Here is a 54,516-nt window from a genome sequence, read left to right on the forward strand (position 1 = left end):
TGCCGTCCTCGGCGAGGAACAGCATGAAGACCCACGATCCGTCGGCAGTCGTGATCTGGCTCAGTCGCACCGGTCGGCCGTATAGGTCGAGGCGTTGCACGGCCCGCGCCAAGCCGGAAGTCTCGATGCCTTTCCGAATGGTGTGACGGAGCCGACGCCCGTAGATCATCGCGAGTGACTTGGCTGACGTCGTGCCGTCCCAGACAACGTGAGAAGCGCCGGCGCGGAGGGCAGACAGGGCGGCCGAGGACGTCTCGTCGCCACCGCCCAGCAGCCGTTCGAGCTGTTCCCGCTCCATGACCTCACCCCCCGGGTCGGGATCCTGCTGTACAGCAACGAAGTACAGCAACCCCAGCAACCGCCAGCAACCGCCAGCAACCGCCAGCGACCGACACCGGCCCGCACGACCCTCCCCGCAGCCTGTATGACTGCCAATGACCGATCTCTGTAGAGCTACGGATCAGAAGGTTGCAGGTTCGAATCCTGCCGAGTGCACACAGGTCAAAGGCCCCGGAGAGATCCGGGGCCTTTGGCGTTTTGGCGTGGTGCAGAGGAGAAGCGCGGCGGCCGCGATCTGGGGGTGCCGGAGGGTGCGCTGTGCTGCCTTCGGGTGGGCCTTGAGGGCCATGGGCAGCGAGTTGCACGTGTGCCGGTGTTTCCGAGGCGGGATCGTGCGGAGGCCGGCTCGGTGAGGATCAGCGGGTCACTGTTGTGCTGCTGTGGGGCGGCAGTCGTTCCACAGGGCGGCGAGGCGGGACGGGATCCGGGGGATGGCGGCGCATCCCTGAGGGTCGGCGGGGAAACCGTCGCTGGCGAGGTAGGTCCAATCGGCGCCGGGGCGGTCGACGAAGTACTTCATCGCGGCTCCGTCGTCCTGCAGGGCTACCTGCTCCGCCTGCGTGCTGCCGGGAGTGAGCTGGAAGCGGGTTCCGGCGTAGAGGATCCCGTCGCAACTGCCGTAGTAGAAGGTGCCCTTGACCGGGGCGATGTGGGTGAGGGGCGGTTGGGCCTGGGCGCGGTAGGCCGCCGTGACGCTCGCCTTGATGGTGGGTGATGCCGGCAGCGACCTGCAGCCGTCGGCCTTGGCCGGGGAGCCGGCGGTTGTCCGCCCGGCCGAGCCGCCCGCCGAGCCGCCCGCTGATCCGGACGTCGACGCGGACGCCGGGGCCGATACAGAGGGCGGTTGCGCTGTGGTCGGAGGGCTGCTGTGGGCAGTGGTGCTGTTCGGTGTGCAGCTCGTCAGCAGGGTCGCTGCCGCAGCGGCCGTGATCAGAGCGGCACCGCGGGACAGGAATCGGTTTCCGCGTACCATTTCGAACCATCCTCTCTGGTACGTCCAGACAGGCCCGAGATGGCGTACTTCGGATACGTTCTCCCGGTCTTGTACGTCAAGACGCTGGGCCATGCGCCGCGGTTTCACTGCCTCCGCTTCGGCTCGGGCCACTCGACGGAGGCGCCACGATTCCGACTGAGCCCTGTGCACACAGGTCAAGGGCCCCGGAGAGATCCGGGGCCCTTGGTGTTCACGAAGGGCACACCGTCGCCGGCTGGACGGGCGTCGGGATCGCGACCGTCGGGACCGCCGTGGCGGGGGTGGGGGTGTGTGCCGTGTTCGCCGTGCTGATCGTCGGTGGGCTCGCTGTCGTGGGCGTGAGCGCTCTGGTCACCTGGGGGCTGCATCTCACCGGGTGGGGCAAGCCGCCGGGGGTGCGGCCCCGGGCGGAGTGGGGGATGCGGGTGCGGGACCCGGGCGCTCGGGGCGGTCATCCGGGGTGTGTCGGGTGCCGGCTCGCCGGGCGCGTGCCCATGGGCGAGGGGGCGTTGTCAGTGCCTGGGCCTACCGTTGCGGGTGATGGGACAGGCATGGAAGTGCGCGGGGCTGAGGTGGTCGACGGAGGGGCCCGTGCTGATGTGGGACGGGGGGCGTCGTAGCCCGCTGTCCTGGGGGAAACGGGTGGCCTTCGGGGTCGCGGAGGGGGGTGTACGGCGGTGTGTCGGGGCCCGTGGGCATGCGTGTCCCAGGGGAGTGGTCGTGTCGGGGCGGAGCACGGGCGGCCGGTGCGAGGAGTGCGGGCGGCTGGACCGGGCGCACTCCGTCGCGGCGGACCGGGTCGCCGACGATCCGCGGCCGTACCGGGTGTACCTGGCCTGGTTCGGTCCGGGGCTCGTCAAGGTCGGGATCACGGGCGTGGAGCGGGGGTCGGTGCGGCTGCTGGAGCAGGGGGCGGTCTGCTTCACATGGCTCGGCGTCGGACCGTTGATGGCCGCCCGGCGCACCGAGGAGCTGCTGCGGGCGGCGCTGCGGGTGCCCGACCGGATTCCGTACGCGCAGAAGCGGGCGGTGCGTGCCGCGCTGCCCGACACGGAGGAGGAACGGGCGCGTGAGATAAGGGAGGTGTACGAGCAGGCAGTGGAACTGGGTGGCTGGCCCGAGTCGTTGGAACGTGCGCTGTGCCAACCCGTGGATCATGTGCGGGCGTTCGGGCTTGTCGAGGCACCGGCCGCTCTCGGCGAGGTGAGCGAGCTCGTCGCCGGGGGCTCGGTGAGCGGGGAGCTGGTGGCGGCCGCCGGGCCCGATCTGCACCTGGCCGCCCCGGGCGGGGTGGTCGTCCTCGACACGCGGTTGCTGCGGGGGTGGGAGCTGGTTCCGGTGGGGAGCGGTGAAGTCGCCTTTCCCGTACGTCACTTCGACGTCGGCATGGGGCACCTTCAGGACGGACTGTTCTGAGGGCGCGCGGGGGTGCCGGCCCGCGGGGTGCGGAAGACCGTGGGGCCGGAGGGCGTGCCGTCCCTTCGGTGTGAGGGCCGGGTCGGGGTGGGGCGTGCGGCTCCCAGGTGTTGCCTGAGAGGTCCCTGTGCGTTTCTCAGTGAAATCACAGACAAGTGAAAGAGTGCTCTCAGGGGGCCCCGACAAGGTGTCCACCATGACCACGACCTCGCCCCAGGGGCGCACCGAACTGCTGAGGCCGGACGGGAGCCCCGTCCGAGTGCTTGTGGTGGACGACGAGATGTCGATCACCGAGCTGCTGTCCATGGCCCTGCGCTATGAGGGATGGCAGATCCGGAGCGCCGGTGACGGCACGGGCGCGATCCAGACCGCCCGTGAGTTCCGGCCCGACGCCGTCGTCCTGGACATGATGCTGCCGGACATGGACGGGCTGACGGTCCTGGGGCGACTGCGGCGTGACCTGCCGGACGTTCCGGTGCTGTTCCTCACGGCCAAGGACGCCGTCGAGGACCGTATCGCCGGGCTCACCGCCGGCGGTGACGACTACGTCACCAAGCCGTTCAGCCTGGAAGAGGTCGTGGCCCGGCTGCGGGGGCTGATCCGCCGTTCCGGCGCCGCCGACCGGCGCTCCGAGGCCGTGCTCGTCGTCGGGGACCTCACCCTCGACGAGGACAGCCACGAGGTCTCGCGGGCCGGGGACAACATCCATCTGACCGCCACCGAGTTCGAGCTGCTGCGCTACCTGATGCGCAACCCGCGGCGCGTGCTCAGCAAGGCGCAGATACTCGACCGCGTGTGGTCGTACGACTTCGGCGGCCAGGCCAACGTCGTCGAGCTGTACATCTCCTATCTGCGGCGCAAGATAGACGCGGGGCGGGAGCCGATGATCCACACCCGGCGTGGCGCCGGGTACCTGATCAAGCCCGCTGTGTCATGAGCGGGCGACGACGGCCGCGTGCGCAGAAGAGACGAGCGGGAAAACCGCGCACCCTGCGGACGCGGCTCGTCGTCGTGTCCGTGACCCTGATCGCCGTGATCTGCGCGCTGATCGGAACCGTCACCACCCTGGTGCTGCGGGATCACCTGTACGGCCAGCTCGACGGGCGACTGGGTGAGGTCGCGGCGCGTGCGGCGCCCCGCGGCGGGTTCGGAGGGCCGCCGGACCAGGCGAAGTACGGCGCCGTCACGCCCGGCCGGCAACAGGGCAAGGCGATGGTGACCGACCTCGCGCAGCTGGTCAAAGGCCCCCAGTCGGACAGCACCGTCGCGGCGAAGGTCGTCAACGGCACCATCACCGAGGCCGAGCGGGGTGTGAAGTCCACGGACTTCTCCATGGGCAGCAAGCCGCTCACCGAGGCCCAGAAGAAGGTGCTCAACTCCGTCTCCCAGGACGAGAAGACGCACACCGTGGAGCTCCCCGGGCTGGGCGACTACCGCGTCACGTACGCCAGCAACGACACCTCCAGCTACTACGTGGCCATCCCCACGGCGGAGGTCGACAACACCATCAACACCCTGATCCTCGTCGAGGTCAGCCTCACCGTCGCCGGTCTCATCGCGGCCGGTCTCGCGGGCACCGTGATGGTCGGTGTCGCCACCCGCCCCCTCCGCAAGGTCGCCGCCACCGCCACCCGGGTCTCCGAACTGCCCCTGCACACCGGCGAGGTCAACCTCAGCGAGCGGGTGCCCGAGACCGAGACCGACCCGCACACCGAGGTCGGGCAGGTCGGCGCCGCGCTCAACCGGATGCTGAACCACGTCCACGGCGCGCTGCACGCCCGCCAGGAGAGCGAGATGCGGGTCCGGCAGTTCGTCGCGGACGCCAGTCATGAACTCCGTACGCCGCTGGCGTCCATCCGCGGATACGCCGAGCTGACCCGGCGCGGACGGGAGGAGGTCGGGCCCGACACCCGGCACGCCCTCGGGCGGATCGAGTCCGAGGCCGGCCGGATGACCTTCCTCGTCGAGGACCTCCTCCTGCTCGCCCGTCTCGACGCCGGACGGCCGCTGCAGTTCGAGCAGACCGACCTCGTCCCCCTCGTCATCGACACCGTCAGCGACGCCCGTGCCGCCGGACGCGACCACGTCTGGCGGCTCGAACTGCCCGACGAGCCCGCCCTGGTGTCCGCGGACGCGGCCCGGCTGCAGCAGGTCCTCGTCAACCTGCTCGCCAACGCCCGTACGCACACCCCGCCCGGGACGACGGTCACCGCGCGTGTGCAACGGCGCGGGCCGTGGCTGTGCGTGGACGTCCAGGACAACGGCCAGGGCATTCCCGCCGACCTGCTTCCGCATGTCTTCGAACGGTTCGCGCGCGGCGACTCCTCGCGCTCCCGGGCCTCCGGCTCCACCGGCCTGGGGCTCGCCATCGTGCAGGCCGTCGCGACCGCGCACAGCGGCGCCGTCACCGTCGACAGCGGGCCCGGACGGACCGTGTTCACCGTGCACCTGCCGGCGCTCGGTCCCGCCGTGCCCCGGCCCGCCCCCGAAACGAACTGGCAACTCGACTCACAGGTCGAGCACAGTGCCACCACATGGGTGCGACAGGACGCCTGACGAGAGTCGATGACATGCGAACCGACTCTTCTCCCGGCACCCTGCCGGCGCGGGAGCACCTCCCGGCCGCCACAGCCGGTACGCCTGTCCTGGACGTAGTGATCCCCGTCTACAACGAGGAGACGGACCTCCAGCCGTGCGTCCGGAGACTGCACGACCACCTGACGCGTACGTTCCCCTACTCCTTCCGCATCACGATCGCGGACAACGCGTCGACCGACACCACTGCCCTGGTGGCGCGGCGGCTGGCGGAACGGATCCCGGAGGTGAGGAACTTCAGGCTCGATCAGAAGGGCCGCGGCCGAGCGCTGCGGACCGTCTGGTCGGCGTCGGAGGCCCCGATCCTCGCGTACATGGACGTGGACCTGTCCACCGACCTCAACGCGCTGCTGCCGCTGGTGGCGCCGCTGATCTCCGGCCACTCCGACCTGGCGATCGGCTCCCGGCTCGCCCATAGCTCCCGGGTGGTGCGCGGGCCGAAGCGGGAGTTCATCAGCCGCGCCTACAACCTGATCCTGCGCGGCTCGCTCCAGGCCCGCTTCTCGGACGCGCAGTGCGGGTTCAAGGCGATCCGGCGTGACGTCGCACAAGTTCTCCTTCCCTTGGTGGAAGACACCGGCTGGTTCTTCGACACTGAGATGCTGGTGCTCGCCGAGCGTGCCGGCCTCCGTATCCACGAGGTGCCGGTCGACTGGGTCGACGACCCGAACTCCACGGTGCACATCGTGAAGACGGCGACCGACGACCTGAAAGGGGTGTGGCGCGTGGGCAAGGCCCTGGCCACCGGTTCGCTGTCCCTCGACCGGCTCACCCGCCCGTTCGGCGACGATCCGCGCGACCGCGACATCCAGGACGTCCCCAAGGGCCTGGCCCGCCAGCTCGTCGGCTTCTGTGTCGTCGGCGGCCTGTCCACCCTCTTCTACCTGCTTCTCTACAGCGGCTTCCGCCAGTTCAGCGGCTCGCAGGTCGCCAACGCGCTGGCCCTGCTGGTGTCCGCGGTCGCCAACACCGCCGCCAACCGGCGTCTGACCTTCGGGGTGCGGGGCAGCGGCGGGGCCGTCAAGCACCAGGCGCAGGGCCTGGTCGTCTTCGGTATCGGACTCGCGCTGACCAGCGGCTCGCTCGCCGCACTGAACGCGGCGACGTCCCACCCCGCGCACTCCACCGAACTGGCGGTCCTCATCGCCGCCAACCTGGCGGCGACGGTGCTGCGCTTCCTGCTCTTCCGCGTCTGGGTCTTCTCCGACCGAGGGGACGGCGACGACCCGGCGGTCCAGGTGAGCCCCGCGGACCCGGCGAGCACCCCGACGACTCCGACGACCTCGACCACCCCGGTCGTCCCGCACGCCCCCTCGCACGGGCCCTCGTCTCCGACGTACCCGACTTCCTCGTCGTACCCGACCGCGTCCGCGTCCGCCATGCGGCTGAAACCGGTGCGCCCCCACGACACCGACCCGGGGGACGCCCGATGACCACCCACCTCGAACAGACGACCGCCTGGGATACGCCGCCGGCCACCGTGCCGGTCACCCCGCAGCACCCGGCCGTCCCGGCCCCCGAGTCGGGTGAGCCGAAGCAGCCCCTGCACCGCAGACTGTGGCGCGGCCGCCCCGAGGACCCCCGCTGGGCCCGGCCGGCCTTCCTCGGCCTGCTGGCCGCCACCCTCCTCCTCTACCTCTACAACCTGAGCGCCTCCGGCTACGCCAACTCGTTCTACTCGGCGGCCGTCCAGGCCGGCAGCCAGAGCTGGAAGGCCTTCTTCTTCGGCTCGCTGGACGCGGGCAACGCCATCACCGTCGACAAGCCCCCGGCCTCGCTGTGGCCGATGGCCCTGTCGGTCCGGATCTTCGGCCTGAACTCGTGGGCGATCCTCGCTCCCGAGGTGCTGATGGGCGTCGGCACGGTCGCCGTCGTCTACGCCTCCGTGCGCCGCCGGTTCAGCCCCGCGGCCGGTCTGATCGCCGGCACGGTCCTCGCGCTGACCCCGGTCGCCGCGCTGATGTTCCGGTTCAACAACCCGGACGCGATGCTGGCCCTGCTGATGGCCGTGGCCTGCTACTTCGTGGCCCGGGCGCTGGAGGACGGCCGGACGAAGTGGCTGGTGTGGACCGGTGCCGCGATCGGTTTCGCCTTCCTCGCCAAGACGCTCCAGGCCTTCCTCGTCCTCCCGCCGCTCGCGATCGTCTACGCGGTCTGCGCGCCGGTGTCGGTGAAGAAGCGGTTCGGACAGCTGGCCGCGGCCACCGCCGCGCTGGTCGTCTCCGGCGGCTGGTGGGTCGCGATCGTCGAGCTGTGGCCCGCCTCCTCCCGCCCGTACATCGGCGGCTCGCAGAACAACTCCTTCCTGGAGCTGACGTTCGGCTACAACGGCCTCGGCCGCCTCAACGGCGAGGAGACCGGCAGCGTCGGTGGCGGCGGTGGCGGCGGCAACACCGGCCAGTGGGGCGAGACCGGCTGGGACCGGATGTTCAACTCCGAGATCGGCGGCCAGATCTCCTGGCTGCTGCCGGCCGCGCTGGTCCTCCTGGTCGGCGGTCTGGTGGCCACCCGGACGTTCCGACGCACCTCGGTCACCCGCGGTCTGTTCCTCGTCTGGGGCGGCTCGCTGCTGATCACCATGGTCGTCTTCAGCTATATGGCGGGCATCTTCCACCAGTACTACACGGTGGCGCTCGCCCCCTACCTGGCGGCCGTGATCGGCATGGGCGCGGGTCTGCTCTGGGAGAAGCGGTCCGAGATCTGTGCCTCGATCACCCTCGCGGCCTCGGTCGTCGCGGCGGCTTCCTGGTCGTACGTCCTGCTCAACCGCGCCCCCGACTACCTGCCCTGGCTGAAGTGGCTGGTCCTGGTCGGCGGCCTGGTCGCCGCGCTCGGCCTGACCTTCGCGAGCCGGATCAACCGTCAGCTCGCCCTCGCGGCGGCCTCCGCGGGCCTGGTGGCCGCGCTGGCCGGACCGACGGCGTACACCCTCAGCACGCTGCAGGAGGGCCACACGGGCTCCATCGTGACGGCGGGTCCGGCCGGCGCGAGCATGATGGGCGGCGGCGGTCCGGGTGGCGGCGGCCGGGGCGGCTTCGGCGGCGGCATGGGTAGCGGCCAGAACCAGCAGGGCCAGCAGCGCCAGCAGGGCCAGCAGGGCCAGCAGAACGGCAACGGCAACACCCGGAACGGCAACGGCTTCCCCAGCGGCGGTCAGCTGGGCGGCGGTCGGACGGGTGGCGGCACGCCCGGCCAGAGCCAGCAGAACGGCAACGGCAGCACCCAGGGCCAGGGCCGGCAGGGCGGTATGCCCGGCGGCCAGACCGGTGACGGCGGCGGAGGCATGGGCGGCGGTGGCGGTGTCGGCGGTCTGCTCAACGGCGCGTCGGTCACCGACGAGGCCAAGAAGCTGCTGGAGACCGACTCCGGCGACTACACCTGGGCTGCGGCCGCGATCGGCGCCCAGAACGCCGCGAGCTACCAGCTCGCCACAAGCGACGCGGTGATGGCGATCGGCGGCTTCAACGGCACCGACCCGTCCCCGACGCTGGCGCAGTTCAAGCAGTACGTGGCCGACGGCAAGATCCACTACTTCATCGGCAGTGGCTCGGGCGGCGGCGGCATGGGCGGCAGCAGCAGCGGCACGTCCTCGCAGATCAGCGCCTGGGTCGAGGCCAACTTCAAGAAGGTGACGGTCGGTTCGGCCACCTTCTACGACCTGACGCAGAAGGCGAGCGGCTGACCCGCTCCGAGATCGGTTGAGGAAGGGCGGTGGCTCGATGCCACCGCCCTTCCTCAATGCCCCGGGACGCTCACGAACCGGTGAGAACGACAAGCCGCTGGGTCGCCCGGGTCATCGCGACATAGCGGTCCACCGCCCCTTCGATGCCCTCGCCGAACTCCTCCGGGTCGACGAGGACGACCAGGTCGAACTCGAGCCCCTTCGACAGTTCCGGGGTCAGCGACCGGACCCGGGACGACGTCGGCCGGAAGGACGGATCGCCGATGACGCAGGCGATCCCGTCGTCGTGCGCGGCGAGCCACGCGTCGAGGACCGAACCGAGCTCCGCGACGGATCCGTGGACGACGGGGACGCCACTGCTGCGCACGGACGTCGGCACGTTGGCGTCCGGGAGCGCGGCCCGGATGACCGGCTCGGCCTCCGCCATGATCTCCTCCGGCGTCCGGTAGTTGATGCTCAGGGAGGCCAGCTCGATCCGGTCGAAGCCGAGCCGCTCCAGCCGCTCCCGCCACGATTCCGTGAACCCGTGCCGGGCCTGCGCGCGGTCCCCGACGATGGTGAAGCTCCGCGACGGGCACCGCAGCAGCAGCATCTGCCACTCCGCGTCGGTGAGTTCCTGGGCCTCGTCGACGACGACGTGCGCGAACGGCCCGACGAGCAGATCCGGTTCGAGCGTGGGCAGTTCGGTCTCGTCGACCAGGCTGACCTGGGCGTCCTCGCCGCGCAACATCGACACCAGGCCTTCGCCGTCGTCACCGTCGGCGCCGGAGTTGGCGGTGGCCTCGATCAGGTTGTCGACGACCTGTGTCATGCGCTCGCGCTGGGCGGCGAGGATCGCCGCGTGCCGGCGTTTCTGCCGCGCCGTCTCCGGGTCGCCGAGCCGCTGCCGTGCCGCGTCCAGCAGCGGCAGGTCGGACACCGTCCAGGCCTGGGCGTCCGCGCGCTGGAGCCGCTGGACGTCGTCCCGGTCGAGCCAGGGCGCGCACATCCGCAGGTAGGCGGGCACGGTCCACAGGTCGGACACGAGGTCGGCCGCTTCGAGCAGCGGCCACGCCCGGTTGAAGGCGGTGAGCAGCTCCCGGTTCTGCAGCAGCGACTTGCGCAGCAGAGCGGGCGGGACGTCCTCGCCGTCGTGCCCCGTTTCGTGCTTGTCCATCAGGATCGTGAGCAGCTCCTCCCGGACCTGCTCACGTGCTTCGTTGTGCGGAGTGCCCGGTTCCGCCGCCTCGAATGCCACGGCCCAGTCGCCGGCGGTCAGCTGGACGTCGGACCAGTGGGTCGTGACCGTCATCCCCTCGGCGGGCGGCTCCTCGTAGAACCTGACGGCCTTCTCGATCGCCTTCACCAGCTGCGCGGACGACTTCAGGCGGGCCACCTCCGGGTCGGCCTCGACCGCGGCCGTGGCTCCCTCGGCGACGAGATCCCGCAGGGTGCAGGTCTGTACGCCCTCCTCGCCGAGGCTGGGCAGGACGTCGGCGACGTATCCCAGGTAGGGCCGGCTCGGGCCGACGAACAGCACGCCGCCCCGGCGGTGTCCGAGGCGCGGGTCGGAGTACAGGAGGTAGGCGGAGCGGTGCAGGGCGACGACGGTCTTGCCGGTGCCCGGACCGCCGTCCACGACGAGCGCGCCGCGGGATCCCGCGCGGATGACGGCGTCCTGGTCGGCCTGGATGGTGCCGAGCACGTCGCGCATCCGCGCCGACCGGTTGGTGCCCAGGCTGGCGATGAAGGCGGACTGGTCGTCGAGCGCGGCGTGCCCGGCGAACCCGTCCGAGGTGAAGACCTCGTCCCAGTAGTCGCTGATCCGGCCGCGGGCCCAGCGGTACCGGCGGCGGCTCGCCAGCCCCATGGGGTTGGCGTGGGTGGCCCCGAAGAACGGCTCGGCCGCCGGGGAACGCCAGTCGACCAGCAGCCGGCGGCCCTCGCTGTCGGTGAGGCCGAGCCGTCCGACGTACAGGGGCTCGCCGCTGTCGGCGTCGACCATGTGTCCGAGGCACAGGTCCAGGCCGAAGCGGCGCAGGGCGCGCAGTCGGCTGGTCAGCCGGTGGATCTCCGTGTCCCGGTCCATCGCGTGCCGGCCCATGCCGCCGGGCGCCCGGCGCTCGGCGTCGAGGCGGTCGGACAGCTCGGCGATCGCCTCGTCGAGGCACTGCGCGATGGCCGCGAAGTGCCGCTCGTCGTCGGAGACCAGCGCCGGGTCGGCCTTGGCGGAAAGACGGTCGGGAAGGTCGAACGCGCTGGTGGTCAGGGGGTTCACTTGATCAGCTCCGATAAGAGGTCGCATACGACCATGGCACGCGGGAAGAGGGCGTCCGGACGGGCGTGACCGACGTCACGCGGTCGCGGGCGGCCGGTCCCGGCCGTCCCGCCCGTCCCCGTCGCCCTGGCCGGCCGCGTCGAGCAGCAGCTTCGCGGCCACCGTCGCCCCGTCGGTGCGGATCGTGGCGGCCAGGGCGCTCGCGCGCACGCGGGTCTCGGGGTCCAGGGCCGTCTCGAGCGCGGCCGACAGGGACTCGACGGTCGGTGTCGGGTCGAGGTGTGCCGCGCCGATGCCCAGCTCGGCCACCCGCCTCGCCCAGTACGGCTGGTCGGCGATCCGGGGGACCACCAGCTGGGGTGCGCCGGCCCGGGCAGCCGTCGTCGTGGTGCCCGCGCCGCCGTGGTGCACGACGGCGGCCACCCGCGGGAACAGCGCCTGCTGGTTGACCTCGCCGACGACGAAGCAGTCGTCGCCGTCGTCGATCGGGGCCAGGCCCGCCCAGCCGCGGGCGAGGAGTACGCGCCGGCCGCGCGCCCGGGTCGCTTCGATGGCCACCCGGGCGATGTCCGTCGGGGCGTACGCGGCCATGCTGCCGAAGCCCACGTACACCGGTGGTTCGCCGGCCTCCAGGAACGCCTCCAGCTCCGCCGGGAGCGGACGGTCGTCGGGCAGGATCCACGCCCCGGTCTGCACCACGTCGAGGTCCGTCCTGCCCTGCGACGGCCACAGCGTCGCGTCCGCCGCCAGCCACGGCCGGCCGGTCAGGACATGGTCGCGGACGTTGTCCACCGGCGGCAGGCCGATCGCCGCCCGATGACTGTTGAGCGCCTCGCCGTACAACGCGTTCACCCGCTGGGCGTCCTGCTCCCACAGCACCCGGTTGTCGGTCTCGTCCTGCGGGGACGGCGTGCCCGGCCGCCGCCCCGGCGGGAAGTGCCGCGACGGCAGGCCCAAGGTGTGAAAGCACGCGAGGACGTAGGGGATGCCCAGCTTCTCGGCCACGTCCCGTGCGCCGGCCGGCATCAGGCCGGTCGCCAGCAGCGCGTCGCATCCCTCGGCCGCCGCGGTGAGCGTGGCGAACCGAGCGGCGACCAGCGCGGGAGCGAGCCGGAACGCGGCCTCCGCCGTCGGCGGCTTCGGTCCGGCAACCACCGACTTCACCGTCGGGCCGAGCGGCACCAGCGGCACGCCGACCCGCCCCAGCAGCGCGGCGAACTCCTCGTCCGGCGGCGCGCACACCCGCACCTCCGCGCCGAGCTCCCGCAACGCCACCGCCAGTCCCGCCAGCGGTTCGACATCCCCGCGCGATCCCCAAGTAGTCAACAGCACGCGCATTTCGCGACCCCCGTATTCCGCGGATTCCGGTCCAGGCCGGAGATTCTGCGGCACGACGGGGGCCTTGCCGCAAGCCCCCCGGTGCGCTATAAGTTGAGAGTGGCAAGGAGTGGGCAACCTCCTTGCCTCTGCTTTTTCCCGGAAGGGCCCTGCCATGGCCGAGACCGCCAAGGATGCCGCCCGGCACAGCGTGTGGCTGGAAGGCAAGGCGCGTCGGCATGGGCGGGGCGGGGGGCAGCCGTCCGGGCTCGACCTGGACCGGATCATCCAGACCACCGTGCGACTGCTGGACGCCGAGGGGCTGACCGGGTTCTCCATGCGGCGGCTGGCGGCCGACCTCAACGTGACCGCGATGTCCGTGTACTGGTACGTCGACACCAAGGACGACCTCCTCGAACTCGCCCTGGACAGCGTCTACGGCGAGCTGGAGGAACTGCCCGACCCACAGGACGAGAACGCGGACTGGCGCGAGCAACTGCGCACGCTGGCCACGGTGTACCGCGGGCTGCTGGTCCGCCACTCCTGGCTGTCCCCGCTCGCCGGCCGCTACCTCAACCTCGGCCCGAACTCCCTGCGCTTCTCCCGCACGGTCCAGCAGGTCGTGCTGCGCACCGGCCTGCCCGCGCACGGCATCACCGGCGCGATCTCGGCCGTCTTCCAGTTCGTGTACGGCTACGGCACGATCGAGGGCCACTTCATCGCGCGCGCCGCGGACACCGGTCTGAGCCCGGACGAGTACTTCCGGCACGCCCTGAGCGCGAGCGCCGAGGCTCCGCAGACCGCGGAGATCGTCGAGCAGTCCAGGGGGTTCATGGCGGCCCGCGGCGGCGACACGGTCGAGGAGATGATGGACCGCGACTTCACCTTCGCCCTGGACCTGCTGGTCGCGGGCATCGAGGCGATGGTGAAAAGGGGCTGACCAGGGCCTGAGGGACACGGCTGATCAGGCCCTATGACCAGTCCAGTTCCGGACTCGCCCGTACTCGCCTGTACTGGTGCTTACCGGTCCGTACCGGTCGGCCTAGTCCTCCTGGACCAGTCGCGCCGGGAAGCCGCCCGTCGCCACCGGTCCCCATCGCTCGGGCGTGACCCGGATGATCGACTTGCCCTGCTTCCGCATGGCCTCGCGGTACTCGTCCCAGTCGGGGTGCTCGCCGGCGATGTTGCGGTAGTACTCCACGAGCGGCTCCACGGAGTCCGGCGCGTCGACGACCTCGGCGGTGCCGTCGATCTGGACCCAGGGCCCGTTCCAGTCGTCGCTCAGCACGAGGACGCTGACCCGCTCGTCCCGCTTGGCGTTGCGGGTCTTGGCCCGCTCGGGGTAGGTGGAGACGACGATCCGCCCCGAGTCGTCGACCCCGCAGGTCAGCGGCGACGCCTGGGCGCTGCCGTCGGCGCGCCGGGTGAGCAGGATCGCGCGGTGCCGGGGGCGGACGAAGTCCAGCAGCTCGTCCAGGGAGACCTTGGTGTTCGTCGCGATGTTCGGTGCCATGGGCCCACCCTAGGCCGCGGGGCCCTTTTTTCGGCTGACCCTGCTGTGCCTACGTCTGGGCCGGGGTCCACTGGTCCCGTGGTCCCGCTACTGCTGCGGCAGGGCGTCTCCCTGCACCGCCTGGACGTCGAGTTCGACCTTCAGGGTGGTGCCGATGGCCGCGATGCCCGCCTGGACGACCTGGTTGTAGTCCATGGCGAAGTCCTCGCGCCGCAGTTCCGTGGTCGCCCGGAAGGCCGCCCGGGTACCGCCCCACGGGTCCGAGCCCGTGCCGAGGTAGGCCAGGTCCAGGTCCACCGGACGGGACACCCCGCGCATGGTCAGCTCGCCGTGGACGGTCCAGCGGTCCGGGCCGGCCGGGGTCAGACCGGTCGAGCGGTAGGTGAGCTGCGGGTACGTCTCGACGTCCAGGAAGTCCGCCGAGCGCAGGTGGGTGTCGCGCATGGCGTTGCCGGTGTCGATGGACGCCGCCCGGATCACCGTCTCCACCCGGGACTTGGCGACGTCGTCCGGGGCGATCTCGACGGACGCCGTGAAGTCCGTGAACCGGCCGCGCACGCTGGAGATGCCCAGGTGCTGGGCGACCGCGGCGACGGTCGAGTGCGCCGGGTCGACGGTCCAGGGGCCGGGCGGGGGCAGTTCCGTGCCGCCCTGCCGGGCCAGGGTCACGGTGCCGACCTCTGCCCGCCGGCTCGCCGTCACGATCGCGCTGGACGCCGTGGGCGCGTACCCGACGGCCGTGACGATCACCGTGTACGCCCCCGGGGCGAGCTCGGTCGTGTCCCGTACGGCTCCTTCCGCGTCGGCCTCGGCGCGGAGCACCTGGCCGCCCGCCATGTCGGTCACCGTGACGACCGCGTGCGACACGGCCCACCCGTCCCGCGTGCGGATCTTCGCGGTCAGTCCCATCTCACTTGCTCCTCAACTGCGACCGGCCCGGTGCGCGGGGTGAACCCCCGCACCGGGCCGGAGCCTATAGCGAACCGAACTACTCGCCGGGGTGGGCGAGTTCGATGTCGTGGCCGTCGACGCCGGCGCCCGCGACGGTCAGCGCGGTGGCCACCGGCGGGTAGCCGGTCGCGATGACCGTGTAGTCGCCGCCGTCGAGGTCGGCGAAGGCGTACGCGCCGTCCGCGCCGGTGGTGGCGGTGCCGACCACGTTGCCCGCCGCGTCCACGAGCGTCACCCGCGCGTCGGCCAGCGGACCGTGCGGCGCCCGGACGACACCCTGGAGCTGGGCGCCCGCGTCGAGGACGACCTCCGCGCGGGTCACGCCCGTCGCGCCGATCTCGACGGGCAGGGCGCGCGGCCGGAACCCGACGGCGTTCACCGCGACGGTCACGGCGCCCGGAACCAGCTCCGCGAAGGAGAACTCGCCCTGCTCGCCGGTGGCCGCGGTGGCCAGCAGATCGCCCCGCACATCGGTGACGATCACCATCGCGTCCTTGACGCCGTCGCCCGACTCGGCGGCGCGCACGACACCGCTGAGCCCGCTGGTCCCGCTGAGCAGGATGTCGTACGCGACCGGCTCGCCGTTCACGACGACCGTCGAGGCCTGCGGCTGGAAGCCGTCCGCGGAGGCGATCAGGACGTACGAACCCGTACCCGGCGCGTCCAGCGCGTAGGCGCCGTCGGCCTGCGCGACCGACCGGCCGAGCTGACGTCCGCCGAGCGAGATCAGCGTGACGGCGGCCTGCGGCACGGGCGCGCTCTCCGCGCCACGCACGAAGCCGTGCACCGGGACGCCGCCCGAGGGAGACTGCGCGGCGGGGGCGTCGAGGGTGGCGACGGCGGCGTGCCGCTGTGTGCCCTCGGTGCCGTCGGCCTCGGTGGTGGAGGCGGCGACGGCCCAGCTCGGGACGTTCTCCTCGGCCGTCACGGGGGCCTCGACGGCGGCCGGGGCGTCCGTGGTGGCGACCGCGGCCTGCGCGGTGTCGGCCGGGGTCTGCGTGCTGTCGGCCGAGGCGTCCTCGGAAGCGGCCTGCGCCAGCGCGCCCTTGGTCCTCAGCGGGACCTCCTTGATGAACAGGGTGATCAGGAAGGCCAGGAGGGCCAGGCCGGAGGCGATCAGGAAGACGTCCGCGATGCCGTGGCCGTACGCGCTCTCCATGACCGTGCGCAGCGGCGCGGGCAGCTTGTCCATGTCCGGGATGGAGTCGCTGGAGCTCGAACCGGACGCGAGGGAGGCGTACTTGGGGCCGAGGTCGGCGATGCCGTCCTTGGCGTAGTCGGTGATGCGGTTGGCCATGACGGCGCCCAGCGCCGAGACGCCCATCGCACCGCCGAGGGACCGGAAGAAGGTCACGGTCGAGCTGGCCGAGCCGAGGTCGCTCGGGTCCACCTGGTTCTGCGTGGAGAGCACCAGGTTCTGCATCATCATGCCGACGCCGAGACCCAGCAGCGACATGAAGACCGCGGTCTTCCAGTAGTCCGTGTCGTAGCGGATCGTGCCCAGCAGTCCGAGGCCGGCCGTGATGAGCACACCGCCGCTGACCAGCCAGGCCTTCCACTTTCCGGTGCGGGTGATGAACTGTCCGGAGACGGTGGAGGAGACGAACAGACCGCCGATCATCGGGATCGTCATGACGCCCGACATGGTCGGGGACTTGTCCCGGGCCAGCTGGAAGTACTGCGCGAAGAAGACGGTCCCGGAGAACATCGCCACGCCCACGAACATCGACGCGATCGACGACAGCGTGATGGTGCGGTTGCGGAAGAGCCGCAGCGGGATGATCGGCTCCTTGGCCCTCGACTCGACGAACACGAAGACGAGCCCGAGCAGGACCGACCCCGCGACCATCGCGTACGTCTGCCAGGACAGCCAGTCGTACTTGTCACCGGCGAAGGTGACCCAGACCAGCAGCAGGGAGACCGCGGCGGAGATGAAGAACGCGCCGGCCCAGTCGACCTTGACGTCCCGCTTCACGACCGGCAGGTGCAGGGTCTTCTGCAGCACGATCAGCGCGATGACGGCGAAGGGCACGCCGACGTAGAAGCACCAGCGCCAGCCGAGCCAGCTCGTGTCGGTGATGACACCGCCGAGCAGCGGACCGCCGACGGTGGCGACGGCGAAGGTCGCGCCGAGGTAACCGGAGTAGCGCCCGCGCTCACGCGGGGAGATCATCGCGGCCATCACGATCTGCGCGAGGGCGGAAAGCCCGCCCACGCCGACGCCCTGGACGACACGGCAGGCGATCAGCATGCCGGAGTTCTGCGAGAGCCCGGCCGCGGCCGACCCCAGCACATAGATGACGAGCGCTATCTGGACGAGCGCCTTCTTGTCGTAGAGGTCGGCGAGCTTGCCCCACAGGGGGGTGGTCGCCGTCATCGCCAGCAGGGTGGCGGTCACGACCCAGGTGTAGGCGGACTGGCCGCCGCCGAGGTCGCCGATGATCTCCGGGAGGGCGTTCGAGACGATCGTGGAGGACAGGATCGCGACGAACATGCCGAGCAGCAGCCCGGAGAGCGCCTCCATGATCTGCCGGTGCGTCATCGGAGCGTCCGCGGCGGAGCCGTGGGACCCTCCGCCGTGCTTCGCGTGAGCCCGCACACCGGCTGGTGTGGTCGTTGCCATGGGCTTCCTTCTCTTACGTTGCTTGTGCGGGTGTACGGGTGGTCTGTGTCCGTTCGCCCCCGGAGACGGGGGGAACGGGGGTGGAACCGGGGACGGAACCGGGGGCTGAAACGGATGAAACGGGAGGCGGGGGTGCGGGCGGAGGGGGTGCGGGCGGGGGCGGCGGCCGGTGCGGGACCGTCCGGCAGTCGCCGAAGCTGGCGCGCAGCCGGGTCAGCAGTCCGATGAGCTGGCCGACCTCGGCGTCGGTCCAGTCGCCCAGCCGCTGCGTCAGCAGCTCGGTGCTCCGACGGGACAGTTCGGCGAGCATCGCGTGCCCCTCGGGGGTGAGGCGCAGGATGCGGGAGCGTTTGTCCGCCGGGTCGGGGCAGCGCTCGATCCAACCGCGGTCGGCGAGATGCGCGGCGTGCCGGCTGGTCACGGACATGTCGACGGCGAGCAGCTCGGAGAGATTGCTCATGCGCATGTCGCCGTGGCGGCCCAGCAGCGCCAGTACGGCGGCCGAGCCGGCGGAGCAGTCGTGCGGCAGGATCCGCCCGAGGTCCCGCTTCACGGCCCCGACGGCGCTGAGCTGACGCGCCAACTCCTCGTACTGCGCCTGCCCGGCCATCTCACACCTCCTGTTTTTGTTGCTTGGGGCAACCATAGGAGAGGTTGGTTGCTACAGGCAAATAAAACCGGCATGAGGGCCGTAAAAAGTTGGCAAAGGCAAGTATTGCGAGGGTAAATGTGCAGGTGGGGGCGTGGGCGAGGGTGGGGCGGCAGTCGACCGAGACGCCGCGTCGCAGGGGCCTGTTCAGTGCCCGTGTGGCGACCCCCACTTGGGGCGCCCCGCCCGGTTTCGCTAGTGTCTCGGCCCATGGCTAACACCCAGGGCCCCCAGGGCAACCACGACCCCGCCGGCAGCACCCAGATGTTCCGCGCGTTCGTCGACGAGGGCGCCCCCCGGGCCGCCCAGCCGGCTCCCGCACCGACCGGCTCCCGCATCGGCCTGATCGTCGGCGTCATCGCCGCCGTCGTGATCGTCGCCGCGGTCGCCTGGCTGGCGCTGAAGTAACGTCCGCACGGGGACGCCGGGTGACGGGTGGCGCCACGGCGTCACCGCGCCCCTTGACCTCTTCTCACTCCCACCGCACCGACACGTCCCGTGTCTCGATGTGCATCCCCAGCGGGACCCGCCACGCGTCGACGCAGACCGTCCAGGTCCTCTTCTCGCGCGCGTCGGCGGCGATCGGCGTCGGGAGCGGGGCCGTCGACTCGCGGGTCGCCCAGTCGATGCCGAGCGCGTCGATGACATGGGTCCCGAACGTGACCGTGCCGGAACGCACCGCTGTGCCACCGGAGTTGTGGAGCGTGAGGGTCACGTCCTCGCACCACCGCTGATCCGTGCCCGCGCGGACGGTGTCGCTCACGACGAGCACCGCCGGCCCGGCGGACGCGCCACCGGACGGGACCGGTGAGGGCGAAGGCGAGGCCGACCCCGGCGTCGTACGCCCACCCGAGCCACCCTCGGACGAGGCGCCCGCCGTGGACGAGGCGCCGCCGGTGGACGAGTTGCCCCCGGCGGGTGAGTCGGCCCCGGCCGACGAGCCACCCTGCGGTGAGCCGGGCTCCGGGACTCCGGTCGTCAAAGGGGCCTTCGCCCTCGCCCCCGCCGTGTCCTGCACTCCCGCCCCCGGATCGGGCTTCGCTGTAGGGGAGTTGCCCTCCCCGTCCAGCGGCACAAGCCGCACCCCGCCCGTCGGCTCCGCCGATCCGCTCGCACCCGTGCCCGGCGGCGCCGGACCGCCTGCCGCGCCGATCGCCACGTAGTCACCGCCGTGCCCGTCGCCCCCGCACCCGGCCAGCAGCCCGGCCGCCCCCACCAGCGCGACGACAACCGCCGACGCGCCCCATACAGCGCCCCGGCGACCACCTGCCCACGTCGGACTTCGCACCGAGCCAGTGTCTCTGACGCCCCGTCAGGAAGGAAGCCCCAGGAGAAACCCGCGCAGGCACCAGCCCGGTGGATCACGCGGTGGACACGGGCGCGTCACGCACTCCCGGCAGGCGCACCTCGATCAGGGGGCGTCTCGGTCCGGGGGGCGCTGTCGGTCCGAGGGGAGGACCCTCATCCACTGGCTCACCGGGCCGCCCAGGCACGACGACCCTCCCGCGACCTGATCCGCCGGTCCGGGCCTTCGGACCCGCCGAGCGGATCACGGGGTAGACGCAGGTGTGGCACGCACTCCCAGGAGGGTCACCTCGGTCAGGGGGCGCGCGCCTTGGTCCGGGGGGAGGACCCCATCCCTCGGCTCACCGGATCTGCCCAGGCACGGGCGGCCTTCCCGCGATCCGTTTCGCCGGGCCGGGCCCTCGGACCTGTCCAGCGGGTCATGCGGTGGACGCGGGTGTGGCACGCGCTTCCCCGGCGGGGACCTCAGCGGTGTTGTCGGCGGTTGTCGACTCGACCGCTCTCGACTCCCCCGCTCTCGACTCCGCTGGAGCGGGGAGGGGCGCCGATCGTGTCGACGCCTCCTCCGCCTTGCGGCTGCCGCGCCCCCGCCTCGGCTGGGCTTGAGCGGGGGGATCCGGGGATCCCCATCGCCCAGCTCACCGGTGCTGATGCGGTGCCGTCCGCTTTCCTACGGCTTGATCGGCCGGACAGCCCTAGTCGGAGATCAAGCCGTCGCGCAGCTGGGCCAGCGTGCGGGTGAGCAGGCGCGAGACGTGCATCTGGGAGATGCCGACCTCCTCGCCGATCTGGGACTGGGTCATGTTGGCGAAGAAGCGCAGCATGATGATGCGTCGCTCGCGCGGCGGCAGCTTGGCCAGCAGCGGCTTGAGGGACTCGCGGTACTCCACGCCCTCCAGCGCCGTGTCCTCGTAGCCGAGGCGGTCGGCCAGGGAGCCCTCGCCGCCGTCGTCCTCGGGCGCCGGGGAGTCCAGCGAGGAGGCCGTGTACGCGTTGCCGACGGCGAGGCCGTCGACGACGTCCTCCTCGGACACGCCCAGGACCGCGGCCAGTTCGGCGACCGTCGGGGAGCGGTCCAGCTTCTGGGAGAGCTCGTCGCTGGCCTTGGTGAGGGCCAGGCGCAGCTCCTGGAGGCGGCGCGGCACGCGCACCGACCACGACGTGTCGCGGAAGAAGCGCTTGATCTCGCCCACGACCGTCGGCATCGCGAACGTCGGGAACTCGACGCCCCGTTCGCAGTCGAAGCGGTCGATCGCCTTGATCAGGCCGATGGTGCCGACCTGGACGATGTCCTCCATCGGCTCGTTGCGCGAGCGGAAGCGAGCCGCCGCGTAGCGCACGAGGGGGAGGTTGAGCTCGATGAGGGTGTCCCGGACGTACACGCGCTCGGGGCTGTCCTCGGCGAGTGTGGCCAGTCGCAGGAACAGGGAGCGGGACAGGGTGCGGGTGTCGATGGCCCCCGTGGCCGTGGTGAGGGCCGGGGCCTGGGCGGCCTCGGGGGCTGTGACGTCGTCGAGCACGTCGGGCTCGACAGGCACGACGGGCGCGGTCTCGCTCTTCGTGAGCGTGAGCACCTTCGAGCTGCCCTGATCTGCGGACATGCCACCCCCTTTGGGTCGCGGGACGGTCGCGGCGAACATTCCCGCTTGAGGAACGTCAGCCTTCACCTGAATACCGGCGCCGAAGCCCCGGCAAACGCGCTTCCGGCAGAATGTCACATGTCGGCAACACGCTGTAGTGACATGTCGACATGTGAGTAACGAATCGGCCCTGGAAACAGGGGGTGTGACGGTTTTTCAGCGCAGATCTGTCGGGAACGGCCCTGGTGAGCGATTCGCTCCCAACGGTGACGTCTCGGTCGCGCGTGCGATCCCCGATCGAGGGACGACTGAAGCCGGGTCCCGGCTCACGCCTCGATGCGGTTCGCCGAGCGCAGCCGCTGGAAGCTACGTGCCAGTAGCCGGGAGACGTGCATCTGGGACACGCCGAGTTCCGCGCTGATCTGGGACTGCGTGAGGTTGCTGTAGTAGCGCAGCAGCAGGATGCGCTGTTCGCGCTCCGGGAGTTGGACCAGGAGGTGGCGGACGAGGTCGCGGTGCTCCACGCCGTCCAGCGCCGGGTCCTCGTAGCCGAGGCGGTCCAGCAGGCCCGGCAGGCCGTCGCCCTCCTGGGCCGCCTCCAGGGAGGTGGCGTGGTACGAGCGGCCCGCCTCGATGCAGGAGAGCACCTCGTCCTCGCCGATGCGCAGCCGCTCCGCGATCTCGGCCGTCGTCGGGGTGCGCCCGAAGGCGGTCGTCAGGTCCTCCGTCGCGCTGTTGACCTGCACCCACAACTCGTGCAGCCGGCGCGGCACGTGGACCGTGCGGACGTTGTCGCGGAAGTACCGCTTGATCTCGCCGACGACCGTCGGCATCGCGAACGTCGGGAACTGTACGCCCCGGTCCGGGTCGAAGCGGTCGATGGCGTTGATGAGGCCGATGGTGCCGACCTGGACGACGTCCTCCATCGGCTCGTTGCGGGAGCGGAAGCGGCCGGCCGCGTAGCGCACGAGCGGCAGATTCGCCTCGATGAGCGCCCCGCGCACCCGATTGTGCTCCGGCGTGCCCGGCTGGAGCTCCTTGAGCTCGGCGAAGAGAACCTGGGTCAGTGCCCGGGTGTCGGCGCCGCGGCGTCGCTCGGGCGTCGGGGTGGCCTCCGCGGCGGCCTCCGGGACGGCGACGGCTTCCAGGGCGGGTGCCGGAGCGGGTGCCGGGGGTGCCTCTTGCTGAGGCGGCGCAGTACTGGCCGACACGGTCAACGCCACCTCTTCGTCAGGTCAACAGCGGTCAACTCATCCGTCAAAAGCGGTCATAGCATCACAAGACATGTGCACTGTGTGCAAGCACCCCATAACTCCGTGTTGAGGGAGAAGTTGGGGCTTTGTTGGTGATGCAGGACGCGCAAAAGCCCCCCGCCGTTCGGGCGGAGGGCTTCGTACTGCCGAGTACTGCCGACGGAGGCGGCTCAGAACTCGTAGTCGGCGACCACCCAGGTGGCGAACTCCCGCCACAGGGCGACGCCCGCCTGATGGTCCGGGTGCTCGATGTACCGCTTCAGTGCGTCCGCGTCCTGGACCGCCGAGTTGATCGCGAAGTCATAGGCGATGGGGCGCTCGCTGATGTTCCAGCCCAGCTCCCAGAAGCGCAGTTCCTCGATCTGCTCGCCCAGCGCCCGGAAGGCCGCCTCGCCGCGCGCGACCCGGGGATCGTCACGCCGGACGCCCTCGTTGAGCTTGAACAGGACCAGGTGGCGGATCATGGGCACTCCCAGTGCGTACGACGGCCCCGGCTACCGCGCCCCGTCGGCGAGCCAGGTGAAGAAGTCTCCGATGGCCTTGGCGGCGTCCGATATGCCCTCGAAGCCTATCTGGACGTAGTCCGCCGCCTTTGCCGGGTCCGTGATGATCACGTAGAGCACGAAGACCACAAGCACGTAGACGGCGATCTTCTTGGCGTTCACCGCCACCTGGCCTCCCCTGTATGCGCCCACTTGGGCCCCTGTTGCCGGCGGCGAGTGTAACCGCCCGTCCGATTTTCACACTGCTTTTGAGCATTCGCGGCGCGTTCATGAACGGCGGCCCGTTCGTGAACCGTTCGGGGGGCCTCATCCGATGAAGGGTTGAAGGCCGCCGGACGGAGGCGGGCGAAGAGGGTGAGAAGGAGAGACCCATGACGCTGCAACTGCTGTCAGCCGTAGCCGTCCCGATGGTCATCGTGGCCATGCTGCACGTCGGGGCGTTGCTCGACTGCGTCCGCACCCCCGAGGAGCGCGTTCGCCACGTACCCAAGCTGCTGTGGCTGCTGTTCATGTTCAGCGCCCCGATCGTCGGCGGCCTCACCTGGACCTACCTGGGCAAGTGGCCCGAGCCGAGCGAGCAGAGCACGCACATAGCCGACATGACGAAGGGCCCGGTTCATCGAACCGGACCCTTCGGCCACAGCGGTAGCGGAGGGATTTGAACCCTCGGTGACTTGCGCCACACTCGCTTTCGAGGCGAGCTCCTTCGGCCGCTCGGACACGCTACCGAGAGAGACCCTACAACAAGGTGAGCCCCGGTTTGAAATCGGTATTCGGGATGTGGATCAGCGATCGCGGAAGAAGTCCGTGAGGAGCCCCGCGCACTCCTGCGCGAGGACGCCTTCGACGACTTCCGGGCGGTGATTGAGGCGCCGGTCGCGGACGACGTCCCAGAGGGAGCCGACCGCGCCCGCCTTGTCGTCCCGGGCGCCGTAGACGACCCGGTCCACCCGGGACTGCACGACCGCGCCCGCGCACATGGTGCACGGTTCGAGCGTCACGACGAGCGTGCAGCCGGACAGCCGCCACTCGCCCGGCCGTCGCCCACCACCACTGTTGCCGGGGGCGGTGTGTGTCGCCGCGTCCTTCAGGTTCGCGGCCGCCCGCCGGATGGCGAGCACCTCCGCGTGGGCCGTCGGATCGCCGCCCGCCTCGCGTTCGTTGTGGCCGGTGGCGAGGACCGTCGTGCCGTCCGGAGCCAGCACGACGGCGCCGACCGGGACGTCCCCGCCCCGGGCGGCCAGCCGGGCCTCGTCCAGGGCGAGCCGCATCGCGGCCCGCCAGGGATCGCGGACGGGGTCCGGCGGGGCCTGTGGTGCGGTCAGCGGACGGTCTCCAGGACCTCCGAGGCACCGAGGGCGTCGGCGATCTCGGTGAGCGCGTCCTCGGACAGCGACTTCAGTTCCTTCTCGCCGACGCCGAGATCGTCGAGGATGGCGGCGTCGCCGACCGGGCCGTGCGGCACGGCCTCGGCGGAGCCGCCGCCCTGCGGGTCGTCGGAGTCCTCGTCCTCGTCCTCACCGTCTTCGGTGCCGTCGAGGTCGAGGGCGTCCAGATCCGTGTCGTTGTCATCCGGATCCCTTCCGAGCAGTTCGTCGGTGAGCAGGATCTCGCCGTACGAGCTGCGGGCGGCGGCAGCGGCGTCGGAGACGAAGATGCGAGGGTCCTCCTCGCCGTCGATGCGGACGACCCCGAACCAGGAGTCCTCCTGCTCGATCAGCACGAGCACCGTGTCCTCGTCGGGAGAGGCTTCCCGGGCCAGGTCGGCCAGATCCGACAGGGTCTCCACATCGTCGAGCTCTGTGTCGCTCGCTTCCCACCCGTCTTCGGTGCGCGCGAGCAGTGCGGCGAAGTACACCGTGACTCTCCCACTGGTCATAGGCGTGCCGGTTGGGGGTCCCCCCGGCGGAGGTTACGGGCGGAGAGAGCTCAGGCTCCGAGCCCCACCCACTCGGAATCGTGGCAGAAACAAGGCGTTCAGGGGACGTCTTCGGCTCCCTGTGTCCGGTGGTTTTGATCGCACGTACGTGAGGTCGTCCGTGCGCGACTCACCAGCACACTCGTTGCCGCCACCAGCGGATCGTACGCGGCTTTCCCGCGGGCCCACGCACGCCCACTCCATGGGACACCCATGATGGTGGCGATCTTCCCCGTATGCCCCAAGTCCCGTACGGCAACGGCTGCCGCGCGGCTACCAGCGGAACGTGCGCATGCGCATCGCGTGGCGCAGGCGGGCGGTCTTCGCGCGGCGGGGCTGGACCCGGTCGCGCAGTTCGCGGGCCTCGGCCAGCTCGCGCAGGAACCGGGCGCGGCGCCGGCGGCGCTCGGCGTCGGACTCGGGCGGCTGCGTCTCCGGCGCGTCGCGGTCCGGCGAGTCGGGCAGGTCGGGCACGTCAGGCATCAGCACACCACCCCGGGTACCCCGGTCCGTCTCCATACCTTTCCCTCACTTTCCCTCCGACGAGCGGTTTGATGCCAGCGAACGGCCGAAGTCGGGGGGAGAGGCTCACTGTGTGTGGGGACGCCGGGCGGGTTCGGCCCGGTTACTGTTGTGGACATGCGTCTCCACGTCGTCGACCACCCTCTGGTCGCCCACAAGCTCACCACGCTGCGCGACCAGCGCACGGACTCCGCGACCTTCCGCCGGCTGGCCGACGAACTGGTCACCCTGCTCGCCTACGAGGCCACGCGTGACGTGCGCACCGAGCAGGTCGACATCAAGACGCCGGTCGCCCCGACCACCGGCGTCAAGCTCTCCTACCCGCGCCCGCTCGTCGTGCCGATCCTGCGCGCAGGCCTCGGCATGCTGGACGGCATGGTCCGGCTGCTGCCGACCGCCGAGGTGGGCTTCCTGGGCATGATCCGCAACGAGAAGACGCTGGAGGCGTCCACGTACGCCACGCGCATGCCGGAGGACCTCTCGGGCCGCCAGGTGTACGTCCTGGACCCGATGCTGGCCACCGGCGGCACGCTGGTCGCCGCGATCCGTGAGCTGATCCGGCGCGGCGCCGACGACGTGACGGCCGTGGTGCTGCTCGCCGCCCCGGAGGGCGTGGAGATCATGGAGCGTGAGCTCGCGGGCACCCCGGTCACCGTCGTCACGGCGGCCGTCGACGACCACCTCAACGAGCACGGCTACATCGTCCCGGGCCTCGGAGACGCGGGCGACCGGCTGTACGGCGCGGCGGAGTAACCCTGTCACTGACCGGCTGACCGGCTGACCGGCTGACCGGCACCGGCGGGGTGGGTGGGCAGCGGCTGAGCAGGGGGGCTGCTAGCAGGCCTTCTTCGTGCCGGTGCCCGCTGTCGGCTGCGGTGCGTACAGGGCCGTGAGGGCCTTGGTCGCATCCGCCTGGCTGGTGAGCGCCTTGAAGCCGTTGCCGATGATCAGGTCGAGGGCCGGGCCGGTGCGGGCGGCGTCGGTGCGGCGCTCGGCGGTGCTGAGCTGGGTGGCGAGGACCGGCAGCGAGGTGTTCAGGGAGGACGCGGGGCCGAGCAGTAGCCCGGTGCCCGCGACCTTCTTGTCGTACTGCTTGCTGGCGTTGCCCACGTCGCCGATCTTGAAGCCGCGCTTCTTCAGCTCGTCCGCGGTGGTCTTGGCGAGGCCGCTGCGGGTGGTGGCGTTGAAGACGTTCACGGTGATCTGCGCGGGCTTGGGAACCGAGCCGACGCCAACCGAGCCGCCGCCCGAACCCGAACCACTGCCCGTCCCCGTGCCCGAAGCCGCACCCGTCCGGGCGCCCGTGCCGGCCGCTGCTGCGGCGGATCCGGAGGCCACGGGGCTCGCCTTGGTGGTGTCGGAGCAGCCGGCGCCGGCCGCCGTGGCCGTCCCTCCGCCGCCCGTGAAGACGTCGATGAGCTGCAGGGTGCCCCAGCCGGCGACGCCGAGCACGGCACCGCAGGCGACGACCACGACGACCAGCCTGCCGCGTCGCCGGTGGGGGCGCATGCGGGGGTACTTGTCCCCCGTGATCCGGTATTTACCGCCCATGCCGGGGGGAGTCAGCATGCTCATGGCCGCAGCGTAGTGCGCCCGGGCGGCCGTGACTAATAAACGATCATCCGACACCGTGCGGGGCACGGGAAAGCACCCGAACGGGTCAACCCGAGGGTGCGGCCGGGGGGCTCAGCCAGCGGTTCAGCCAGCGGTTCAACCGAGTGTGCGGCGCAGGTCAGTCCAGCTCGAGGACGCGCGCGTGCAGCACCTGTCGCTGCTGGAGCGCCGCCCGCACCGCGCGGTGCAGCCCGTCCTCCAGGTACAGGTCGCCCTGCCACTTCACGACATGCGCGAAGAGGTCGCCGTAGAACGTCGAGTCCTCCGCGAGCAGGGTTTCCAGGTCGAGCTGCTGCTTGGTGGTCACCAGCTGATCGAGGCGGACCGGGCGCGGCGCGACGTCCGCCCACTGCCGGGTGCTTTCCCGGCCGTGGTCGGGGTACGGCCGGCCGTTTCCGATGCGCTTGAAGATCACACGGAAAGCCTACCGGTCCAGACGTTCCGGGCGCAGCCATGGAGACGGAGTGCAACGCTGGAAAAGACGTGATGAACAGGGGTAAAACGGAACGATGTCTGGCGATGAGCGGGTCGACGAGCGCCGGTGACATCGCCGCCGGATACGCCTTCGTCGGCCCCGCCCTCGACCTGGGCGCGCTGCTGTGGGACGGCACGTGCCTGCCCGACGCCCCGGTCCGCATCCCTTCGCCGAACAGCTCTCCGCGCAGGGTGTGCCGGTCTTCCTCCCGGACGTCAAGGGCGACCTGTCAGGGGTCTCGGCCTGATCTTCCACTACGCGGACACCAAGGGCCTGGAGCTGCTCGACCTCAAGGACCTGAGGTCCGTCGTGGCCTTCCTCACCGCCTTCGAGGCCCAGGCATGGCTAGCTTCCTCGGTGATCCTCGAACTGCCCGCCGTCCAGGACAAGCCGCAGCTCTTCTCGACGTTCCTGATGTGGTTCGCTCGAAAGCGGTAGGAGTGTTCTTCGTCACTCAAACACCCAGGGATGTTCCCGGCGAGGTCCTCGCCCAGCTCGGCCGCGGGATCACCCGCTCCCTCTTCGGCACGGCCCGGTGGAGGCGGCAGGGCGGGCGGAGGCGGTAGGCCGGGCGGAGGCGGCAGGGCGGGCGGTTGCCCGCCGGGTGCCGCCTCCGCCGACCGGTCAGCGGTCCCGTTTCTCCTGGGGCGGCTGCGGGACCGGTTCCTTCACCTGCGGTTTCGGCGTGTTGCGGACGGCCTCCGCGCGCAGCAGGGCGCGCAGGACCGCGTACGGGTCGGTGGGCATGGCTGTGCTCCTTGCGTCGTACACGTCTTGCGTCGTACACGTCGTGCTGACTGGTCTCGGGACAGGGGACCGGTCAGCAGCGCAGGATCACGGTGCGCAGCGTGTGCAGGGCGTACGACGGCCTCGGCGGCGCGGGGAGCGGCCGGTCGGCCGGGTCAGCGGGTACCGGGGCCGGGAGCGGGGCGGGGCGCAGGGGTGCGGCGGGACGGTAAGCGCAGGGGGCGGGTCGCAGCACCGTGTCGAGGACGTCGTACTCGACGGTCCCGGCGGCGGCGGTCGGCGGCTCGGAGAGCTCCGCGGGCGCGCCCGGCATCAGCAGGGCGAGGAGCACGACGAGCACCCGGAGCCAGGCGTGGCTGCGGGAGTGGCTGCGTACGGTGCTCATGGCAGGTCATCTCCCCGCGACACGCCCGGCGTTCAGCACGCCGGGCGCGAGAATCACCCCTTCGGAGGAGGGGGCGCGGGAAGCAGGGGGCGTGTTCAGAGGGCGCGCGGGACCTGGCGGGCCCGGCCACGGATGCTGAGCGCGGTGACGATCTCGACGACGCCGACGACCGCCAGCCAGATGCCGCCGACGAGGGTGAGCACGGCGACCGACTCGAAGGGCGAGTCGATCAGGACGATCCCGCCGACGAAGGTGACGATCCCGAGGAAGATCTGCCAGCCGCGCGCCGGCATGGACGTGTCGGAGACGGCGGCCAGGGTCTGGGTGATCCCGCGGATCAGCCAGCCGATGCCGATCCACAGGGCGAGCAGCAGGATCGACTGCATCGGGCCGCGGAAGCAGAACAGGCCCAGCAGAAGGGACAGCGCGCCGCTGATGAAGCCGAGGACGCGCAGCGAGGTGGTCCTGTGTGTGCCGAAGGCGGACACCAGCTGGAAGACGCCGCTGATCACCAGGTAGAGGCCGAAGAGGACGCCGGCCGCGAAGAGCGAGGCGCCCGGCCAGACCAGCACCAGGACGCCCAGGATCAGCGAGGCGATGCCGGTGAGCAGCACGATCTGCCAGGCGGCGCGGGACAGGGCGTGCAGCGGGCCTTCGAAGGGCGGTTCCGGCTCGTGGCCGTGCCGCTGGGTGTGGACCTTGCGGTCGTCGTACTCCCGGCTCCAGGAGGGGCCGGTCGGTGGCTCGGTCATGTCCCCAGCTCAGACCCGGCGGCAACGGCCCGCCACCCGGGCGGCCCACACGACTTACCCCTTGAGCGCCCGTCCCGCGACCGGCCTGCCCCACGACCGACCCGTCCCGCGACCGGTCTGCCCCACGACCGACCCGTCCCACGACCGACCCGTCCCGCGACCGACCCGTCCCGCGACCGGCCTGCCCCTTGGTGGCCCAACCCCTTGGGGGTCTAACCCTTCGCCGCCTTCGCCGCCGCCTTCATCTCCTGCTTGTGCGCCCGCACCTTCGCCAGTGACTCCGGGCCGGTGATGTCGGCGACGGACCGGAAGGACTTCGCCTCGCCGTACGCGCCGGCCGCCTCCCGCCAGCCCGTCGGCTGCACGCCGAGCTGCTTGCCGAGCAGCGCCAGGAAGATCTGCGCCTTCTGCCTGCCGAAGCCGGGCAGGTCCTGGAGGCGTTTGAGGAGTTCCGGGCCGGTGGCCACGCCGTCCCAGACGGCGCCGGCGTCACCGTCGTAGTGCTCGACGAGGTACTGGCATAGCTGCTGGATGCGCTTGGCCATGGAGCCGGGGTAGCGGTGCACGGCCGGCTTGTCGGAGAGCAGCGCGGCGAAGGCCTCCGGGTCCTGGGCGGCGATGTCGTGGGCGTCCAGGTCGTCGGCGCCGAGCCGGTCGGCGATCGTCCGGGGGCCCTTGAACGCCCACTCCATCGGAACCTGCTGATCCAGCAGCATCCCGACCAGCGCGGCGAGCGGCCGAGGAGCTCGTCGGCCTCGGGGTCCTGGGAGAGGTGCAGGGTGACGTCCATGCGTCGATGATCCCGCTTGCGCGCTCGGCTTGCGCGCCAGTGCTCCGGCGCGTGCAGTCGCGTCCGCACGCCTCGCGTACGATTCCGGCAGGTCTAATTAGGCAAGGCTAACCTAAAGCGAAGAGGGGTCCCAGGTGACCGCCGAGATCTACCGCGACGCCTGGGGCGTCCCGCATCTGCGTGCCGCCGACGCCCGCGCGCTCGCCCGTCTCCAGGGCCTGGTCACCGCCCGAGACCGCGCCTGGCAGCTGGAGGTCGAACGGCACCGCGCGCGGGGCACCTCGGCCTCCTTCCTCGGCTCCGAGGCCCTCCCCTGGGACCGATTCGCGCGCCGCGTCCGCCTCCACGACACGGCGAGACGCTGTTTCGACGAGCTGGAGAGACGGGACCCGGAGACGGCGGACTGGGTACAGGCGTACGTCGACGGCGTCAACGAGGGGCTCGTCGGCGAGGGTTCGGCGGCGACCGTGGCTCCCGAGTTCGAGCGGGTCGGTCTCGCCCCCGGCCGTTGGGAGCCCTGGACCCCGCTCGCCGTCTGGCTGTCCACCCACATCCTCTTCGCCGGCTTCCCCGCCAAGCTGTGGCGCGAGGAGGCCGCCCGCCGTCTCGGCCCCGACGCGGTCGGCCTGTTCGCCACCGACGGCCCCGGCACCTCCGGCAGCAACGGCTGGCTGCTGAGCGGCTCCCGGACCGTCACCGGGCAGCCGGTCATCGCCGGCGACCCGCACCGCTTCATCGAGGACCCCGGCGTCTACCAGCAGATACGCCTCGCGTGCGACGAGTTCGACGTCGTCGGCCTCGCCGTCCCCGGCGTCCCCGGCATCGCGCACTTCGGCCACACCGGCACGGTCGCCTGGGCCATCACCAACGCCATGGCCGACTACCAGGACCTCTACCGCGAGCGGCTGCGCCGCACGGGCGCGGGAGTGCAGGCGCTCGACCCGGACGGCGCCTGGCGGCGGGTCGCCCGGCACACCGAACTCGTGCGCGTCTCCGGGGAGGAGACCGTCGAGGTCGAGGTCCTGGAGACGGAACGCGGCCCGGTCGTCGCCGGCGGGCCGGAGGGCCTCGACGATGGCACCCCGCTCGCGCTGAGCCTGCGCCACCCGCCCCGCGTCACCTGCGACCTGGGGTTCAGCGCCCTGCTGCCGCTGCTCCGGGCCCGCCGGGTCGCCGACGTGGACCGGGCCATCGACCTCTGGGTGGAGCCCGTCAACGTCGTTCAGGCCGCCGACACCGAGGGCGGCCTGCTGCACCGGGTCGCGGGCCGGGTGCCGCGGCGCGCCGAGGCCAACGGCACCCGGCTGGTGGCCGCCTGGGAACCCGGCCACGAGTGGACCGGCTGGCACGAGATGCCCCGCGCGGGACTGATCGACGGGGTCGCCGTGATGGCCAACCAGCGAGGGCCGGCAGCCGAGTTGGGCGTGGAGTTCGCGCCCCCGCACCGCGCCGACCGCATCCGGGCGCTGCTGGACGAGAAGCGCGCCTGGTCCGCGTCCGACATGCCGGCCCTCCACACGGACACGTATCTGGCCTCCGCCGCACCCCTGTTGGACCACCTGGCCGCCCTCGACGACCTGACCGCACCCGCCGCCGAACTCCGCGACCGCCTCCTGCGCTGGGACCGCCGTATGGACGCCGACAGCCGGGAAGCGGCCCGGTTCGCGGCCCTGCGCAGCGCCCTCGTCCGCCGCCTCGCCGCGCAGCCGGCCTTCGCCGCCCTGACCACCCCGCCCGCCTACCCGGAGGTCTTCCTCCCCTGGCTCGCCCTCCTCCCGCGCATCGGCTTCGCCCTGGAACACCTCCTGCGCGCCGAGAAGTTGTACGGCATCGACCGCCCGGCACTGGTCCGGCAGGCCCTGGAGGAGGTCGCCGGGCGGCAGCCGGAGCCGCCCGCTCGCTGGGGCGACACCCACCGCCTCGCCCCCTGGCGGGCGCTCCCCGACCCCTCGGACCAGGCCCCCGCCCTCTCCGGCGACCACGACTGCGTGCTGTGCACCTCGGCCGTGCCCGGCTGGACCGACCTCGCCGCACGCGGCCCGGCCGCCCGTTACGTGTGGGACCTGGCCCGCCGCGAGGACAGCCTGTGGGTCGTCCCGTACGGCGCGTCCGGCCTGCCCGACCACCCCCACCACCACGACCAGCTCCCCCTGTGGCTCAGGGGCGAACTGGCCCCGGTCGTCACGGACTGGGCGCAGCTGACGAAGGAGAGCGACCATGCCTGACCCCCGCCTTCCCCACGCCCCGGTGCACGAGCAGGCGGCCGACGGCTTCGGTACCGTCCGCCTGCGGCCCCTCGACGCCGAGCGCGACGCGGACGTCGTCCACGGCTGGGTGAGCCAGGAGCGGGCCGTGTTCTGGGGCATGAACGGCCTGACGCGGGACCAGGTCGCCGAGATCTACGCCCACATGGACACCCTGGACACCCACCACGCCTTTCTGACCGAACTGGACGGCGTCCCGGTCGCCCTCCTCCAGACCTACGAGCCCACCGAGGACCGGGTCGGCGAGGTCTACGAGGTCGAGCCCGGAGACATCGGCGTGCACGTGCTCATCGCGCCGACGGACGAGCGGGGCGCACGGCCCGGCTGGTCGGCGGCGCTGATGGGGACCTTCGCGTCGTATGTGCTGCTGGGCCTGGACCGGCGGCGGATCGTGGTGGACCCGGACGTGCGCAACGAGAAGGCGATCGCCCGTTTCCTGCGGCAGGGATTCGAGGCCGGCCCGGTCGTCACGCTCCCGGAGATCGACCTCCCGGACGTGTACCTGCCCGAGAAGCAGGCCCAACTCGCCTTCCTGCGCCGGGAGGCAGCGTTCCCGGAGTGACCTCAGCGATCACTCTGATCACCTCGATCGCCTCCCCGCCACCTCGATCGCCTCCCCGCCACCTCGATCGCCTCCCCGCCACCTCGATCACCCCGATCACCCCTCCCGAGGGGCCGGACGGCCGGATGTCGGCGCGCCCGACGTGGTGACCCGGGTGAACCGGATGCCCTGTGCATGCGTACGTATCACCGAGCACGCGAGTCTCGAGTCTCAAGCAGTACGGAGCGGTTGACGTGAGCGAAGGGCGCGATGGCGGACGACGGCACGGCGGTGGCGGCCGAGGCGGCGCTGGTCGGCACGGGGGTGAGTGGCACGGGCGCGGACGAAGGAGACTTCAGGGGCTGGTGCTGCTGGGCACCGTGCTGGTCCTGCTCCTCCTGGGCGGCGGACCGGCCTCGGCGCACGCGGCCCTCCGCAGCGCCGACCCCGCCGACGGCAGCGTCGTCAAGACGGCCCCCGACTCCATCACCCTCACCTTCACCGAGTCGGTAGGCCTGCTCGACGACTCCTTCCGCGTCTTCGACCCCGACAACCAGCGGTTGAAGACCGGCAAGAGCGAGCACGCAGACGGCCGCGCCGACACCGCGCGGATCACGCTGCCCGGCAAGCTGGGCACCGGCACGTTCACCGTGGCGTGGCGGGTCGTGTCGGCCGACAGCCACCCGATCGCGGGCGCCTTCACCTTCTCCGTGGGCGAACCCTCCGCGATCCCGCCGGCCCTGCCCAGCACCTCCGTGGAGAACCCGGCCACCAGCGGCCTCTTCAACATCGGCCGCTATGTCGCCTACCTGGCCGCCGCCCTGCTCATCGGCACGGCCGCCTTCGTCGCCGTCTGCCGGCCGCCCGACATCCGGCCGCTGCGCAGGCTGCTGCTGGCCGGCTGGTGGGCGCTCACCGTTTCGACGGTGTTCCTGCTGCTGCTCCGCGGCCCCTACGAGACGGGGGCCGGCCCCGCTGACGTGCTCGACCCGTCCGGCCTGACCCGCACGCTGGGCACCCGTCCGGGCCTGGCCCTGGTGGCGCGCCTCGCGCTGCTGGCGGCGGCCGCGGTCCTCCTGCTGCGGCAGCGAGGGCTGCTGAAGGAGCGGACGGCGGAGCAGCCGTCGCGCCCGGTGCTCCTGACCGGCGCCGCGCTGGCGGTGGGCCTCGCCCTGACCTGGGCCGCCGCCGAACACGCCTCGGCCGGCATCCAGGTCCCGGCGGCGATGACGTCCTCCGTCCTGCACCTGCTGTCCATGGCGGTGTGGCTGGGCGGTCTGACGGCCCTGCTCACCCTGCTCTACCGCGCGTCCGTCCCGGGGCGCGTCGTCAACGGCTTCTCCCGGCTGGCGGGCTGGTCGGTGACGGTCCTGGTGGTGACCGGCGTCTACCAGTCCTGGCGCGGCCTCGGCTCCGTGTCCGCGCTGACGGACACGACGTACGGCCGGGTCCTGCTCGCCAAACTGGCGATGGTGACGCTGTTGTTGGCGGCGGGCGCGCGCTCACGCCAGACGGTGACCACGGCGACGAGAGGGGCGAGGGGAGCAACGGAGACAACGGAGGCCAGGGAGGCGACGGAGGCGACAGAGGCAACGGAAAGGACGACGGGGAACGTGGCGGTCGAGACGGCTGACGAGCAGAAGGAAGCACGGTTTCCGGAGCCGGTGGGGGGACGGGCCGCCGTATCGGCCGCTGAATCGTCCACCGGACGGGCGGAAGGTCTGGTGCTGCCTGAGAAGCCTTCCCCCGAGAAGCCTTCCCCTGAGAAGCCTTCCGACGAGGTACCTGCCGTTGAGAAGCCCCCCGCCAAGCGGTCGGCCCTCACCCCCGCCGAGGACGCCCATCGCCGGGCGCTGCGTCGTTCCGTGCTGGCGGAGGTCGCGGTCTCCGTCGTCGTACTCGTCCTCACCACCGTGCTGACGGGCACTCTTCCGGGCCGGGCGGCGGCCGAGGCGGCTACGGCGGAGCAGTCGGCCGGGCTCCCCGTGGCCTCGGTGACCAACATCCCCTTCGAGATCGACACCCCCCGCGTCGGCACCGTCAGCGGCAAGGTGCAGGTCACCCTCGACCCGGGCCGGGTCGGCGACAACGGGCTGCAGGCCGTGGTCTACGGCCCCGACGGCGGCTTCGTGAGCGTCCCCGAGCTGCGTCTGTCCTTCAGCCTGCCCGACCAGGACATCGGCCCCATCGACGCCAAGGTCACCGACAAGGGCGGCTACTGGGGCGCCGCCGCCGTCAACCTTCCCATCCCCGGCACCTGGGAGATGAAGGCGACAGTGCGGGTGTCGGACATCGACCAGGTGAGCGAGACGAAGCCGGTACGGATCGAACGCTGAGGCACAGCGGGCCGGTCAGTGTCCGGGGCCGGCGGTGGGCGGAGTGGCGTGGCCGGCGGTGGGCGGAGTGGCGTGGCGGGCGGCGAGAGCCCGCTCGTCCTCCTCGAGCCGGCGGGCGCAGCGGGCGTCCGGGTCGTAGGCGACGGCCGTGCTCACGCAGGTGCAGAACACCCGTGCGTCGCGCGTGACGCGGCTGGTGAGCCGGAAGGACGTGCGGCGCAGGTCGCCGATGGTGGTGGTGATGGTGACCGGCTCGGGCTGCAGAAGCAGCGGCTGTGTGTAGTCGAGCTCGTGGCGTGCGTAGACGAACCGGGGGCGGATCTCCTGCCCGGGCAGCCCGGGGCGGACGTAGAACATGTCGATGTGGGCGTCCTGGATCATCTCCAGCAGCCGGGCGTTGTTCACATGCTGCATGGAGTCCAGGTCGCTCATGCGTACCTGACGGAGATAGAGGTGCGGTCGACAGTTCGGGGGGCGGATGTCGGACGCCAGGGCCTGGGTCAACATGTGTCAGCAACTCCTAGGAACGGCAGGAGGTCCGGTCTCCCGGGCCGGTGGTCGATGCCGGGATCACGGCTGGGGAAGGGCCTGCTCGATCAGGTCGGCCGCGGCCCCCGCCCCTCCCGCCGCCGCCAGCTCTTCGCGCATGGCGGACAGGCCCGCGCGGATGTCCCGGTCGGACGACACCCGCAGGACGGCCTCGCGCAGCGCCTCGGGAGTGACGGTCTCGCGCGGCAGATGGACCCCGAGCCGCAGGCGTTCGATCTGCGCGGCGTTGACCCGCTGTTCGGCCATCTGCGGGACCGCCACCAGCGGCACCCCGTGGTGCAGGGCCTCCATCGTGCCGCCCATGCCGGCGTGCGTGACGAAGGCGTCCGCCTGGGCCAGCACGGCCAGTTGGGGCACGTGCGGGTGCACCTCGACGTTCGCGGGGAGCGGCCCCAGCAGCTCCGGCGGCACGGCGGGCCCGACGGACATGACGACATGCCAGGGCAGCTCCGCGAACGCCCGGACACAGGACCGGTAGAACTCGGGCCGCCGGGTGAACTGCGAGCCCAGCGACACCAGCAGCACCGGCAGTTCCGGCAGGCCCGGTTCGCTCGGCAGGTTCGGCCGGCTCGGCCGTGGGGGCTGCCAGGTCCCCTGGTAGGAGCGGTCCCCGAGCGCGGGCCCGACGTAGGCGACGCGCCGGGCCTCGACGGTGTCCGCCCTGCGCTGGAAGGCGCGGGGGAAGAACGCGACGGCGTGTTCCGGCCGCACCAGCTCGTGCACCCGCGCGATGTCGACGCCCTGTTCCGCGAAGGCGCCCACCAGCTCGGCGAAGCCCGGGACCTGGGCGAGGCCGGGCACGCCGAAGAACTCGGGGATGATGCCGTCGTAGGCGAGATGGGTGGGCGACGCCAGGACGGTCGGCACCTCCCAGCGCGCGGCCAGCAGCAGCCCCGCGAAGGCGTACACGTCGCACAGCACCAGGTCCGGACGGTCCCTGTCGTACGCCCGGGTCAGCGTGGGCAGGGACTCCAGCGCCCCCCGGACGACCCGCGCGAACCCCTCGCCCATGTCCTCCGGCGCCTCCGAGTCGTCCACGGGGTCCGGATGGAGCACCGGCTCGGCGCCGGCCGCCTTCACCTGGTGCACGAAGTTCTCGGTGACGGTGTACGTCACGCGATGACCGCGCCGTACGAGCTCTTCGACGACCCCCAGCGTGGGATTCACGTGCCCGTGCATCGGAACGTTGAACACGGCGATGTGCGCGGGATTCGGACTAGTGCGACGAGTACCAGGCACGACACGCAACTCCTGACCGGCACCGGGCCGGGGCGGGGACTTGAGGACGGCGTCCGAACGGCAGACGCGGAGTCCCGATTAAAGGCGCTCCGACACGGTTCGTGGCCGCAAACCTGCGGCAGTGTCACCCCATCAGGGAGCCTTCACGGCCGTGCGTTGACCCCTGGGGGAGCCCTGGGACGGCCAAGGCACGTGACCGCCGGTCGGATCGGCCGTTGGGAGTACAGGACGCGGGGGGTACAGGACGTCGTCCTCGGCCCATGACAGGAGCAGCCTCATGTCCGGATCGCATCTGCCCTTGATGGAAGAGGGGATGGCCCGCTGGCCGTTCGGCCCGCCCAACGCCGGGATCGCCCTGGACTTCGTGGGCGCCCCGCCCGCGCTGGACGAACTGCGCGCGCTGGTGGAGGAACGCTGGAAGGCGTTGCCCAGGCTCACCCAGATCCTGGTCGCCCCGGGCGCGGCCTCCCGCACGGGCCTCGCCTGGTGGACCGGCCGCCACCGCTGGGCGAGCAGGGACGGCCACGATCTGGCCCAGCAGGTGGACAGCGCCGACGCCACTCTGCGGGACGCGGTACGCCAGTGGTTCCACACCCCGTTCCCCGCCGAGCGCCCGCCGTGGAGCCTGCACCTCCTGCGGGGCGCGACGGAGGGGGAGTTCTCCCTCCTCTTCCGGATGCACCACAGCCTGCTCGACGGCCGCTCCCTGACCACCCTCCTGCGCGCCCTCCTCGACGACGGCGAGCCGCTGGACGGCGCCGCCTCCCTCGCGATCCCCGGCCCCCGCAGACGCATGGTCAGCCCCGGCACGACCGCCGGCGGCCCGCCCGGCCTGCTGACCACGGGCCGCGCGGTACCGCTGCCGCACCGGGGTGCGCGGGAGCACGCATACACGGTCGTAGCGCTGCGCGCCGAGGTCCTGCGGGCCGCGCGGGAAGCCGTTCGCACCGGAGGAGCCGAATCGGCCCGCCCGGCGACCACCAACGAGGTGTTCCTGGCGACGGTCTCCGGAGTCCTGCGCGCCTGCCTGTCCGCCGGCGCCGCCTCCGACACCGCGGCCGCAGCCTCCGGCGACGCTCACGGTGATGGCGGTGGCTGCGGTGACGGCGACACGGTTTCGGGGGCACGGCAGGTCTGGCTGTCCGTCCCGGTCGACGAACGCCCCGACGACTGCGGGGAGTTCCTGGGCAACGCGTTCGCCAACGTCCGGGTCCCCGCCCCGGTGACCCTGTCCGACCCGACGGCCCGACTGTCGGCCTGCACCGGCCTGCTCACCACGGTCACCCGGCCCCGGCGCACCTCCGAGAGGCTGGTCGAGGGCACACTCGCGGCGCTTCCCGCGGCGACCCTGGCCCTGGCCGGCGGAAAGATCTTCGCGCCCGCGTACGCGCCGGCCGCCTGCTCCTACGTCCATCTGCGCGAGCGTGGCCGGACCCTGGCCGGACGTCCCCTTCGCCACCTCACCATCGTCCCGATGGTGCCCCCCGCCGACACGGCCACCTTCGCCCTCGGCGGCTGCACCCAGGGCCACACCCTGAGCGTCGCCACCAACTCGGGCAGTGAGGACGCCGTACTCCTGGCAGAGAGGTTCCTCGACGAACTGAGCCTCCTCGCGGAGGGCTCCCGCCGACCGGACACCGCCCGGGTCAGGCGGTGAGTTGTGCCTGCGGGGTCCCGTCCACCGCCGGGTGCCCCCGCCCGTGGACCGGGCGACGGGCATGCGGGCAGCCGTGCCGGGAACTCGGCGGCCATGGGTCCCAACCATGACGAAGCCCCCCTCGGCGACGTACTGTCCGACGGAGGGCTCGACGACCGGCTGTCCCGGGGCCGGGTGCTGGAGCGGGCCGAGGCGCTGATGGCCGACGCGGTGCACGCGCGACATCGTGCCCGGTGAGGCACTGGCGGAGGATACGAGATTCGAACTCGTGAGGGGTTGCCCCCAACACGCTTTCCGGGGTATCGCCTCCTTACTCCCCGTTCTGCGACCAGGCCGCGGTGAGCGCGGTGACCGGGTCACTGTCGGCTGGTGCGACGGGCCACCATTCGCCGTCGTCGTCCTGGAGGTAGGGGTACCAGCGGGCGTCGGGGCCCAGACGCAGCTGGATGCCGTGGTGGATGAGGGTGAGGCGGTTGCGCCAGGTTCTGAGGTGTGTGGGGGAGTCGGTCATCTCGGCGAGGGCCGCGTCCAGGGCGGTGCGGGCGGCCTTCATCACCGTCGGGTCGGGGGCGTAGGGCTGTTCGGCGACGGTGATGCCCGTGGGGCCGCCGTGGCGCCAGGCGCGGGTGAGGCGTGCGAAGACAGTGGGTTTGGTGCCGGTGTTCTGGATCAGGTGGTGGAACCACTCGGGTCCGGGGTTGCTTGCGGCGATGCGGACGGCGTCCTGGTGCTGGGTCAGGTGCAGGTCGGCGGTGTCGCCCTCGAGGAGCCGGGCGGCGCGCGCGGTGGCGTCGGCCATGAGGCGTTCCAGGTCCGCGGCGGCCAGGCCGGTGCCGGCTGGCGGGGCGACGGGCAGTGCTGTGGTGTGGGCAGCGGGTTCCGGGAGTTCGGGCAGTTCGGGCGGCTCTTCGGCCCAGTGGGCGTACGCGGCGGCGGCCGGGATGCCGGCCGGTGCCGGCGGGGCGGCGGTCTCCTGTGCTGCCGTACGGAGTGCGCGCAGCTGGGCGAAGACCTCCTCACGACCCCGGCCGCGCAGCGTGAAGAGCACGAACGGGTCGGTGTCGATGGTGGCGGCGATGGCATAGCAGAGTGCGGCGGCGTGCTTGCAGGGGTATCCCCAGTCGGGGCAGGAGCACTCCGGATCGAGCTCGGTGGGCAGTGGGAGCAGTGGGACGCCTGCGTGCCGGGCGTCGTCCACGAGTTCGGCGGGCATCTCGTCGTCGAGAAGTGCTGCGAGATGTCCGGCGCGGGCCGCGATCGTGTCGAGCAGGGTGTCCCACTGAGGGTCGGTGAGGACGGGCAGGTGGACTGAGGAGCGGTACGGGCGTGGGCGGCTGCCCTGGACAGCGGCATTGACCCTTCCCGGAGCGACGGTGACCGGGCCGACCATGCCTTTGCGGGCGTAGGTGCGTCCGCGCGAGAGCCGTCCTGCGTCCAGGGTGGAGTCCTCCAGGGCGGCCACCCATGCCTGGCCCCACCAGGTCGCGGCGAAGGCTCGCTTGCCGCGGGCGGGCGCACGGCGCTGGCCGGGGACAGCGGGGCTCATGACTGCCTGCCCAGGGCGACGAGTTCGGCGAGGTCGGCGTCGGACAGTTCGGTCAGGGCTGCCTCGCCGGAGCCGACGACGGCGTCGGCGAGGGCGCGCTTGGCTTCGAGCAGCTTCGCCACCTTGTCCTCCACGGTTCCCTCCGCGAGGAGCTTGTGTACCTGGACGGGTTTGTCCTGGCCGATGCGGTAGGCACGGTCGGTGGCCTGGTCCTCGACGGCCGGGTTCCACCAGCGGTCGTAGTGCACGACGTGAGTGGCGCGGGTGAGATTGAGTCCGGTGCCCGCCGCCTTCAACGACAGCAGGAACACCGGCACTTCACCGCGCTCGAAGCGGTCCACCATCTCCTCGCGCCGCGCGACGGGGGTGCCGCCGTGCAGGAAGAGAGCGGGGACGCCGCGCTCGGCCAGATGCTTCTCCAGCAGAGCCGCCATCTGTTTGTACTGCGTGAAGACCAGCACGGATTCGCCTTCGGCGGTGATGGTGTCGAGAAGTTCGTCGAGCAGGTCGAGCTTGCCCGAGCGGCCCCGCAGGGGAGTGGACTGGCGCAGGCTGTGCTCTCTCAAATACTGGGCGGGGTGGTTGCAGATCTGCTTCAGCGCGGTGAGCAGCTTGAGCACCAGACCGCGCCGGGCGATGCCCTCCGACTCCGCGATCTTCGCCATGGTCTCGCGGACCTGTGCCTCGTACAGGCTCGTCTGCTCGGCCGTCAGCGGGACGACGTGGTCGGTCTCGGTCTTGGGCGGCAGTTCGGGCGCGATGCCGGGGTCGGACTTCTTGCGGCGCAACAGGAAGGGACGTACGAGACGGGACAGGCGCTCGGCTGCCTCGGGATCCTCGCCCGCCTCGATGGCGCGGGCATGCCGGTCACGGAAGGCGGTGAGTGTGCCGAGGAGCCCGGGGGTGGTCCAGTCGAGCAGTGCCCACAGCTCGGAGAGGTTGTTCTCCACGGGGGTGCCGGTGAGAGCGACGCGGGCGCGGGCGGGCAGGGCACGCAGTTCGCGGGCGGTGACGGCGTAGGGGTTCTTGACGTGCTGGGCCTCGTCGGCGGCCACCAGCGACCAGGCTGTCTCGGCCAGCACTTCGCGGTCGCGGCGCAGCACCCCGTAGGTGACCAGGACGATCTCGTCGCCGGCCAGGTCCTTGAGGTGGCGGTCGCCGCCGTGGTAACGGCGTACGGGGGTGAGCGGGGCGAATCTGGCGGCCTCGCGCTGCCAGTTGCCGAGCAGGGAGGCCGGGCAGACGACAAGGGTGGGGCCCGCGGTGGTGGGGTCGCTCTGGCGGTGCAGGTGCAGAGCGAGCAAGGTGATGGTCTTGCCCAGGCCCATGTCGTCGGCGAGACAGCCGCCGAGGCCGAGTGCGCACATCTCGGCCAGCCAGGCCAGGCCCCGCTTCTGGTACTCGCGCAACGTGGCCTTGAGGGCGGCGGGCTGGGGCACGGGGGTGCGGGACTCGGGGTCGCGGATACGAGCGACCAAGTCGCCGAGCGCACCGACCGCCGCACAGGGGACCCGGTCACCGTCCCTCCCCCAGCCTCCGGCCGGGGGGACCCCCATCTCGCTTCGCTCGGCCTCGCCGGTCAGCGCGGCGCTCAACGCCTCCATGGGGGTGAGCGGTTCCATCCGGCGGCGCCTGGCGCGGGCCACCAGCTTCGGGTCGGCGACCACCCACTGGTCGCGAAGCCGGACGAGGGGACGGCGTGACTCTGCGAGAGCATCCATCTCGGCCTCGGTGAGCGGCTCGCCGCCAAGGGAGACCTGCCAGCGGAAGTCGAGGAGCGCCTCGGTGTCCAGCAGGCCGCCTGCGGTGGAACCGGGGGCGGTGCGCTGCCCGATCTCCGCGGTCGCGGTGAGCGCCTTGACCAGTTCGCGCGGCCAGTGCACGTGGACACCGGCCGCGCGCAGCGCGTCCGTGGCGTCCCCAAGGAGATCGAAGGCTTCGTCGTCGGTCAACCGGAGCTGATCGGGAGCGGCATCGTTGAGCAGCCTCCGCAGCGGGGACCAGGCGCGGGCGCCTCGGCGCAGGGCGAGAAGGGTCTCGGTCTCGGCGCGTGGGCCGAGCAGCCGCTCCACTTCGGTCGGCTCGCTCCAGAGCCGTGCGGCCTCGATGACGAGCGCTGGGTCCGCCGCGGTGTGCAGTTGCAGGACGGCCCGGAACTGCCGTCGGCGTCCTTCGGGTACGTCGACGCGCAGGGAGACACTGACCTCGGCGGTGAGCGCCGCCTGGGTTTCCTCGGCCCATTCACGCAACGTCGGCACGGCGCGGGCCTCGCGCCAGGCGTACGGCAGCGCTCCCATGGCGAGTGGCGCGGCCGGCGTACGGACCAGATCATCGGCGACCGCGTCGCAGAACTGGCGTACCAGCGCAGCCGGTTCGGCGATCCGTACCGGAGCAGGGCCAGGCTCGGGCAGGCAGTGGGCGTGTGGCGGGAAGGCGGCGGCCAGGGCGTCCAGCGTCTGGCGCTGGGCGGCGGTAAAGGGACCCACTTGCCAGGTGTCGTAACCGGCGGGGGTGAGCGCCGGGTGGAGGCGGCCGTCGGCGAGCAGCCGCAGCGCGAAGCGAGTGGCGGCCTGCCAGGCGGCGCCGGAGGGATGCGTCGGCTCCGCATTGGCCAGGGCGGAGACAGCGACGGCGACAGGCAGCGCGTAACCCTCGACCCTGCGCCGCCTGACCGAGCGGCCGTGCGGCAGGACCAGCTCCACCGCCTCGGTCTCAAGGCCGGTGGGCGCCATACTGTCTCCGGCTGCTGCCCCGGTCGGCTTCCACAGCAGCAGCCGCCCAAGGCGGGCGGGCTCACCGGGCAGGAACACCGCCGCCCAGCCGGCGCCGAGCAGCTCCCTCACGAAGGCGGATGTTTCCTGCCGGGCCAGCGGCGGTGTGTTCCTCGCGCCCGTACTCGGCTCTCGTACGACGACTCGTGCCACTCTCTTCCGCCCTGTCGCTTGCCGGACCCTCCCCTGGGCCGCGCTCACTACCGAACCCCACCAGGCAATGTCACACGCCGGCAACCGCGGGCCTTGACTTGACTGCTGGCGACGGCGCCACGGCGGATATGCCACTGCCGAACACACCGGTCCTCAACCGTACGGTGCAGCACTACGGCGAGGCCATGAGCACCTGGGACCCAGCCGCGCCGGAGGCGTTGATCGAAGAGGCCACCGTCGACGCCTACGGCGAGGATGAGCAGGTCACCGGCTTCTTCACGATGATCGAGGAGAGCCTTGCCGTGCCGTTCAGCACGACTGTTCTCGGCGTCGACGTGAGCGTTCGCCTGGTTCGGGGCGGGACGGGTGCGTTCTGACCTGGGGCGGAGTAGGCCATCGGACGGATGGTGGACGGCGCCGGACGGCGACGGATGAGACCAGAACTGAGACCAGGGCGCCGGTCATACTCGCTTGACGACGATCGATTCCGGAACCAGCTTCTCCAGGTCGTCCTCGTCCGATGTGAAGATGGTGACTTGCCCTTTCTGCTGTCGGGCGATGATGGCGAGCACCGCGTCGATCGCGTACTTGTGGCCGTGAAGCTTGGCGTCGGACAGGAGTCGGCGGGCCTGGCGGGCCTCGTCCTTCCCGATGTCGGCGACTTTGAGCCGGGAGAGCACCCAGTCCCAGCGCTGCTCGGTGGTTCTGGCGTCGTACGCCTCCACCAGCGTCATGGGCGACGTGACCACTTCGGCTTCGCCCCGTGCTGCGAGATCGAGCCAGGCGATCATCTTCCGGTCGCCACGCACAGCGAGGGACAGGGCTTCGCAGTCGAGTACGAAGGCGCGCAGTGGCCGCTGCCCGTGATCTCTGGCTCGCTTGGTCACGCGGCCTCTCCGGCGTTGTGTCCTCCGGCGGTGAGGCGGCGCTCGTGCTCGGCGTCGAGATCTTCCAGCTCCGAGAGTGCTGCTGCGCGCTCGTCCTCGGTGACCGCGCCGTGTTCCTCCTGCAGCCAGTCGACCAGTTCCAGCAGTCGGTCCCGATCGCGCTTGAATCGCAGTGCTTCGGCGACGTACGCCGAAAGTCCCCGCTCAGCCGCCTCGGCGCGGATCTCGTCCAGGAGATCTTCGGGGATCGTCACCGTTACTTTCTTGGTTGCCATACAAGTCACCATACTCTTGGTGTGAATGCCCCTACCAGATTGGCGTGACCCGTAGGGCAAGGAGGCCAATGACCAATCCGTGAGCCCTGCCCATGCGTGATCGCCGACTCGTACCGCTTCACTCGGCCACCGCGTGCCGTTCACTCTCATCAGCGCATGCTGCGTCGGATGAGGATGGTTGTCCTTCGCGGTGGTGAGTCTCCTGCCGTTGAACGGAACGACAGGAGGAGAGTCCATGTCCCTGCTGCCTTCGGCAGACGTCTTCAGGTCGATCGAGCTAAAGGTTCCGCAGCTGCTCGGTGGACAGTTGGTCTGTCCACATGTACCCGGGGAGAGATGTTCGGTCGGCGAGCACCTCACGCTCTCGGAGGCGAAGGAAGCAGCGGCACGGGATGCCGCTGATGCTGCTGTGCGGGATGCGCTGTGGCGGTGCGTGGGGCGCGATGCCTGCAGCGACGTGCCGAACTTGGCTCAGCGTGGCCAGTTGCTCGCGTTGTACTTCATCATCCCCTACCTGCGGAAGTCGGCCGCGAGAGTCTCAAGGAGGCTCTGCGTCGATGTCGCCCGCACAGCCTTGTCGACCGTGTGAGACTCCTTGACGACGGCTACTCGCCCATCCGCAACGAGTCGGACATCCAGGCGGTCGGTGAGGTGGACTCTTTGCTGCGGGAGCGCATCAGCGGCGAACGCATGGGCGCTACCTTGCACCGCCTCGGGCTCTTGGGCGCGTTCCTCGCCTCGGGTTCGGGGCAGGTGCCCGAGGGCGAGTCCGACGAACTCGACGGACTGCAGAAGGAAGCCGAGTGAACCCGAGCGCAAGGCGACTGTCGCAGTGGCTGGGCGAGCCAATGCCCCTCCGCAAGGTGGCAGATCTCCTCGGGGTCGACGCAGCGAAGGCGTGCGGACGTGCCCGGTGAGGCACTGGCGGAGGAGTGACTATCACGACTGGAAGCGACTGCTCGAAGACTCGGGGGTTCGGAACGCCCGGTTGCACGACGCCCGGCACACGGCCGCAACCGTGCTCATGCTGCTCGGTGTCCCGGACCGAGTCATCGATCAGATCATGGGGTGGGAGCCGGGCACGTCCGCGAGCATGCGGGCGCGGTACCTCCACGTGCCGGACGCCATGCTCAAGGATGTCGCCCGGAAGATCGCCGTAGCCATCTGGGGAACCCCGGAAACACCCGCTGTGGACAAAAACCAGGACAACGGGAGCTGAGGACAACGTCGAAGGGCCCCACCTTGCGGTGGGGCCCTTCGACATCGTGCCCGGTGAGGCACTGGCGGAGGATACGAGATTCGAACTCGTGAGGGGTTGCCCCCAACACGCTTTCCAATTGTGTTGGTGGGGCCTCGGGCATTGTGCAGGGGTGTTCACCTGCGTTCATGGACGGTTGGCCGGTGGGGCGCACCCGCCTTCTGGTCCGGTATGAACGGCCGTGAACGGGGCTGAATGAGACGGAAACTGAGACGGAGCCTGCGCATAACTCGGGTGACGGCTGGCTGCGGTCGGCGCTAGCGTGCGGCGGTGATCAGCAATGAGGGAGTACGCCTGGGTGCGGAGGCCGCACATCGCCTGGCACAGACAGGCCTCTATGAGTTCGAGGCGGGGCTGACGGAGGCCGAGTTCACGCGCATCGAGCGCGAGTACGGCTTCGAGTTCGCGGACGATCACCGAGCATTCCTTGCGGCCGGGCTCCCGGTCAACGTCCCTCCTGAGGAAGGGCAGACCTGGTCCAGACCATGGCCTGAGTGGCGGGGCGGTGACCTGGACAGCTTGCGTCAACAGCTCGACGGGCCGGTCGAGGGGGTTCTGTTCGACGTTGAACACAACGGGTTCTGGCACGAGAGCTGGGGTGAGCGTCCAGCTGATGGGACGGTGGCACTGGCAACAGCGCGGCATCAACTGGCGGAGGTGCCGCTACTGGTGCCCGTGTATGCCCACCGATACCTGCCGGCTGGCCGGGGAAGCTTCGGGCACCCAGTGCTCTCGGTGTGGCAGACCGACGTCATCTATTACGGCCTGGACCTGGTCGACTACATGCACCAGGAGTTCGACGAGGCTCGGGGCGAGGTCGACGAGAGCTGGAACCCCCGAGCGACGGTCCCCTTCTGGAAGGACTTGCTCTGACTCTTCGGGGAGCCTGCGCGTACGGCGGGCGCCCTCAGCTTGGGAAGCTGCGGGCATTTGTGACTGTTCCGGCCGCTGACCTGGGCGAACGATGAGGGAGCGGCCCTGTCGGGTTCGGCTGCTTTCACCGTGGTTCCTCGCTGTTCCCCGCTCGTTCTGGTGCGCTAGTGGTGCGCACCGGGCCCATCCGTAATCCAGCCTGCTCGGTTCAGGCCTTCTCGCCGGGGCGGGCGCACTACCGTCGGGCATATGAAGGTCCGTCACAACGTACGTGCGGTTCTACTCGATGGCGGTCAGCTGGTGTTCCTGCGCCGAGGATGGCCGGGCGGCACCTCCTACTACACGACCGTCGGTGGGGGCGTCGAAGCTGAGGATGCCGACCTTGAAGCGGCTCTACGCCGTGAAGTGATGGAAGAGATCGGTGCCACGATCGGCCCGGCGAGCGAGTTCCTGACCTTGACCGAGCCGGGCGACAAGGTCACCGTCATCCAGCACTTCTTTCGCGCTGACGTGCTGGACATGGATCTCAACCGCCGTAGCGGCCCCGAGCTCGACGATCCCGACATAGGCAACTTCTCACCTATACGAGTCACGTTGGACGCGTCAGCCGTGCAAGCACTCGAACTCCATCCGCCCGAACTCGCCGACTACCTACAGGAGCACGCTGAGACTTGGGGTGCTTGAGGGGTGGCGCCATCGTCAATCCTCGGGCGATGACTGCATCGTCCCGAAGCAGCTTGGGCGGGCGCCTGACCTTGGGTCGATGTGCTGCTCACCTGCGCCGATGGTCCGCTGACGTCCGCCCTCGTCCGCAGTTGTTTGCTGGCGTTGTCACGCTGTTAGACACGCACCCTGTGCGGCTTCCAGCGTGCGGGATCAGGCACGTCAGCTGAGTTCTCCGCTTGGGCATGGTGCGTCCAGTGTCGGAAGTCCAATCGGGTGACCTGCGGCTGTCGCTCGCTACGACTGTCACTAGCCGTCGTCACCGGTCGCCACTGAGTGGCCTCGGACGGCCCCGGGACGGCCCAGAGACAGCGTGGGATAACGCGTTGACGTGGCTGTGGAGGTGGGGTGTGATCACCCTATGGGTCCTGGCAACAGCGAGATGGATGCAGGCGTGGCTGACGACACGATCGTCGCTGGGCGGATCATCCTCGGACTGAAGACGCTACGTGATCATCTCGGCTGCTCTCTGCATGAAGCCCTGGACGCCTACGTTGCGTGCTATGAGGTGCTGCGACGGGAACGCCCAGCCGACTTCACCAAGAGTCACGAGGAGTACTGGGCGAACTTCTACTCATGACCCAATGGACGATCTTGAAAACCGTCGTGGCGCGAGTCATCGTGGGTTCAAATCCCACACCCACCGCAGTGGTTGAGAGCCTCTGACCAGCAGGGTCGGTCGGGGGCTCTCCTCGTTGCTCCTCGCTGTGAGTGTCCGTTGTTCCCCGTGATTCCCCGCCTGATCGGGCACGGGAGGGGCACGGATATTCCGAGCATGAGCAGCCGGACGGGTCGCATACTGACGTCATGCTCTCGCCATTGCGGTTCCGAGACGCTCGGCACACGAAGTACCACTTCATTGACCGTGTGCTCGTGCGCTGTCCGAGGTGCGCCGGGATTGCACACGTTGTCCCGGCGGTGTCTGCGACCGATGGCTCGGTTCCCTCGGTGTTCGCGCGCCGCTGTTTCGTCTGTCGGGCGTGCGGTCTGACTCGGGATGCGGCCGGGAGAGGGTTTCGCCTCTTCCGGGGGCGCGGTGAAGCTACAGATCCGTACTTCGGGCTGCCGCTGTGGTTGCAGGCAGAGACGCGGCACGGCTGGTTGTGGGCCTACAACCCAGAGCACCTGGAGCTGCTCCGGCAGTTCGTGCAGGCGCCGCTGCGTGAAAGGGTCCCATGGGATGCGCAGGTCAAGAAGATGACGGTTGTCGCGCGGCTACCAACCTGGATCAAGAGCGCAAAGAACAGAGGTGAGGTCCTGCGCGCCATGGGCCGCGTCTGCTCGGCTCTGCCTGGGTCGATGGTGGACGGGATGGGAGCCCCCAACGCTCGCCACGATGTGCCCGCGGCCGGGAACGGCGCCCCCTCCCACCCGGTGCCGACGATCCCCCGCCGGAGGCATCGTCTGTGACCGTGGGCCGCGAACGTGTCGGGTGCTCGACTCATGTCCCCCGGGCCTGTCCACTGTGGGCGGGCGTCGGCGCAGCCGGGGCGGAGCGGGCCGAAGGCAGGAGCGGCGCCCCGAGCGGAGCCGGGAAGCCCGCCCGGCGGAGCGGAGCGCAGCCGGGTGCTTGAACCAGTAGAGAAAGTTGCAACTCAGTCGGGCCTGAGAAGCTGTCCGGTCTCGGGAGATGCTTGACATTCTCGGCAACGGGTGAAACGAGGGCCACGGACGGCGGATGAAAAGTGAGCCACTCTGCGATCTCTTGATCATCCTGACTTCACTGGTGCTGAGGTCGGGAGGAAGAGAGGGTGATCCACGTGGAGGACTGGGCTGAGATCCGCCGCATGCACCGGGTGGAGGGGCTGTCGGCTCGTGCGGTGGCCCGTCAGCTGGGGATCTCCAGGAACACCGTGCTGCGGGCTTTGGCCTCGGACCGTCCGCCGCGGTATCGGCGGGCGCCGAAGGGCTCGGCGGTGGACGCGGTGGAGCCTGCCGTGCGGGAGCTGCTGAAACAGACGCCGACGATGCCCGTGACGGTGATCGCGGAGCGGATCGGCTGGGAGCGGGGGCTGACGATTCTGCGGGAGCGGGTGCGTGAGCTGCGGCCGGCTTATCTGCCGGTGGACCCCGTCTCGCGGACGGTCTATGAGCCGGGTGAGCTCGCGCAGTGCGACCTGTGGTTCCCGGCCGTGGACATCCCGCTCGGTTACGGCCAGAGCGGGCGGCCGCCGGTGCTGGTCATGGTGTCCGGTTATTCGCGGGTGATCACGGCTCGGATGCTGCCCTCACGGCAGACGGGCGATCTGATCGACGCCCACTGGCGGCTGCTGACCGCTTGGGGAGCCGTGCCGAAGATGCTGGTCTGGGACAACGAAGCCGGAGTCGGCAAGGGACGCCTGACCAGCGAGTTTGCCGCGTTCGCGGGCCTGCTCGCCATCCGGGTGCACCTCTGCCGGCCCCGGGACCCGGAGGCGAAGGGCCTGGTCGAGCGCGCGAACGGCTACCTGGAGACCAGCTTCCTGCCCGGCCGCCTCTTCTCCGGCCCGGACGACTTCAATGCCCAGCTGACCGCCTGGCTGCAGATCGCCAACCGGCGCCATCACCGCGTCATCGACGCCCGGCCGATCGACCGTTGGGAGCGCGACCGGGCGTCGATGCTCGCCATCCCGCCCGTCGGCCCGCCCCACTGGTGGCCGCTTCGCACCCGTCTGGGCCGGGACCACTACATCCGCGTCGACACCAACGACTACTCCGTCCACCCCCGCGCGATCGGCCACATCGTCACGGTGCACGCCGACACCGAGGAGATCACCGTGACCTGCGGCGACGACCTGGTGGCCCGTCATGCCCGCTGCTGGGCCAGGCATCAGAGCCTGACCGACCCCGAGCACGCCGCGGCGGCCCGGAACCTGCGCGGTGAGGTGATCCACCAGCAGGCGGCCCGGGCGGCCACCGCCAGGGCCGCGGCCCTGGCCCCCGACAGCCTCGGCATCGAGGTCGAACAACGCGAGCTGGGCACCTACGACCGCATGTTCACCCTCATCGAGGGCGGCGGCGGGAAGGAGGACACCTGATGGCCCCAACCACCGCCCCCGCGAAAACACACCCTCCCACCGCGGACGCGGCCGGCGCGGCCAAGCCCGACGGCCAGAGCGCCCGCACGGGCCGGCAGACCGCCGCCGACCTGGCTTTCCTCGCCCGTGCCATGAAGGCCCCGGCCCTGCTGGACGCCGCCGAGCGCCTGGCCGAACGCGCCCGCACCGAATCGTGGACCCACACCGAGTACCTGGTCGCCTGCCTGCAGCGCGAGGTCTCCGCCCGCGACTCCCACGGCGGCGAGGGCCGCATCCGCGCCGCCCGCTTCCCCGCCATCAAGACCATCGAGGAGCTCGATCTCACTCATCTGCGTGGTCTGACGCGCCAACAACTCGCACACCTGGGAACATTGGACTTCATAGCGGCCAAAGAGAACGCCGTCTTCCTGGGACCGCCGGGCACCGGCAAGACCCACCTGGCGACCGGACTCGCCGTCCGGGCCTGCCAGGCCGGCCACCGGGTCGCGTTCGCCACCGCCGCCCAGTGGGTCGACCGCCTTGCCGCCGCCCACCAGAGCGGCCGGCTCCAAGACGAACTGGTCAAGCTCGGCCGCTACCCGCTGATCGTGATCGACGAGGTCGGCTACATCCCGTTCGAGGCCGAGGCCGCGAACCTGTTCTTCCAGCTCGTCTCGAACAGATACGAGAGAGCCAGCGTGATCGTCACCTCGAACAAACCCTTCGGACGCTGGGGAGAGACCTTCGGCGACGAGACCGTCGCCGCCGCCATGATCGACCGACTCGTCCACCACGCCGAGGTCCACTCCCTCAAAGGCGAGTCCTACCGCATGAAGGGCCGCGAACTCGGCCGCGTCCCCACCGCCACCGACAACGACTGACGAACAACCGAGGCCGCACAGTGGCTCACGATTGAACCGTTCGAACTGGTCCCAAATTCAGCCGTTGCCGACAGACATTGCGGCTTCACCTGAGACCCGACACTCTGGGTTGTCGGTGCGTGCAGCTACGGTGAGGGTCCAAGCTGATCGAAGGAGCGCCGTGGCCGCCGAGAGCTCTTTGAAACCGCTGCTTAGCCTTGTGCACGCTGAGCATGGGGCAGACGAGCAAGTGGACTGGCGTGCGGCCGAAGAGGCGCTTGGGGTCGACCTCCCCAGCGACTACAAGGCGTTCATGTCCGTCTATGGCGCGGGTGACATCGGAGAACTCGGCATCCTGGGGCCGCTGCCGGTCGACTACATGCAGTGGGACCCTGGCAGCATCCTGGACGGCATCCCTGGATTCCGGGGCCTGTGGGATAGCGAGGGCGGCATCCCCGGCACCGCCGCAGACAGCAGCTCCGTCCTGCCTTGGGGCTCCGGCTGCAATGCCAATGAGTTGGGTTGGCTGATGCAGGACTCGGACCCCGACAAGTGGCCCGTGGTGGTCTGGCGTCGGCAGATTAGTTACGGCGACTCGCGATGGAAGCTCTTCGATTGCGGCATGGTCGACTTCCTGGTCAGAATGATGCGAGCCGAATTCGATGACTGCCCTCTCGGTGACGCCTCTCTCTGGGGTAGGACTGCTCCCTTCGTGCACTGGCGCGAGCAGCAGCGACGTTGGCTTGCGGGTCTCGACCCCGAGACGGGCGAGCCGGACCCCATCGTGCAGGACTTTCTTCAGTGGCCGGCGCCCTGACTCAGTCGGCGGCACGGGGCTTGAAGTCGTTGGCACCGGCTGGGAGTTCGCGACCTTGACGGTGCGCGAGTGGCAGGAAGAGTGCTGGTCGGACTGTCCACGTGATGCGCGTATTGACGTGGGTGATGGACACCGTCCAGGGCTCGCGGCGCAAGAGGGCTCGTCTCGTGTCGATGCGGTCGTCGTGGAGTCGTGTCCACGCTTCCTGCGAAGCAGCCGTGTCGAGTGCGGGTGAGATGGTGCGCAGGATCGTCGCCACCCAGTTGTTCGCCTCGACCGCCGAGTACGCGTCGAAGGATCCGAAGATCATCGGCGGGCGTTGTCCGTCCAGCCGTTGGGTCCAGCATTCGCACCAGAAACCGGGCCTGGTCGTTGTCCTCAGCACGGGTGCCCTCCTCGTCGTACGGCCGTGAAGAGCTCCGCGGTGACCGTGCGGCCGGCCTTGCTGTCGTGGACGACGACTCGGTGGGCGATCGCGCTGACCATGCCGAGACCCCGGCCGTGTTCGGCGTCCTGGTCCTGGTGCTCGAACTTCGGGGCCGTGCCCGTGCCTCCGTCGTCCGTCACTGATACCGCGACCACCTGCGCCGAGACAGCGACGGCCAGGTGGAAGACGCCGGACTCGCGCCCGCTGGCGGTGTGGAGGATCGCGTTCGCGCTCAGCTCGCTCACGATCAGCTCGACGTCTTCGGCAAGAGGGGAGCCACGCAGGACATCGCGCGTCCAGCGTCGGGCCCGGCTGACCTCTTCCGGGAAACCTGGGCAAGACAGTCCCCAGACCCGGAGACTACTCGTATACTCGTGCATACAAGTTCCTTCATGCAGGTAGGCCGCCATGTGCAGCGGGTTCGGGCTAGACGAGTTTCACGCCGTCGTGGGCGCGGATGGCCGGCGGGGACGCCGCGTCGAGTGCGTCTATGACGCGGATCGCGTACGCCTCGTCGGCGAGTTCGGAGACTTCTTCACGGGTCACCCAGCGCAGTGCGCGGGTCTCGTCGCCGGTGGTAGGCGTGCCGTCGGCCGCCTCGCAGCGGAAGACCAGCGAGACGATCAGGCCCGTCATGTTCTTGTAGACGCCGGTGAGGGTCGCGGGGAGCGCGATCTTGATGCCGGTCTCTTCGAGGACTTCGCGCTGAAGGGCTTCAGGAACGGTTTCCTCGCGTTCGAGGATGCCGCCCGGCGGTTCCCAGTGACTGTTGTCTCGGCGCTGGATCAGGAGGGCTCGGCCCCGGTTGTCGACGACGACCCCGGCCACGCTCACGGAGTGCGGGCGTTCTGTGCTCACGTTCCTCGGCCCTCTCGGATGGCTAGGCTCTCCACCGTAGCAACAACACTCGCCCACTCGTCTAGATACCTAAAGGAGTACACACGTGAGCCCTCTTTCTTCGGGCCTGCTCGGTGATCTCGACCCCACGAGTGATCGTGCGGTCTTCCGGCAGATCGCCGACCAGCTGCGGGACGCCATCGACCGTGGGCGATTCCGGGAGGGCGAGAAGCTGCCCTCGGAAGCTGAGCTCGTCGACCACTACGGGGTCTCCCGGATGACGGTCAGGAACTCCTTCTCCATCCTCCAGGGGGAGGGCCTGGTCCACGCCGAGCACGGCAAGGGCGTCTTCGTCCGGCCGCGTCCGCCCGTGCGACGGCTCGCCTCCGACCGGTTCGCCCGTCGCCACCGTGAGCAGGGGAAGTCGGCGTTCATCGTCGAGGCGGACACCGTCGGGAGCCATCCACAGGTCGACAGCCTTGAGGTCAAGGAGGAGAAGGCCAGTCAGGACATCTCCACGCGGCTCGGGTCCGTGCGGCGGGTGCTCGCACGTCGGCGCCGCTATCTCCTCGACGGCCGACCGGTCGAGTTCGCCACCTCCTACCTGCCGCTCGACATCGCCCGCGGCACTCAGATCGCCGAGCCCAACCCCGGTCCCGGCGGCATCTACGCCCGTCTCGAAGAGCTGGGCCACCGCCTCGACCACTTCGAGGAGGAGATCCGCGCGCGGATGCCTTCGCCCGACGAGGTGCGCACGCTGCGACTGGCGGCCGGCGTACCCGTGATCCACCTGATCCGGACCGCGTTCGACACCGAAGGGCGACCCGTGGAGGTCTGCGACACGGTCATGGCGGCGGACGCCTACGTCCTGTCGTACCAGCTCCCGGCCACGTGAGCCGGTGATGGGCGGTGGTGCGCGGGGACGCTTCCTCCAACTCGTACACCCCAACACGCTTACTCGTATAGACGAGTGGGCAAGTTGTGTGTCAGAGTGATCGTCGTGAGCCCGCGAAATCGGGTTCGCAGATCGCATCTTGTATAGACGAGTAGATAGGAACGCAACTGTGCGCACCATCCGTGTGGAGACCTCCGCCGCGACGATCCTCCTGACGGAGGCTCCCGAGCCGAAGGTCCGCGACCGGCAGACCGGCGAGATCGCCAAGGACGCCGTCAGCGGTGAGGCGCTGATGACCATCGGCGTCGTCTACATCGAGGACGGGGAGTCCTCGCTGATCAAGGTCACCGTCCCTGAGGGCGGTGTCTCGGAGGGGCTGAACCTCGGTGCGCCGGTCTCGCTGCCGGGGCTCGTCGCCCGGCCGTGGGAGTCGGTGTTCAACGGGCAGCAGCG

57 protein-coding genes, 1 tRNA gene and 3 pseudogenes (2 of these 61 cut by a window edge) are annotated in these 54,516 nt (G+C 70.7%); 29 read left to right on the forward strand and 32 right to left on the reverse strand.

Annotated elements, in window-relative coordinates:
- Together B5557_RS23140 and B5557_RS23145 are read right to left on the reverse strand one after the other, a co-directional pair.
- Window positions 1-298, reverse strand: partial view of a hypothetical protein gene (locus B5557_RS23140; protein WP_173877720.1) — the 5' portion only. Its footprint begins 68 nt before the window's first position; 298 of the gene's 366 nt are visible here — the first part of the coding sequence; its start codon is at window positions 296-298; the stop codon falls past the left edge of the window.
- A 405-nt stretch (window positions 299-703) separates the two neighbouring features.
- Complete coding sequence (locus B5557_RS23145; RefSeq protein ID WP_079661270.1) at window positions 704-1,312, reverse strand: hypothetical protein; 609 nt, start codon at window positions 1,310-1,312, stop codon at window positions 704-706.
- A gap of 251 nt (window positions 1,313-1,563) precedes the next feature.
- On the opposite strand from B5557_RS23145, the gene B5557_RS45295 reads away from it, so the two are divergent.
- From B5557_RS45295 to B5557_RS23175, 6 genes are all read left to right on the forward strand, one after another.
- On the forward strand, window positions 1,564-1,932 hold the full coding sequence (locus B5557_RS45295; RefSeq protein WP_079661271.1) for a hypothetical protein: 369 nt from the start codon (window positions 1,564-1,566) through the stop codon (window positions 1,930-1,932).
- On the forward strand, window positions 1,853-2,728 hold the full coding sequence (locus tag B5557_RS23155; RefSeq protein ID WP_079661272.1) for a DUF2797 domain-containing protein: 876 nt from the start codon (window positions 1,853-1,855) through the stop codon (window positions 2,726-2,728). The genes B5557_RS45295 and B5557_RS23155 overlap by 80 nt, the downstream gene beginning before the upstream one ends.
- A gap of 196 nt (window positions 2,729-2,924) precedes the next feature.
- Window positions 2,925-3,665 carry a response regulator transcription factor gene (locus B5557_RS23160; RefSeq protein ID WP_231976007.1) on the forward strand — a complete coding sequence of 247 codons (741 nt, stop codon included), beginning with the start codon at window positions 2,925-2,927 and terminating at the stop codon, window positions 3,663-3,665.
- Complete coding sequence (locus B5557_RS23165; protein ID WP_079661274.1) at window positions 3,662-5,284, forward strand: sensor histidine kinase; 1,623 nt, start codon at window positions 3,662-3,664, stop codon at window positions 5,282-5,284. The genes B5557_RS23160 and B5557_RS23165 overlap by 4 nt, the downstream gene beginning before the upstream one ends.
- A gap of 14 nt (window positions 5,285-5,298) precedes the next feature.
- A complete protein-coding gene (locus B5557_RS23170; RefSeq protein WP_079661275.1) occupies window positions 5,299-6,756 on the forward strand; it encodes a bifunctional glycosyltransferase family 2/GtrA family protein in 1,458 nt (485 codons plus the stop codon).
- Window positions 6,753-9,005, forward strand: a complete 2,253-nt coding sequence (locus tag B5557_RS23175; protein WP_079661276.1) for an ArnT family glycosyltransferase — start codon at window positions 6,753-6,755, stop codon at window positions 9,003-9,005. The genes B5557_RS23170 and B5557_RS23175 overlap by 4 nt, the downstream gene beginning before the upstream one ends.
- 70 nt (window positions 9,006-9,075) lie before the next feature.
- Here B5557_RS23175 and helR read toward each other — a convergent pair whose 3' ends face one another.
- Together helR and B5557_RS23185 are read right to left on the reverse strand one after the other, a co-directional pair.
- A complete protein-coding gene (helR, locus tag B5557_RS23180; RefSeq protein ID WP_079661277.1) occupies window positions 9,076-11,262 on the reverse strand; it encodes an RNA polymerase recycling motor ATPase HelR in 2,187 nt (728 codons plus the stop codon).
- Window positions 11,263-11,337: 75 nt separating this feature from the next.
- Window positions 11,338-12,600 (reverse strand): glycosyltransferase, encoded by a 1,263-nt coding sequence (locus tag B5557_RS23185; RefSeq protein WP_079661278.1) that lies wholly within the window; start codon window positions 12,598-12,600, stop codon window positions 11,338-11,340.
- A gap of 154 nt (window positions 12,601-12,754) precedes the next feature.
- Between B5557_RS23185 and B5557_RS23190 the strand changes: the two genes are divergently transcribed.
- A complete protein-coding gene (locus tag B5557_RS23190; protein WP_173877721.1) occupies window positions 12,755-13,519 on the forward strand; it encodes a TetR/AcrR family transcriptional regulator in 765 nt (254 codons plus the stop codon).
- 102 nt (window positions 13,520-13,621) lie between these two features.
- Here the strand turns inward: B5557_RS23190 and B5557_RS23195 are convergent, their stop codons facing one another.
- The 4 genes from B5557_RS23195 to B5557_RS23210 all read right to left on the reverse strand — a co-directional run bounded on the left by B5557_RS23195 (window position 13,622) and on the right by B5557_RS23210 (window position 18,276).
- Window positions 13,622-14,092: a PPOX class F420-dependent oxidoreductase gene (locus B5557_RS23195; RefSeq protein ID WP_079661279.1), complete on the reverse strand. Its 471-nt coding sequence runs from the start codon at window positions 14,090-14,092 to the stop codon at window positions 13,622-13,624.
- Window positions 14,093-14,179: 87 nt separating this feature from the next.
- Window positions 14,180-15,001, reverse strand: a complete 822-nt coding sequence (locus tag B5557_RS23200) for a YceI family protein (RefSeq protein ID WP_079661280.1) — start codon at window positions 14,999-15,001, stop codon at window positions 14,180-14,182.
- A 79-nt stretch (window positions 15,002-15,080) separates the two neighbouring features.
- Window positions 15,081-17,666 (reverse strand): MFS transporter, encoded by a 2,586-nt coding sequence (locus B5557_RS23205; protein ID WP_099936498.1) that lies wholly within the window; start codon window positions 17,664-17,666, stop codon window positions 15,081-15,083.
- A gap of 13 nt (window positions 17,667-17,679) precedes the next feature.
- Window positions 17,680-18,276, reverse strand: a complete 597-nt coding sequence (locus tag B5557_RS23210; protein ID WP_079661281.1) for a MarR family winged helix-turn-helix transcriptional regulator — start codon at window positions 18,274-18,276, stop codon at window positions 17,680-17,682.
- Between the two features lie 249 nt (window positions 18,277-18,525).
- On the opposite strand from B5557_RS23210, the gene B5557_RS23215 reads away from it, so the two are divergent.
- Window positions 18,526-18,723, forward strand: a complete 198-nt coding sequence (locus B5557_RS23215) for a hypothetical protein (protein ID WP_079661282.1) — start codon at window positions 18,526-18,528, stop codon at window positions 18,721-18,723.
- 64 nt (window positions 18,724-18,787) lie between these two features.
- Here B5557_RS23215 and B5557_RS44515 read toward each other — a convergent pair whose 3' ends face one another.
- Window positions 18,788-19,078: a hypothetical protein gene (locus B5557_RS44515; RefSeq protein ID WP_197697260.1), complete on the reverse strand. Its 291-nt coding sequence runs from the start codon at window positions 19,076-19,078 to the stop codon at window positions 18,788-18,790.
- On the opposite strand from B5557_RS44515, the gene B5557_RS44520 reads away from it, so the two are divergent.
- The gene (locus B5557_RS44520; protein WP_197697261.1) at window positions 19,053-19,478 is read left to right on the forward strand and encodes a hypothetical protein; all 426 of its coding nucleotides are present in this window, start codon (window positions 19,053-19,055) and stop codon (window positions 19,476-19,478) included. The genes B5557_RS44515 and B5557_RS44520 overlap by 26 nt on opposite strands.
- A gap of 837 nt (window positions 19,479-20,315) precedes the next feature.
- Here the strand turns inward: B5557_RS44520 and B5557_RS23225 are convergent.
- The 4 genes from B5557_RS23225 to B5557_RS43835 all read right to left on the reverse strand — a co-directional run bounded on the left by B5557_RS23225 (window position 20,316) and on the right by B5557_RS43835 (window position 23,148).
- A complete protein-coding gene (locus B5557_RS23225; RefSeq protein WP_079661284.1) occupies window positions 20,316-21,221 on the reverse strand; it encodes an RNA polymerase sigma factor SigF in 906 nt (301 codons plus the stop codon).
- A gap of 305 nt (window positions 21,222-21,526) precedes the next feature.
- Window positions 21,527-22,417 (reverse strand): RNA polymerase sigma factor SigF, encoded by an 891-nt coding sequence (locus B5557_RS23230; RefSeq protein ID WP_079664945.1) that lies wholly within the window; start codon window positions 22,415-22,417, stop codon window positions 21,527-21,529.
- Between the two features lie 206 nt (window positions 22,418-22,623).
- Entirely contained in the window at window positions 22,624-22,917 is a 294-nt protein-coding gene (locus tag B5557_RS23235) for a Dabb family protein (protein WP_079661285.1), read from the reverse strand.
- A 30-nt stretch (window positions 22,918-22,947) separates the two neighbouring features.
- Complete coding sequence (locus B5557_RS43835; RefSeq protein ID WP_143688218.1) at window positions 22,948-23,148, reverse strand: hypothetical protein; 201 nt, start codon at window positions 23,146-23,148, stop codon at window positions 22,948-22,950.
- A 179-nt stretch (window positions 23,149-23,327) separates the two neighbouring features.
- Between B5557_RS43835 and B5557_RS23240 the strand changes: the two genes are divergently transcribed.
- Window positions 23,328-23,618 carry a PLDc N-terminal domain-containing protein gene (locus B5557_RS23240; protein WP_079661286.1) on the forward strand — a complete coding sequence of 97 codons (291 nt, stop codon included), beginning with the start codon at window positions 23,328-23,330 and terminating at the stop codon, window positions 23,616-23,618.
- On the opposite strand, the gene B5557_RS23245 is transcribed toward B5557_RS23240, so the two are convergent.
- The 4 genes from B5557_RS23245 to B5557_RS23260 form a co-directional block, all read right to left on the reverse strand.
- A tRNA-Ser gene (locus tag B5557_RS23245) sits at window positions 23,600-23,684 on the reverse strand. The genes B5557_RS23240 and B5557_RS23245 overlap by 19 nt on opposite strands.
- A gap of 57 nt (window positions 23,685-23,741) precedes the next feature.
- Window positions 23,742-24,227 (reverse strand): nucleoside deaminase, encoded by a 486-nt coding sequence (locus B5557_RS23250; protein WP_079661287.1) that lies wholly within the window; start codon window positions 24,225-24,227, stop codon window positions 23,742-23,744.
- A gap of 50 nt (window positions 24,228-24,277) precedes the next feature.
- A complete protein-coding gene (locus tag B5557_RS23255; protein ID WP_079661288.1) occupies window positions 24,278-24,814 on the reverse strand; it encodes a tRNA adenosine deaminase-associated protein in 537 nt (178 codons plus the stop codon).
- 333 nt (window positions 24,815-25,147) lie between these two features.
- A complete protein-coding gene (locus B5557_RS23260) occupies window positions 25,148-25,357 on the reverse strand; it encodes a hypothetical protein (RefSeq protein WP_231976008.1) in 210 nt (69 codons plus the stop codon).
- 156 nt (window positions 25,358-25,513) lie between these two features.
- Between B5557_RS23260 and upp the strand changes: the two genes are divergently transcribed.
- Window positions 25,514-26,149, forward strand: coding sequence for a uracil phosphoribosyltransferase (gene upp / locus B5557_RS23265; RefSeq protein WP_079661289.1), 636 nt, complete (start codon window positions 25,514-25,516; stop codon window positions 26,147-26,149).
- Window positions 26,150-26,230: 81 nt separating this feature from the next.
- Here upp and B5557_RS23270 read toward each other — a convergent pair whose 3' ends face one another.
- Together B5557_RS23270 and B5557_RS23275 are read right to left on the reverse strand one after the other, a co-directional pair.
- Window positions 26,231-26,947, reverse strand: coding sequence for a LytR C-terminal domain-containing protein (locus tag B5557_RS23270; protein ID WP_079661290.1), 717 nt, complete (start codon window positions 26,945-26,947; stop codon window positions 26,231-26,233).
- A 181-nt stretch (window positions 26,948-27,128) separates the two neighbouring features.
- The gene (locus tag B5557_RS23275; RefSeq protein WP_004943146.1) at window positions 27,129-27,425 is read right to left on the reverse strand and encodes a type II toxin-antitoxin system VapB family antitoxin; all 297 of its coding nucleotides are present in this window, start codon (window positions 27,423-27,425) and stop codon (window positions 27,129-27,131) included.
- A 71-nt stretch (window positions 27,426-27,496) separates the two neighbouring features.
- Here B5557_RS23275 and B5557_RS23280 point away from each other — a divergent pair.
- Window positions 27,497-28,006: pseudogene (locus B5557_RS23280) on the forward strand (helicase HerA-like domain-containing protein); the annotation flags it as partial.
- A 103-nt stretch (window positions 28,007-28,109) separates the two neighbouring features.
- On the opposite strand, the gene B5557_RS45750 reads toward B5557_RS23280, so the two are convergent.
- The 4 genes and pseudogenes from B5557_RS45750 to B5557_RS23295 all read right to left on the reverse strand — a co-directional run bounded on the left by B5557_RS45750 (window position 28,110) and on the right by B5557_RS23295 (window position 30,159).
- Window positions 28,110-28,232, reverse strand: a complete 123-nt coding sequence (locus tag B5557_RS45750; RefSeq protein ID WP_269460181.1) for a hypothetical protein — start codon at window positions 28,230-28,232, stop codon at window positions 28,110-28,112.
- 73 nt (window positions 28,233-28,305) lie between these two features.
- On the reverse strand, window positions 28,306-28,617 hold the full coding sequence (locus B5557_RS23285; RefSeq protein WP_079661291.1) for a hypothetical protein: 312 nt from the start codon (window positions 28,615-28,617) through the stop codon (window positions 28,306-28,308).
- Window positions 28,618-28,712: 95 nt separating this feature from the next.
- Window positions 28,713-29,369, reverse strand: a complete 657-nt coding sequence (locus tag B5557_RS23290) for an HdeD family acid-resistance protein (protein WP_079661292.1) — start codon at window positions 29,367-29,369, stop codon at window positions 28,713-28,715.
- Between the two features lie 212 nt (window positions 29,370-29,581).
- Window positions 29,582-30,159 (reverse strand): annotated as a pseudogene (locus B5557_RS23295) (HhH-GPD-type base excision DNA repair protein).
- A gap of 134 nt (window positions 30,160-30,293) precedes the next feature.
- Between B5557_RS23295 and B5557_RS23300 the strand changes: the two are divergent.
- The 3 genes from B5557_RS23300 (at window position 30,294) to B5557_RS23310 (ending at window position 35,300) form a co-directional block, all read left to right on the forward strand.
- On the forward strand, window positions 30,294-32,384 hold the full coding sequence (locus tag B5557_RS23300) for a penicillin acylase family protein (protein WP_079661293.1): 2,091 nt from the start codon (window positions 30,294-30,296) through the stop codon (window positions 32,382-32,384).
- A complete protein-coding gene (locus tag B5557_RS23305) occupies window positions 32,377-32,985 on the forward strand; it encodes a GNAT family N-acetyltransferase (RefSeq protein ID WP_079661294.1) in 609 nt (202 codons plus the stop codon). The genes B5557_RS23300 and B5557_RS23305 overlap by 8 nt, the downstream gene beginning before the upstream one ends.
- A gap of 344 nt (window positions 32,986-33,329) precedes the next feature.
- Window positions 33,330-35,300, forward strand: a complete 1,971-nt coding sequence (locus B5557_RS23310; RefSeq protein WP_079661295.1) for a copper resistance CopC/CopD family protein — start codon at window positions 33,330-33,332, stop codon at window positions 35,298-35,300.
- 15 nt (window positions 35,301-35,315) lie between these two features.
- On the opposite strand, the gene B5557_RS23315 is transcribed toward B5557_RS23310, so the two are convergent.
- On the reverse strand, window positions 35,316-35,807 hold the full coding sequence (locus B5557_RS23315; protein WP_079661296.1) for an acyl-CoA thioesterase: 492 nt from the start codon (window positions 35,805-35,807) through the stop codon (window positions 35,316-35,318).
- Between the two features lie 63 nt (window positions 35,808-35,870).
- Complete coding sequence (locus B5557_RS23320) at window positions 35,871-37,028, reverse strand: macrolide family glycosyltransferase (RefSeq protein WP_079664947.1); 1,158 nt, start codon at window positions 37,026-37,028, stop codon at window positions 35,871-35,873.
- A gap of 337 nt (window positions 37,029-37,365) precedes the next feature.
- On the opposite strand from B5557_RS23320, the gene B5557_RS23325 reads away from it, so the two are divergent.
- Together B5557_RS23325 and B5557_RS43840 are read left to right on the forward strand one after the other, a co-directional pair.
- Window positions 37,366-38,745 (forward strand): wax ester/triacylglycerol synthase domain-containing protein, encoded by a 1,380-nt coding sequence (locus tag B5557_RS23325; protein WP_099936501.1) that lies wholly within the window; start codon window positions 37,366-37,368, stop codon window positions 38,743-38,745.
- 93 nt (window positions 38,746-38,838) lie between these two features.
- The gene (locus B5557_RS43840; protein ID WP_159424422.1) at window positions 38,839-38,982 is read left to right on the forward strand and encodes a hypothetical protein; all 144 of its coding nucleotides are present in this window, start codon (window positions 38,839-38,841) and stop codon (window positions 38,980-38,982) included.
- Between the two features lie 73 nt (window positions 38,983-39,055).
- Here the strand turns inward: B5557_RS43840 and B5557_RS23330 are convergent, their stop codons facing one another.
- Together B5557_RS23330 and B5557_RS23335 are read right to left on the reverse strand one after the other, a co-directional pair.
- Entirely contained in the window at window positions 39,056-40,291 is a 1,236-nt protein-coding gene (locus tag B5557_RS23330; RefSeq protein ID WP_231976010.1) for an SWIM zinc finger family protein, read from the reverse strand.
- Window positions 40,288-43,134 carry a DEAD/DEAH box helicase gene (locus B5557_RS23335; RefSeq protein ID WP_079661298.1) on the reverse strand — a complete coding sequence of 949 codons (2,847 nt, stop codon included), beginning with the start codon at window positions 43,132-43,134 and terminating at the stop codon, window positions 40,288-40,290. Before B5557_RS23335 ends, B5557_RS23330 begins: the two co-directional genes overlap by 4 nt.
- A 209-nt stretch (window positions 43,135-43,343) precedes the next feature.
- Between B5557_RS23335 and B5557_RS23340 the strand changes: the two genes are divergently transcribed.
- On the forward strand, window positions 43,344-43,592 hold the full coding sequence (locus B5557_RS23340) for a calcium-binding protein (RefSeq protein ID WP_231976011.1): 249 nt from the start codon (window positions 43,344-43,346) through the stop codon (window positions 43,590-43,592).
- 84 nt (window positions 43,593-43,676) lie between these two features.
- Here the strand turns inward: B5557_RS23340 and B5557_RS23345 are convergent, their stop codons facing one another.
- Complete coding sequence (locus tag B5557_RS23345) at window positions 43,677-44,102, reverse strand: hypothetical protein (protein ID WP_079661299.1); 426 nt, start codon at window positions 44,100-44,102, stop codon at window positions 43,677-43,679.
- A complete protein-coding gene (locus tag B5557_RS23350) occupies window positions 44,099-44,377 on the reverse strand; it encodes a CopG family transcriptional regulator (protein WP_079661300.1) in 279 nt (92 codons plus the stop codon). The genes B5557_RS23345 and B5557_RS23350 overlap by 4 nt, the downstream gene beginning before the upstream one ends.
- Before the next feature lie 235 nt (window positions 44,378-44,612).
- Here B5557_RS23350 and B5557_RS44115 point away from each other — a divergent pair, with 235 nt between their 5' ends.
- The 9 genes and pseudogenes from B5557_RS44115 (at window position 44,613) to B5557_RS23395 (ending at window position 51,904) form a co-directional block, all read left to right on the forward strand.
- Window positions 44,613-44,966 (forward strand): hypothetical protein, encoded by a 354-nt coding sequence (locus tag B5557_RS44115; protein WP_162499665.1) that lies wholly within the window; start codon window positions 44,613-44,615, stop codon window positions 44,964-44,966.
- Complete coding sequence (locus B5557_RS23355) at window positions 44,963-45,184, forward strand: hypothetical protein (RefSeq protein ID WP_231976012.1); 222 nt, start codon at window positions 44,963-44,965, stop codon at window positions 45,182-45,184. Before B5557_RS44115 ends, B5557_RS23355 begins: the two co-directional genes overlap by 4 nt.
- 124 nt (window positions 45,185-45,308) lie before the next feature.
- A pseudogene (locus B5557_RS23360) lies at window positions 45,309-45,596 on the forward strand (tyrosine-type recombinase/integrase); the annotation flags it as partial.
- A gap of 309 nt (window positions 45,597-45,905) precedes the next feature.
- The gene (locus B5557_RS23365; RefSeq protein ID WP_079661301.1) at window positions 45,906-46,508 is read left to right on the forward strand and encodes a hypothetical protein; all 603 of its coding nucleotides are present in this window, start codon (window positions 45,906-45,908) and stop codon (window positions 46,506-46,508) included.
- A gap of 249 nt (window positions 46,509-46,757) precedes the next feature.
- Window positions 46,758-47,192 (forward strand): NUDIX domain-containing protein, encoded by a 435-nt coding sequence (locus B5557_RS23370; protein ID WP_079661302.1) that lies wholly within the window; start codon window positions 46,758-46,760, stop codon window positions 47,190-47,192.
- A gap of 433 nt (window positions 47,193-47,625) precedes the next feature.
- Window positions 47,626-47,811, forward strand: coding sequence for a hypothetical protein (locus B5557_RS23375; RefSeq protein WP_099936505.1), 186 nt, complete (start codon window positions 47,626-47,628; stop codon window positions 47,809-47,811).
- A 1,171-nt stretch (window positions 47,812-48,982) separates the two neighbouring features.
- Complete coding sequence (istA, locus tag B5557_RS23385; protein WP_079657744.1) at window positions 48,983-50,248, forward strand: IS21 family transposase; 1,266 nt, start codon at window positions 48,983-48,985, stop codon at window positions 50,246-50,248.
- Complete coding sequence (gene istB, locus B5557_RS23390) at window positions 50,248-51,108, forward strand: IS21-like element helper ATPase IstB (protein ID WP_079657743.1); 861 nt, start codon at window positions 50,248-50,250, stop codon at window positions 51,106-51,108. Before istA ends, istB begins: the two co-directional genes overlap by 1 nt.
- A gap of 160 nt (window positions 51,109-51,268) precedes the next feature.
- The gene (locus B5557_RS23395) at window positions 51,269-51,904 is read left to right on the forward strand and encodes an SMI1/KNR4 family protein (RefSeq protein WP_231976013.1); all 636 of its coding nucleotides are present in this window, start codon (window positions 51,269-51,271) and stop codon (window positions 51,902-51,904) included.
- Between the two features lies 1 nt (window position 51,905).
- On the opposite strand, the gene B5557_RS23400 is transcribed toward B5557_RS23395, so the two are convergent.
- From B5557_RS23400 to B5557_RS23410, 3 genes are read right to left on the reverse strand one after another with little or no spacing between them, the layout of a single operon-like run.
- Window positions 51,906-52,289, reverse strand: a complete 384-nt coding sequence (locus B5557_RS23400) for a hypothetical protein (protein WP_079661304.1) — start codon at window positions 52,287-52,289, stop codon at window positions 51,906-51,908.
- Window positions 52,283-52,711 carry an ATP-binding protein gene (locus B5557_RS23405; RefSeq protein WP_079661305.1) on the reverse strand — a complete coding sequence of 143 codons (429 nt, stop codon included), beginning with the start codon at window positions 52,709-52,711 and terminating at the stop codon, window positions 52,283-52,285. The genes B5557_RS23400 and B5557_RS23405 overlap by 7 nt, the downstream gene beginning before the upstream one ends.
- A gap of 46 nt (window positions 52,712-52,757) precedes the next feature.
- A complete protein-coding gene (locus tag B5557_RS23410; RefSeq protein WP_079661306.1) occupies window positions 52,758-53,165 on the reverse strand; it encodes an NUDIX hydrolase in 408 nt (135 codons plus the stop codon).
- Window positions 53,166-53,274: 109 nt separating this feature from the next.
- Between B5557_RS23410 and B5557_RS23415 the strand changes: the two genes are divergently transcribed.
- A complete protein-coding gene (locus B5557_RS23415) occupies window positions 53,275-54,063 on the forward strand; it encodes a GntR family transcriptional regulator (protein ID WP_079661307.1) in 789 nt (262 codons plus the stop codon).
- 169 nt (window positions 54,064-54,232) lie between these two features.
- Window positions 54,233-54,516, forward strand: the 5' portion of a protein-coding gene (locus B5557_RS23420) for an SCO3933 family regulatory protein (RefSeq protein WP_079661308.1). Its footprint extends 73 nt past the window's final position; only the first 284 of its 357 coding nucleotides appear in the window; its start codon is at window positions 54,233-54,235; its stop codon lies beyond the right edge, outside the window.

It is taken from the genome of Streptomyces sp. 3214.6, assembly GCF_900129855.1.
Taxonomy (GTDB): Bacteria; Actinomycetota; Actinomycetes; order Streptomycetales; family Streptomycetaceae; genus Streptomyces; species Streptomyces soliscabiei.

Excerpts from the sequence above, each read along its gene's own strand:
- B5557_RS23195 (WP_079661279.1), bottom strand. The coding sequence starts at position 14,092 with ATGGCACCGAACATCGCGACGAACACCAAGGTCTCCCTGGACGAGCTG.
- B5557_RS44115 (WP_162499665.1), top strand. The coding sequence starts at position 44,613 with ATGTCCCTGCTGCCTTCGGCAGACGTCTTCAGGTCGATCGAGCTAAAG.
- B5557_RS23190 (WP_173877721.1), top strand. The coding sequence starts at position 12,755 with ATGGCCGAGACCGCCAAGGATGCCGCCCGGCACAGCGTGTGGCTGGAA.
- B5557_RS23170 (WP_079661275.1), top strand. The coding sequence starts at position 5,299 with ATGCGAACCGACTCTTCTCCCGGCACCCTGCCGGCGCGGGAGCACCTC.
- B5557_RS23325 (WP_099936501.1), top strand. The coding sequence starts at position 37,366 with ATGTCCGGATCGCATCTGCCCTTGATGGAAGAGGGGATGGCCCGCTGG.
- B5557_RS23215 (WP_079661282.1), top strand. The coding sequence starts at position 18,526 with ATGGCTAACACCCAGGGCCCCCAGGGCAACCACGACCCCGCCGGCAGC.
- B5557_RS23350 (WP_079661300.1), bottom strand. The coding sequence starts at position 44,377 with ATGGCAACCAAGAAAGTAACGGTGACGATCCCCGAAGATCTCCTGGAC.
- B5557_RS23145 (WP_079661270.1), bottom strand. The coding sequence starts at position 1,312 with ATGGTACGCGGAAACCGATTCCTGTCCCGCGGTGCCGCTCTGATCACG.
- B5557_RS23175 (WP_079661276.1), top strand. The coding sequence starts at position 6,753 with ATGACCACCCACCTCGAACAGACGACCGCCTGGGATACGCCGCCGGCC.
- B5557_RS23405 (WP_079661305.1), bottom strand. The coding sequence starts at position 52,711 with ATGCACGAGTATACGAGTAGTCTCCGGGTCTGGGGACTGTCTTGCCCA.
- B5557_RS23205 (WP_099936498.1), bottom strand. The coding sequence starts at position 17,666 with ATGGCAACGACCACACCAGCCGGTGTGCGGGCTCACGCGAAGCACGGC.
- B5557_RS23235 (WP_079661285.1), bottom strand. The coding sequence starts at position 22,917 with ATGATCCGCCACCTGGTCCTGTTCAAGCTCAACGAGGGCGTCCGGCGT.
- B5557_RS23315 (WP_079661296.1), bottom strand. The coding sequence starts at position 35,807 with ATGTTGACCCAGGCCCTGGCGTCCGACATCCGCCCCCCGAACTGTCGA.
- B5557_RS23285 (WP_079661291.1), bottom strand. The coding sequence starts at position 28,617 with ATGAGCACCGTACGCAGCCACTCCCGCAGCCACGCCTGGCTCCGGGTG.
- B5557_RS23340 (WP_231976011.1), top strand. The coding sequence starts at position 43,344 with ATGCCACTGCCGAACACACCGGTCCTCAACCGTACGGTGCAGCACTAC.
- B5557_RS23270 (WP_079661290.1), bottom strand. The coding sequence starts at position 26,947 with ATGGGCGGTAAATACCGGATCACGGGGGACAAGTACCCCCGCATGCGC.
- B5557_RS43840 (WP_159424422.1), top strand. The coding sequence starts at position 38,839 with ATGGGTCCCAACCATGACGAAGCCCCCCTCGGCGACGTACTGTCCGAC.
- B5557_RS23160 (WP_231976007.1), top strand. The coding sequence starts at position 2,925 with ATGACCACGACCTCGCCCCAGGGGCGCACCGAACTGCTGAGGCCGGAC.
- B5557_RS23290 (WP_079661292.1), bottom strand. The coding sequence starts at position 29,369 with ATGACCGAGCCACCGACCGGCCCCTCCTGGAGCCGGGAGTACGACGAC.
- B5557_RS23305 (WP_079661294.1), top strand. The coding sequence starts at position 32,377 with ATGCCTGACCCCCGCCTTCCCCACGCCCCGGTGCACGAGCAGGCGGCC.
- B5557_RS23250 (WP_079661287.1), bottom strand. The coding sequence starts at position 24,227 with ATGCGGCTCGCCCTGGACGAGGCCCGGCTGGCCGCCCGGGGCGGGGAC.
- upp (WP_079661289.1), top strand. The coding sequence starts at position 25,514 with ATGCGTCTCCACGTCGTCGACCACCCTCTGGTCGCCCACAAGCTCACC.
- B5557_RS23370 (WP_079661302.1), top strand. The coding sequence starts at position 46,758 with ATGAAGGTCCGTCACAACGTACGTGCGGTTCTACTCGATGGCGGTCAG.
- B5557_RS45750 (WP_269460181.1), bottom strand. The coding sequence starts at position 28,232 with ATGCCCACCGACCCGTACGCGGTCCTGCGCGCCCTGCTGCGCGCGGAG.
- B5557_RS23330 (WP_231976010.1), bottom strand. The coding sequence starts at position 40,291 with ATGAGCCCCGCTGTCCCCGGCCAGCGCCGTGCGCCCGCCCGCGGCAAG.
- B5557_RS23155 (WP_079661272.1), top strand. The coding sequence starts at position 1,853 with ATGGGACAGGCATGGAAGTGCGCGGGGCTGAGGTGGTCGACGGAGGGG.
- istB (WP_079657743.1), top strand. The coding sequence starts at position 50,248 with ATGGCCCCAACCACCGCCCCCGCGAAAACACACCCTCCCACCGCGGAC.
- B5557_RS23200 (WP_079661280.1), bottom strand. The coding sequence starts at position 15,001 with ATGGGACTGACCGCGAAGATCCGCACGCGGGACGGGTGGGCCGTGTCG.
- B5557_RS23165 (WP_079661274.1), top strand. The coding sequence starts at position 3,662 with ATGAGCGGGCGACGACGGCCGCGTGCGCAGAAGAGACGAGCGGGAAAA.
- B5557_RS23320 (WP_079664947.1), bottom strand. The coding sequence starts at position 37,028 with ATGCACGGGCACGTGAATCCCACGCTGGGGGTCGTCGAAGAGCTCGTA.
- B5557_RS23185 (WP_079661278.1), bottom strand. The coding sequence starts at position 12,600 with ATGCGCGTGCTGTTGACTACTTGGGGATCGCGCGGGGATGTCGAACCG.
- B5557_RS23240 (WP_079661286.1), top strand. The coding sequence starts at position 23,328 with ATGACGCTGCAACTGCTGTCAGCCGTAGCCGTCCCGATGGTCATCGTG.
- B5557_RS23225 (WP_079661284.1), bottom strand. The coding sequence starts at position 21,221 with ATGTCCGCAGATCAGGGCAGCTCGAAGGTGCTCACGCTCACGAAGAGC.
- B5557_RS23210 (WP_079661281.1), bottom strand. The coding sequence starts at position 18,276 with ATGGCCGGGCAGGCGCAGTACGAGGAGTTGGCGCGTCAGCTCAGCGCC.
- B5557_RS23260 (WP_231976008.1), bottom strand. The coding sequence starts at position 25,357 with ATGCCTGACGTGCCCGACCTGCCCGACTCGCCGGACCGCGACGCGCCG.